49 protein-coding genes (1 of these 49 running past the window's edge) are annotated in these 51,218 nt (G+C 72.4%); 21 read left to right on the plus strand and 28 right to left on the minus strand.

Annotation, left to right across the window (positions count from 1 at the left end):
* From VFG42_RS24550 to VFG42_RS24565, 4 genes are all read left to right on the plus strand, one after another.
* Positions 1 to 183: the final stretch of an amidase gene (locus VFG42_RS24550; RefSeq protein ID WP_324911479.1), read on the plus strand. The gene continues 1,266 nt to the left of window position 1, outside the view; the window shows 183 of its 1,449 coding nt (coding positions 1,267–1,449); its start codon lies beyond the left edge, outside the window; its stop codon occupies positions 181 to 183.
* Positions 184 to 199: 16 nt separating this feature from the next.
* On the plus strand, positions 200 to 403 hold the full coding sequence (locus VFG42_RS24555) for a hypothetical protein (protein WP_324911480.1): 204 nt from the start codon (positions 200 to 202) through the stop codon (positions 401 to 403).
* A gap of 125 nt (positions 404 to 528) precedes the next feature.
* A complete protein-coding gene (locus VFG42_RS24560; RefSeq protein ID WP_324911481.1) occupies positions 529 to 1,752 on the plus strand; it encodes an ABC transporter substrate-binding protein in 1,224 nt (407 codons plus the stop codon).
* 11 nt (positions 1,753 to 1,763) lie between these two features.
* Positions 1,764 to 3,074, plus strand: coding sequence for a 4Fe-4S dicluster domain-containing protein (locus VFG42_RS24565; RefSeq protein ID WP_324911482.1), 1,311 nt, complete (start codon positions 1,764 to 1,766; stop codon positions 3,072 to 3,074).
* Between the two features lie 36 nt (positions 3,075 to 3,110).
* On the opposite strand, the gene VFG42_RS24570 is transcribed toward VFG42_RS24565, so the two are convergent.
* On the minus strand, positions 3,111 to 5,747 hold the full coding sequence (locus tag VFG42_RS24570; RefSeq protein ID WP_324911483.1) for an MFS transporter: 2,637 nt from the start codon (positions 5,745 to 5,747) through the stop codon (positions 3,111 to 3,113).
* 93 nt (positions 5,748 to 5,840) lie between these two features.
* On the opposite strand from VFG42_RS24570, the gene VFG42_RS24575 reads away from it, so the two are divergent.
* Positions 5,841 to 6,095 (plus strand): hypothetical protein, encoded by a 255-nt coding sequence (locus VFG42_RS24575; RefSeq protein ID WP_324911484.1) that lies wholly within the window; start codon positions 5,841 to 5,843, stop codon positions 6,093 to 6,095.
* Between the two features lie 19 nt (positions 6,096 to 6,114).
* On the opposite strand, the gene VFG42_RS24580 is transcribed toward VFG42_RS24575, so the two are convergent.
* From VFG42_RS24580 to VFG42_RS24600, 5 genes are all read right to left on the minus strand, one after another.
* A complete protein-coding gene (locus VFG42_RS24580; RefSeq protein ID WP_324911485.1) occupies positions 6,115 to 6,948 on the minus strand; it encodes a mechanosensitive ion channel family protein in 834 nt (277 codons plus the stop codon).
* Between the two features lie 242 nt (positions 6,949 to 7,190).
* Positions 7,191 to 8,537 (minus strand): hypothetical protein, encoded by a 1,347-nt coding sequence (locus VFG42_RS24585; protein ID WP_324911486.1) that lies wholly within the window; start codon positions 8,535 to 8,537, stop codon positions 7,191 to 7,193.
* Between the two features lie 115 nt (positions 8,538 to 8,652).
* Entirely contained in the window at positions 8,653 to 9,393 is a 741-nt protein-coding gene (locus VFG42_RS24590) for a hypothetical protein (RefSeq protein ID WP_324911487.1), read from the minus strand.
* A 23-nt stretch (positions 9,394 to 9,416) separates the two neighbouring features.
* Positions 9,417 to 10,211 (minus strand): prolipoprotein diacylglyceryl transferase, encoded by a 795-nt coding sequence (gene lgt / locus VFG42_RS24595; protein ID WP_324911488.1) that lies wholly within the window; start codon positions 10,209 to 10,211, stop codon positions 9,417 to 9,419.
* Between the two features lie 195 nt (positions 10,212 to 10,406).
* Positions 10,407 to 10,745 (minus strand): VOC family protein, encoded by a 339-nt coding sequence (locus VFG42_RS24600; RefSeq protein ID WP_324911489.1) that lies wholly within the window; start codon positions 10,743 to 10,745, stop codon positions 10,407 to 10,409.
* An 81-nt stretch (positions 10,746 to 10,826) separates the two neighbouring features.
* Between VFG42_RS24600 and VFG42_RS24605 the strand changes: the two genes are divergently transcribed.
* On the plus strand, positions 10,827 to 11,714 hold the full coding sequence (locus VFG42_RS24605; RefSeq protein WP_324911490.1) for a sigma-70 family RNA polymerase sigma factor: 888 nt from the start codon (positions 10,827 to 10,829) through the stop codon (positions 11,712 to 11,714).
* The gene (locus VFG42_RS24610) at positions 11,711 to 12,148 is read left to right on the plus strand and encodes a YdeI/OmpD-associated family protein (protein ID WP_324911491.1); all 438 of its coding nucleotides are present in this window, start codon (positions 11,711 to 11,713) and stop codon (positions 12,146 to 12,148) included. The genes VFG42_RS24605 and VFG42_RS24610 overlap by 4 nt, the downstream gene beginning before the upstream one ends.
* Before the next feature lie 42 nt (positions 12,149 to 12,190).
* Here VFG42_RS24610 and VFG42_RS24615 read toward each other — a convergent pair whose 3' ends face one another.
* The gene (locus tag VFG42_RS24615) at positions 12,191 to 12,805 is read right to left on the minus strand and encodes a hypothetical protein (protein WP_324911492.1); all 615 of its coding nucleotides are present in this window, start codon (positions 12,803 to 12,805) and stop codon (positions 12,191 to 12,193) included.
* Between the two features lie 53 nt (positions 12,806 to 12,858).
* On the opposite strand from VFG42_RS24615, the gene VFG42_RS24620 reads away from it, so the two are divergent.
* Entirely contained in the window at positions 12,859 to 14,175 is a 1,317-nt protein-coding gene (locus VFG42_RS24620) for a CapA family protein (RefSeq protein ID WP_324911493.1), read from the plus strand.
* Between the two features lie 42 nt (positions 14,176 to 14,217).
* On the opposite strand, the gene VFG42_RS24625 is transcribed toward VFG42_RS24620, so the two are convergent.
* The 7 genes from VFG42_RS24625 to VFG42_RS24655 are packed head-to-tail and all read right to left on the minus strand — an operon-like array spanning position 14,218 to position 22,204.
* A complete protein-coding gene (locus tag VFG42_RS24625; RefSeq protein ID WP_324911494.1) occupies positions 14,218 to 15,102 on the minus strand; it encodes a 2-deoxy-5-keto-D-gluconate 6-phosphate aldolase domain-containing protein in 885 nt (294 codons plus the stop codon).
* 3 nt (positions 15,103 to 15,105) lie between these two features.
* Complete coding sequence (locus VFG42_RS24630; protein ID WP_324911495.1) at positions 15,106 to 16,611, minus strand: CoA-acylating methylmalonate-semialdehyde dehydrogenase; 1,506 nt, start codon at positions 16,609 to 16,611, stop codon at positions 15,106 to 15,108.
* Positions 16,608 to 17,441, minus strand: a complete 834-nt coding sequence (gene iolB / locus VFG42_RS24635; protein ID WP_324911496.1) for a 5-deoxy-glucuronate isomerase — start codon at positions 17,439 to 17,441, stop codon at positions 16,608 to 16,610. Before iolB ends, VFG42_RS24630 begins: the two co-directional genes overlap by 4 nt.
* Complete coding sequence (gene iolD / locus VFG42_RS24640) at positions 17,438 to 19,342, minus strand: 3D-(3,5/4)-trihydroxycyclohexane-1,2-dione acylhydrolase (decyclizing) (RefSeq protein ID WP_324911497.1); 1,905 nt, start codon at positions 19,340 to 19,342, stop codon at positions 17,438 to 17,440. Before iolD ends, iolB begins: the two co-directional genes overlap by 4 nt.
* A complete protein-coding gene (gene iolC / locus VFG42_RS24645; RefSeq protein WP_324911498.1) occupies positions 19,339 to 20,283 on the minus strand; it encodes a 5-dehydro-2-deoxygluconokinase in 945 nt (314 codons plus the stop codon). The genes iolD and iolC overlap by 4 nt, the downstream gene beginning before the upstream one ends.
* The gene (iolG, locus tag VFG42_RS24650) at positions 20,280 to 21,314 is read right to left on the minus strand and encodes an inositol 2-dehydrogenase (protein WP_324911499.1); all 1,035 of its coding nucleotides are present in this window, start codon (positions 21,312 to 21,314) and stop codon (positions 20,280 to 20,282) included. The genes iolC and iolG overlap by 4 nt, the downstream gene beginning before the upstream one ends.
* Entirely contained in the window at positions 21,311 to 22,204 is an 894-nt protein-coding gene (locus VFG42_RS24655; protein WP_324911500.1) for a sugar phosphate isomerase/epimerase, read from the minus strand. Before VFG42_RS24655 ends, iolG begins: the two co-directional genes overlap by 4 nt.
* A gap of 142 nt (positions 22,205 to 22,346) precedes the next feature.
* Between VFG42_RS24655 and VFG42_RS24660 the strand changes: the two genes are divergently transcribed.
* The 12 genes from VFG42_RS24660 (at position 22,347) to VFG42_RS24715 (ending at position 38,415) form a co-directional block, all read left to right on the plus strand.
* On the plus strand, positions 22,347 to 23,093 hold the full coding sequence (locus VFG42_RS24660; RefSeq protein ID WP_324911527.1) for a DeoR/GlpR family DNA-binding transcription regulator: 747 nt from the start codon (positions 22,347 to 22,349) through the stop codon (positions 23,091 to 23,093).
* Positions 23,090 to 24,451 (plus strand): 6-phospho-beta-glucosidase, encoded by a 1,362-nt coding sequence (locus VFG42_RS24665; RefSeq protein ID WP_324911501.1) that lies wholly within the window; start codon positions 23,090 to 23,092, stop codon positions 24,449 to 24,451. Before VFG42_RS24660 ends, VFG42_RS24665 begins: the two co-directional genes overlap by 4 nt.
* Positions 24,448 to 25,344: a carbohydrate kinase family protein gene (locus VFG42_RS24670; protein ID WP_324911502.1), complete on the plus strand. Its 897-nt coding sequence runs from the start codon at positions 24,448 to 24,450 to the stop codon at positions 25,342 to 25,344. Before VFG42_RS24665 ends, VFG42_RS24670 begins: the two co-directional genes overlap by 4 nt.
* A gap of 23 nt (positions 25,345 to 25,367) precedes the next feature.
* Positions 25,368 to 26,714 (plus strand): extracellular solute-binding protein, encoded by a 1,347-nt coding sequence (locus tag VFG42_RS24675; RefSeq protein WP_324911503.1) that lies wholly within the window; start codon positions 25,368 to 25,370, stop codon positions 26,712 to 26,714.
* A 4-nt stretch (positions 26,715 to 26,718) separates the two neighbouring features.
* Positions 26,719 to 27,657, plus strand: coding sequence for a carbohydrate ABC transporter permease (locus tag VFG42_RS24680; protein ID WP_324911504.1), 939 nt, complete (start codon positions 26,719 to 26,721; stop codon positions 27,655 to 27,657).
* Positions 27,654 to 28,472: a carbohydrate ABC transporter permease gene (locus VFG42_RS24685; RefSeq protein ID WP_324911505.1), complete on the plus strand. Its 819-nt coding sequence runs from the start codon at positions 27,654 to 27,656 to the stop codon at positions 28,470 to 28,472. The genes VFG42_RS24680 and VFG42_RS24685 overlap by 4 nt, the downstream gene beginning before the upstream one ends.
* Before the next feature lie 4 nt (positions 28,473 to 28,476).
* Positions 28,477 to 29,580 carry a sn-glycerol-3-phosphate ABC transporter ATP-binding protein UgpC gene (locus tag VFG42_RS24690; protein WP_324911506.1) on the plus strand — a complete coding sequence of 368 codons (1,104 nt, stop codon included), beginning with the start codon at positions 28,477 to 28,479 and terminating at the stop codon, positions 29,578 to 29,580.
* Positions 29,577 to 30,629, plus strand: coding sequence for an SIS domain-containing protein (locus VFG42_RS24695; protein WP_324911507.1), 1,053 nt, complete (start codon positions 29,577 to 29,579; stop codon positions 30,627 to 30,629). The genes VFG42_RS24690 and VFG42_RS24695 overlap by 4 nt, the downstream gene beginning before the upstream one ends.
* A 339-nt stretch (positions 30,630 to 30,968) precedes the next feature.
* The gene (locus tag VFG42_RS24700; protein ID WP_324911508.1) at positions 30,969 to 34,697 is read left to right on the plus strand and encodes a PIG-L family deacetylase; all 3,729 of its coding nucleotides are present in this window, start codon (positions 30,969 to 30,971) and stop codon (positions 34,695 to 34,697) included.
* Between the two features lie 139 nt (positions 34,698 to 34,836).
* Positions 34,837 to 35,613: a DeoR/GlpR family DNA-binding transcription regulator gene (locus tag VFG42_RS24705; RefSeq protein ID WP_324911509.1), complete on the plus strand. Its 777-nt coding sequence runs from the start codon at positions 34,837 to 34,839 to the stop codon at positions 35,611 to 35,613.
* 101 nt (positions 35,614 to 35,714) lie between these two features.
* Positions 35,715 to 37,769 carry a transglycosylase domain-containing protein gene (locus VFG42_RS24710; protein WP_324911510.1) on the plus strand — a complete coding sequence of 685 codons (2,055 nt, stop codon included), beginning with the start codon at positions 35,715 to 35,717 and terminating at the stop codon, positions 37,767 to 37,769.
* Complete coding sequence (locus VFG42_RS24715) at positions 37,744 to 38,415, plus strand: response regulator transcription factor (RefSeq protein WP_324911511.1); 672 nt, start codon at positions 37,744 to 37,746, stop codon at positions 38,413 to 38,415. The genes VFG42_RS24710 and VFG42_RS24715 overlap by 26 nt, the downstream gene beginning before the upstream one ends.
* A gap of 34 nt (positions 38,416 to 38,449) precedes the next feature.
* Here VFG42_RS24715 and VFG42_RS24720 read toward each other — a convergent pair whose 3' ends face one another.
* The 4 genes from VFG42_RS24720 to VFG42_RS24735 all read right to left on the minus strand — a co-directional run bounded on the left by VFG42_RS24720 (position 38,450) and on the right by VFG42_RS24735 (position 41,942).
* Entirely contained in the window at positions 38,450 to 39,826 is a 1,377-nt protein-coding gene (locus VFG42_RS24720) for a HAMP domain-containing sensor histidine kinase (protein WP_324911512.1), read from the minus strand.
* Between the two features lie 223 nt (positions 39,827 to 40,049).
* Positions 40,050 to 40,646: a hypothetical protein gene (locus VFG42_RS24725; protein WP_324911513.1), complete on the minus strand. Its 597-nt coding sequence runs from the start codon at positions 40,644 to 40,646 to the stop codon at positions 40,050 to 40,052.
* 94 nt (positions 40,647 to 40,740) lie between these two features.
* Positions 40,741 to 41,259 carry a hypothetical protein gene (locus VFG42_RS24730; RefSeq protein ID WP_324911514.1) on the minus strand — a complete coding sequence of 173 codons (519 nt, stop codon included), beginning with the start codon at positions 41,257 to 41,259 and terminating at the stop codon, positions 40,741 to 40,743.
* Between the two features lie 2 nt (positions 41,260 to 41,261).
* Entirely contained in the window at positions 41,262 to 41,942 is a 681-nt protein-coding gene (locus VFG42_RS24735) for an acetate uptake transporter family protein (protein ID WP_324911515.1), read from the minus strand.
* Positions 41,943 to 42,198: 256 nt separating this feature from the next.
* Between VFG42_RS24735 and VFG42_RS24740 the strand changes: the two genes are divergently transcribed.
* Positions 42,199 to 42,393 carry a hypothetical protein gene (locus VFG42_RS24740; protein WP_324911516.1) on the plus strand — a complete coding sequence of 65 codons (195 nt, stop codon included), beginning with the start codon at positions 42,199 to 42,201 and terminating at the stop codon, positions 42,391 to 42,393.
* Between the two features lie 4 nt (positions 42,394 to 42,397).
* On the opposite strand, the gene VFG42_RS24745 is transcribed toward VFG42_RS24740, so the two are convergent.
* The 10 genes from VFG42_RS24745 to VFG42_RS24785 all read right to left on the minus strand — a co-directional run.
* Entirely contained in the window at positions 42,398 to 43,867 is a 1,470-nt protein-coding gene (locus VFG42_RS24745; protein WP_324911517.1) for an MFS transporter, read from the minus strand.
* A gap of 88 nt (positions 43,868 to 43,955) precedes the next feature.
* Positions 43,956 to 44,156 carry a hypothetical protein gene (locus tag VFG42_RS24750; protein ID WP_324911518.1) on the minus strand — a complete coding sequence of 67 codons (201 nt, stop codon included), beginning with the start codon at positions 44,154 to 44,156 and terminating at the stop codon, positions 43,956 to 43,958.
* A 545-nt stretch (positions 44,157 to 44,701) separates the two neighbouring features.
* A complete protein-coding gene (locus VFG42_RS24755; protein ID WP_324911519.1) occupies positions 44,702 to 45,421 on the minus strand; it encodes a tetratricopeptide repeat protein in 720 nt (239 codons plus the stop codon).
* 401 nt (positions 45,422 to 45,822) lie between these two features.
* On the minus strand, positions 45,823 to 46,047 hold the full coding sequence (locus VFG42_RS24760) for a hypothetical protein (protein WP_324911520.1): 225 nt from the start codon (positions 46,045 to 46,047) through the stop codon (positions 45,823 to 45,825).
* Positions 46,044 to 46,241, minus strand: coding sequence for a hypothetical protein (locus VFG42_RS24765; RefSeq protein WP_324911521.1), 198 nt, complete (start codon positions 46,239 to 46,241; stop codon positions 46,044 to 46,046). The genes VFG42_RS24760 and VFG42_RS24765 overlap by 4 nt, the downstream gene beginning before the upstream one ends.
* 307 nt (positions 46,242 to 46,548) lie before the next feature.
* Positions 46,549 to 46,959, minus strand: a complete 411-nt coding sequence (locus VFG42_RS24770; protein ID WP_324911522.1) for a DUF6228 family protein — start codon at positions 46,957 to 46,959, stop codon at positions 46,549 to 46,551.
* A 306-nt stretch (positions 46,960 to 47,265) separates the two neighbouring features.
* Positions 47,266 to 47,517 (minus strand): hypothetical protein, encoded by a 252-nt coding sequence (locus tag VFG42_RS24775; RefSeq protein WP_324911523.1) that lies wholly within the window; start codon positions 47,515 to 47,517, stop codon positions 47,266 to 47,268.
* 1,064 nt (positions 47,518 to 48,581) lie between these two features.
* On the minus strand, positions 48,582 to 49,457 hold the full coding sequence (locus tag VFG42_RS24780) for a hypothetical protein (RefSeq protein WP_324911524.1): 876 nt from the start codon (positions 49,455 to 49,457) through the stop codon (positions 48,582 to 48,584).
* Positions 49,458 to 50,174: 717 nt separating this feature from the next.
* The gene (locus tag VFG42_RS27585) at positions 50,175 to 50,483 is read right to left on the minus strand and encodes an RHS repeat-associated core domain-containing protein (RefSeq protein ID WP_414642473.1); all 309 of its coding nucleotides are present in this window, start codon (positions 50,481 to 50,483) and stop codon (positions 50,175 to 50,177) included.
* Between the two features lie 35 nt (positions 50,484 to 50,518).
* Positions 50,519 to 51,218, minus strand: a 700-nt coding sequence (locus tag VFG42_RS24785) for an RHS repeat-associated core domain-containing protein (RefSeq protein ID WP_324911525.1), incomplete at its 5' end; no start/stop codon positions are given.

Here is a 51,218-nt window from a genome sequence, read left to right on the forward strand (position 1 = left end):
AACCCGGCCATGGTCGTGCCGATGGGCTTCAACGCCGACGGGATGCCGCTCGGGCTGCAGCTCGCCGCGCGCCCGTTCGAGGAAGCGCTGCTGGTGCGGGTCGGCGACGCCTACCAGGGCGTGACCGACTGGCATCTCCGCGTGCCGCCCATCGCGGCCGACCTGGCCACCGTCAACGCCTGACCTTTGGAGCGACCACATGCCCGACCGCGACCAGACCACGCTCGTCGACCTCCAGCTGGCGGCCGCCGGCCTGGACCCCGGGCCCGTCGAGCGCGCCGCGCTGCACGCGATGCACGCGGCGTTCGCGCCCGGCATCGACGCGCTCTACGCGCTGCCCGCGGCCCGCTACGAGGTGCCCGCGCTCGTCTTCGACCCGCGCACGCCGGCGCCGGAGTGGTGACCCTCCTGGCAACTCATCGCACATGAAAATCTACAGATGTGTTGACGCGCGCGACCTGATGCGGATACGGTCCGCCCATGTCCGCCGGCCCGCTCGGCCGGCACCATCCTTAGAGGGGAGAGCTGATGCGCGAGTTCGTCTGCGCGGTGATGGTCGGTGCCGCCATGACCTTGGCGGCGTGTGGGAGTGGCGACGACGGCGCGTCGTCGAAGAGCGGCGGCGGCAAGCCGATCAAGATCATGGTGAGCGTCCCCGTGAACTCGCCGAGCTGGGGCTACCCGGAGGTGATCCCGACGATCAAGGCCGGCGTCACGAGCATCAACCGCGCCGGTGGGATCAACGGCAGCCCGATCGACGTCGAGGTCTGCGACAACGGCCTGGACGTCAACAAGGCCGCGCAGTGCGCCCAGAAGGCACGGGCCGACAAGGTCATCGCCTTGGTCGGCACCTACGCGCAGATCGCCTCGTCCGGGCTCTACCCGGTCCTGGAGAAGTCCGGCATCCCGAGCCTGGAGATCAGCCCGTCGGCGCCGGTGCAGTGGAGCAGCAAGTCCTCGTTCCCGATCGGCGGGGACCCGTTCTCCTACGTCGGCGGCGTCGCCGCGGGCCTCGTGGGGGAGGGCTGCAAGAAGATCGCGATCCTCGGCTACGACGACCCGGCCTACATGCCCTACATCGTGATGACCGAGAAGGCCATCAAGTACTTCGGCGCGCAGGCCGCGCGCGTGCGCGTTCCGCTGACGACCAAGGACTGGACCGCGCCGGTCGCCCGCGTCTTCTCCACCGGCGCCGACTGCCTGCAGCTGCACACCGCGGGCAACGCGCTTCCCGGCGTGGTCCGCGCGGTCAAGGGCTCGGGCAAGCACCTCACGATCGGGCTCAACCAGCCCAACCTGGACTCCAACCTGTCGGCGATGGGCGACCAGCTCGACGGCATCATCTCGGGGGCGCCGACGATCACGCCCACGATGACGCCGGCCGCCGACGCGCCGGAGATGATGAAGCGGTACGCCGCCGACCTGAAGGCCGCGGGGATGACCAAGGCCTCCGACTACTCGATCTCCGGGCTGTCGGGGTGGCTGACGCTGCAGCTCTTCGCGCAGGCGGCCAAGACGCTGCCCAAGGGCCAGGTGACAAGCTCGGCGCTCACCGGCGCGCTCAACCACACCGTGTTCTCGCCCGGCGTCGTCGGGACCTCGGACTTCGCCAAGCCCGGGCCGTTGAAGAACGCCGACCGCATCAAGAACTTCACGTTCTACGTGAACAAGGTGCAGGGCGGCAAGCTGGTCCCGGTGCGCGAAGTGAACCTGTTGAAGGCCTTCGCCGGCCTCGACCCGTCCAAGCTGTAGGGGTCGCGCTGATGCGTCGGTCGAAGGGGCGCAGGAGCAACGCGGCGCCCGCCGTGTTCGCGCGCCGGTCCAAGGAGCGGGTGCTGGAGGCGCTCAACCCGGTGATGGCGCCGGTGATGCTCCGCCTGGCGGTCGGCGTCATGGGCGCCCGGAAGTACGAGTGGCTGCGCTTCGCCCCCAAGCTGCCCCGGCAGCTCGGGGGCTGGGCCCGGCACCGTCCGTGGGACGACGAGCCCGAGCCGGTCGCCGTGCCGCCCGCGCTGCGGTCCTACGCCGGGACGCTGCGGGACGCCGAGGCCGAGCGGCAGGCGTTCGACGAGGAGCCGCTGCACGACTTCACCAAGGTGCACCTGCCGTCGTTCATGTGGGCCCTGCGCCGGTCGTGGCCGTTCCTGCTGCCGACGTTCCCGCGGCGGATCAGCGGGGCGCGCGAATGCCATGAGGTGCGCGACCGCGCGGTCGCGCCGCGGCCGCGCGAGATCCCGCCGGCCGAGTTGTCGCGGATGATCCGGGAGGAGGCGCGGCGCCTGGGCATCAGCCGGGTCGGGTTCGCCAAGGCCGACGTGAAGTACACCTACGCCGAGTTCCCGGACCCCGGCGACGCCAACATCATCGTCTGCGTGATGGAGCAGGACTGGCGCGCGACCCAGAAGGCGCCGAGCGCCAAGGCGGAGCGCGCCGCGTTCCGCGGCTACGGCGAGGTGCTGCCCAAGGCCGCGCGGCTCGTCGCGTTCCTGCAGGACCTCGGGTACGCGGCGCGGCCCAACGACGGCACGACGCTGGAGGCGATGGCCATCCACTACGGCGTCGAGGCCGGCCTCGGGCAGCTGGGGTTGAACGGCCAGCTGCTGACGCCGGAGGCGGGCTCGCGCGCGCGGCTGGCGCTGATCACCACCGACGCGCCGATGGAGCTGGGGACGCCGGTGGACTTCGGCATCCCACGCATCTGCGACGAGTGCCAGCTGTGCGTCCGGCGCTGTCCGCCGGGCGCGATCCCGCTGCGCCGGCGCGAGAAGCGCGGGGTGACGAAGGCGGCGATCAAGCCCGAGCGCTGCTTCCCGGTCATGGCCGCGACGCACGGCTGCGCGGTCTGCATGAAGGTCTGCCCGATCCAGCGCTACGGCCTCCCGCGGGTCCTCGAGCACCACGCCGCGACCGGGACGATCCTCGGCAAGGGCACCGACGAGCTCGAAGGCTACGTCTGGCCGCACGACGGCCGCTACTACGGGCCGGGCGAGAAGCCGCGGATGACGCGCGAGCTGCTGAACCCCGAGGGCTTCGGCTTCGACAAGACCCGGACGGTGCCGCCGCCGGGCGTCTGAGCGGCGGGGACGGCCGGGCGGCCCGCCTCAGCGGCCTCAGCGGTCGGGGCGGTCGAAGCGCCGCTCGTCCTCCGGCGGGCGGTCCGCGCGGCCGGGCGGTCCGTAGGTCGTGCGCGACAGCCGCTGGGCCCGGCCCTCGTCCTCGGCCTCGTGGAGGGCGGCGCGGAAGCGGCCCGGGCCCCAGAAGCGGCCGCCGACGGCGGTGGCGAGGTCCTCGCGGCTGGTGGGGCCGCGCTCGTCGAGCGCGCGGGCGATGGCGTCGATCTCGCGGTCGAGGTCCTGGCCGGCGCTGGGCGCCCAGTGGCTGGCGGTGCCGAGCATGCCGGGGGAGTAGAGGCTCGGGCTCGGGCCCGGGCGGAAGCGGTGCAGGCCGTGGTGCTCGCGGGCCTCCTGGCGGGCCAGCCGCGCGCGGATGCGGTCGTCGCGATCGCGCGCGGCGCGCTCGCGGGCCTCGGCCTCCGCGCGCCGCTGGGCGGTGTCGACGGCGGCGCCCTCGTCGCGCTGCAGCGCCGTCAGCTCGGCGCGGTGCTTGGCGCTCTCCAGGCGCTCCTCGGCCGCCAGCGCCAGCTGCTGGGCGGCGTCGCCGTCGCGGTCGTGCCGGGCCGCGTCGTCCCGGTCGTGGTCGGCGCGGGCGGTGTGGGCGAGCGCGCGCTCGTCGTGCAGGTGCGCCCACGCGTCGTAGACGTCGGCCTGGGCGCCGACGACGTCGGGGCCGGCGGCGGTCTCGACCTGGCCGCGCGCCTGCTCGGCGAGCGCCCGCTGCTCCCGCGCGCGGGCGCGCTCGATCGCGGCCTCCGCCAGCTCCGCGTGGACCTCGGCGTCGGCCTCGCTGCCGGCGACGATCTGCTCGGCGCGCTCGTCGTCGACGCGGGCCCGCTCCTCGGCGGCCCGCGCGCGCTCCAGCGCCGCGGCGCGGTCCGGCCCGTCGGCGTCCTCGGCGTCGGCGCGCTCGTCGTGGCCGGTCGCGCGCTCGTCCATCGCCTGGGCGTGGAGGTCGGCGATCTCGGCCAGCACCCGCTCGGCGTGCAGGCGGTCGGCGGCGTGGCCGTCGCCGGCCGCCTGCAGCTCGTGGGCGGTGGCGCGGTGCTCGGCGGCGCGGGCGCGCTCCTCCTCGGCACGCTCGCGGCAGCGCAGGGCGGCGAGGTGCTCAGGCCGCTGGTCGGGCTCGCCGTCCTCGGGCGCCGCCCCGCCGGCCGCCGGCTCGGCCTCGGCGGTCGTGGCCTGCTCGGCGTCGGCCACGGTCAGCGGCTTGGCGATGTTCTCCAGCGGGACGCCCTCGGCGCGGACGCCGTAGAACAGCTCGGCGAGGCTGCCCAGCGACATCACGACCGCGCCGATGAAGAAGCCGATCGCGACCGTCGCCTCGTCGCCCGTGTTGATGAGGTTGCCGAACAGCAGCGGGCCGGTGATCCCGCCGGCGGCGGTCCCGATGGCGTAGAAGAACGCGATCGCCAGCGCGCGCGTCTCCATCGGGAAGATCTCGCTGACGGTCAGGTAGGCCGAGCTGGCGCCCGCCGAGGCGAAGAAGAACGTGACGCCGACGATCGCGATGAACGACCAGCGCGTCAGGCCGCCGCCGACCAGCAGGACGCCGAGCAGCACGGTCAGCGCCGACGAGATCAGGTAGGTGCCCGTGATCATCGGCTTGCGCCCGACGGTGTCGAACAGCCGGCCGAGCAGGAACGGGCCCGCGAAGTTGCCGACGGCGAAGATCACGACGAACACCGGGACCGCGCCGGAGCTGACGCCGAAGAACGTGCTCAGCAGGGTGCCGAGGTTGAACGTGACCGCGTTGTAGAGGAACGCCTGGCCGACGAACAGCGCCAGGCCGAGCGTCGCGCGCTTGGGGTAGTAGCGCACGGCGACCTTGGCGATCTCCCGGAACGGGATCGTCGCGCGCTGGCGCACGGTGATCGCCGGCCCCGGCTCGGCGAGGTCGCCGTGGGTCTCCTCGCGCACCTCGCGCTCGATCGCGTCGACGATCCGCTCGGCCTCCTGGTCGCGGCCGTGGATGAACAGCCAGCGCGGGCTCTCGGGGACCGTGCGGCGCACGAGCAGGATGCCCAGGCCGAGCACGGCGCCGACCGCGAACGCCAGGCGCCAACCGACGTTGAGGGCGAAGAGCGAGGTGTCGAGGAAGCCCAGCGCGGCGATGCCGCCGATCGCCGACCCCACCCAGTAGCTGCCGTTGATCGTGATGTCGACCTGGCCGCGGTTGCGGGCCGGGATCAGCTCGTCGATCGCGGAGTTGATCGCGGAGTACTCGCCGCCGATGCCCGCGCCGGTGAAGAAGCGGCAGAGGAAGAAGTACCAGGGGGCGAACGAGAACGCGGTGCAGACGGTGGCCAGGATGTAGAGGGCCAGCGTGAGCATCATCAGCCGTTTTCGGCCGAAGCGGTCGGTCAGCTGGCCGAAGAACAGCGCGCCGCAGCAGGCGCCGGCGACGTAGATCGCGGCGGCGCTGCCGATGCCCGACGCGGTGATCGAGATGCCGCTGCCCGCCTCGGTCAGCCGCGAGCCGATCGCGCCGACGATCGTGACCTCGAGGCCGTCGAGGATCCAGACCGTGCCCAGGCCGGCGATGATGCGCCAGTGGAAGCGCGACCACGGCAGCCGGTCCAGCCGCGCGGGAACCTGCGTCTGGATGATCCCGAGCTGCACGTCGGTCGCCATCGGTGCTCCTTGGTCGGTTCGCGCCGAGCACGAGCTACCCGCGGCACGCGTCGCGCCAAAGGCCGATCGCGGGCCGGGCGTACGCTGTCCGTCATGCGGCTGCCCCTGCGCTGCCGGCTGCTCGGCCACCGGTTCCGGTTCACCGCCGACGGCGACGTGATGTCCTGGTCGTGCGAGCGCGGGTGCGGGGCCGGCGGCGAGAAGCGCTACCGGACCGCCGCCGACGCCGAGCGCTACGCCGCCGCGTTCGACCGCGAGGACCGCGACGACCTGGGCCGCCGCGCGCCGCTGGTGGCCGGGCTGCCGCTGCGGATCTGGCGGGCGGCGCGCCGGCGCCCGCGGCGGTGAGGCCGGGGCGCCCGCGCCGTCACGGCGACGGGCCTTGGGGCAGCGGCGTCGTCCCGGCCTCCGGCGCCGGGTGCGCCTCGATCACCGCGCCGATCGCGGCCAGCAGCTCGTCGGCCAGGCGCGGTCCGTCGCGATGCTCCAGCGGCGTCGCGCTGATCCGCACGACGAGCTGATCGCGGTCCAGGCTCTCGACCGTGATCGCCGGCGCTTCGAGCGTCGGGACGCGCACGCGGTCGTCGAGCAGCCGCTGCAACACGGCGACGCGCACGTCGGGGCGCAGGCGGGCGGTGAAGTCGGCGCGGTCGGGCGCGCGCAGCGGCTCGATCGCGGCGGCCAGGGCGGCGGTGTTGGGCAGCAGGATCGTGTCGGCCCCGTGGCGGAGCGTGACGTACATCAGCCCGCAGGCGTGCACCGTGCCCTCCGCGCTGCCCGCCAGGTTGCCCGCCTGGAAGCGCACGCGCTCGCCGATCCGGAACGGCCGCGCGCTCATCAACACCAACCCGGCGAACAGGTTCGCCAGCGTCTGCTGGGCGGCGAGGCCGACGACGACCGCCGTGAACGCGCCGCCGAGGGCGAGGTCGCCCTGGTGCACGCCGGCGATCCGCAAGGCCGCCAGGAGCACGGCGAGCATCGTGACCAGCCGGATCAGGAAGCTGAGCGTGCTGGCGGTCGACGGATCGAGCCGGCGCAGCAGCTGCGGGCCCGCGGCGCGCCCGATGTCGCGGGCGATGCGCCAGCCGAGGAGGCAGAGGGCGACGACGGTCCCGTAGCGCACCGAGCGCTCGTAGCCGGGCGCGATCGCGTGGCGCCGGTCGTAGACGACGAGGATCGCCGCCAGGACCGGGGTGAGCACCAGGATCTCGCGGCGCGCGGCCCGCGCCGCCCGGCGGGCCTCGCCGAGGGCTCGCGCCGCGCGCCGACCCGTCGTCCGGCGAACAGGGCCGTCCGCGACAGGGCTCGGACCCGGCGACGACGCATCGGGCGACACGCCTGGGCGGTAGCCCAGGAGGGGCGGGCGGCAAACGTGGCCGCGGCCGGCGGGTCGGGTCTCCGCCCGCCCAGGTCGGCCGGGCGGGCGGAGGCGTGGCGGGTGGATCAGATCGTGTTGATCCCGGTCAGGCCGAGGGTGGCCAGGAGGTTGGTGACCCAGGAGCCACCGGTCCGCGTCGTCGAGTTGCAGGGACCGTCGAGGGGCGTGTTCCAGAGGGTCGCCGTGATCGCGACGGCGTACAGGTTGGACGGATCGAAGATCGGTCCGCCGCTGTCGCCGCCCATCGTGCACGCGGAGTCGAAGATCAGCTGCCCGTAGCCGTTGTTGGTGTTGATGACGGTGCCGCACTGCACCGAGTGGGTGCGGTAGCCGGTCTTGCACAGGTACTGGCTCATGTACGTGCTCATCCACCCGTGCACCGGGTAGGAGCCGTACGGCGGCCAGGAGTTGTAGGTGTCGATCGCCGGGTAGTTCGGGAACGCGCCGTTGGTGTGGACCATGACCGCGCCGTCCCACTGCCCGACGCCGGTGTAGAACGCCCCGACGTCCTGGTTGATCCACACGCACGACGAGACGGCGGAGTTGCACGTGTAGTTCGCCTTGCCGATGCTCGAGCAGTGGCCCGCGGTCAGGTTGTACGAATTGCTGCTGCCGTTGGCGTAGGCCTGGAACGCCGCGCTGCACGACCCCGCCGACCACTGGTACCGCTGGCCGGCCAGGAACGGCGCGTCGCAGAACCAGTCCGCCGTGCCGCCGCACGCCGCCGCCTGCGGCTTGGGCACCTCGCCGCGCTCCACGACCGGGACGACGGTCGAGCGCGCCGCCGCGTCCTGCACGAGCTTGGTCGTGGCGTCGCCCGCGTCGCGGTCGACGGTCAGCACCAGCCCGGCGTCGCCCCCGCGGCGGAGCGCGACGCGCCCGGTCGCCAAGGGCTCGGCCAGCCGGTTGGCGACGTCGGTCAGCGCCCGGTCCAGCTCGACCGCCGACCACCGGCTCCGGCCGACGATCGCGTGGTCCAGCCCGTACTCGGACAGGATCCGCTTGGCGGACGCCTCGGCGTCGTCGCTGGTCACGAGGACCTTCACGTGGCCCTTCCGCTGGTCGAACGACAGCTCCCCGAAGCCCTCCCCGAGCCGCTTGCGCAGGTCGGTCTCCAGGCCGCCGACGCGACCCTGCTCGGTCAGGACCGCGCGCGCGTCGTCCTTGCTGACGTCGTGCTGCTCGGCGTACTGCCGCACGGCCTCATCGAAGATGTAGGTCTCGGTCACGGGCCTGCTCGCGCCCGCGGGCGCGGCGTTGAACTTGCCCGGGTCCTTGAACACGGCCGGATCGGGCGTCGCTCCCACGGCCCCCGGATCGGCCGCGCTCGCCGAGGCGGACGTCAGCGACAGCGCGACCACCGCGGCAAGGCCGGCCGCGCCACAGCGGCCGGAGGTCCAACTTCTGCGCAACGACACAGAACTCTCCTTTTCAGTGAACGAGGTCCTACACCGCCGAGAACCTATCGACAGTGCTGCGCGGGCCCCAATGCATTGAGCAATTTGTTCACTTTCGTGAGGGCGCGGCTCACCCGCTCGACGGCTTGCCGGCGATCGCGTCGCTGAGCCGGTCCAGGATCGGGTCCCAGCGGGCGTCGAAGGCCGTGGTGCGGACCTCGGCCTCGGCGTGGCGCTCGGGCCCGTAGCGCCAGGTCGCCCAGCGGGAGCGCGGGCGGGCGAGGCGCAGCGCGCCGACCCAGGCCAGCGGCGGCACGAAGATGCCGAAGAGCGCGAAGCGGAACTTGCCCTTGAGGACGCAGACGACGACCAGCACCAGGGTCACCGCGGTGGTGGCGAGGGCGCCGATGCGGACGCCGAGCTCGGCGCTGCCCATGTTGTTGACGCCGAACGGCGCGGCGCCCACGAGCGTGAACCCCAGGCAGCCGAAGGCGAGGCTGACCATCTCCACCGAGACGCGGCCCTCGTCGGTCCAGTAGACGTCCTGCAGGCGCAGGATCAGCGCGAACTCGTCGAGTACCAGCGACGTACCGGTGCCCACGGCCACCGCCGCGACCGCGGAGGCCACGGAGCCCGAGGACGACCCGACCGACACGAACGCGCCGCAGACGAGCAGGACGATGCCCGGGACGGCGTGGTGGACATGCGTCCCGCTCGCCGAGATGTTGTTGTGGAACGGCCCGCGCCCGGCGCGGATGGCGCGGGTGATGGCGCGCGTCGTCAGGAACGTGATGACGAACGCGGCGAAGCACAGCAGCAGGGCCAGCTTCCCCGGATCGACGATGTCGCGCTGCCACCAGTCTCCGAGCATGTCCCCAACCTACGGGGCGGCCGTCACCCCGGGCGTCGCTCGCGCTGCGTCCAGGCGAACCACGCCAGCCCGGCCGCGCAGAGCGCCGCCGCCACGAAGAGGTTCAGCCGCAGCCCGAAGAGGTGGTGGGCCGGGTCGATCCGCAGCGTCTCCTCCCAGATGCGAAAGCCCGAGTAGCCGGCGACGTAGAGGGCGAACGCGCCCGGCGCGACGACCCGGCCCCGGCGCACGACCACGACCAGCAGCGCCGCGAGCGCGAGGTCGAACAGCAGCTCGTACAGGAACGTCGGCTGGAAGGTCGCGTAGGCGCCGTAGCCGGCCGGACGGTGGGCGGGGTCGATCCGCAGGCCCCACGGCAGCGTGGTGGGACCGCCGAACAGCTCCTGGTTGAAGTAGTTGCCCACCCGCCCGATGGCCTGCGCGACGAGCAGGCCGGGCGCGGCGCAGTCCATGAACGACGCGACGTCGACCCCGGCCCGTCGCAGCCGCCAGATCCCGACCGCCGTGCCCAGCGCGATGCCGCCCCAGATCCCCAGGCCGCCCTTCCAGATCGCCAGCGGGCCCCACCAGTGCGGCGGGACCTCGTTCCAGCTCGTCGCCAGGAAGTACAGGCGGCCGCCGATCAGCCCCGCCGGGAAGCCCCACAGCGCCACGTCGGCGACGAGCTCGCGGTCACCGCCCCGCCGCGCCCACAGCGCGCGCGTCAGCGCGATCGCGGCCACCACGCCGATGACGTACATCAACCCGTAGGCATGGATGAACAGCGGGCCGAGGCGCAGCCCGTTGGTGGAGGGACTGGGGATCGCGGCCGAGGGCACGTGGTGCCGGCCTAGCGGAACCCGTGGAGGTCGTGGAACCCGTGCTGTCCGCCGTGGAACCCCATGACGAGCGCCGGCAGGAGCAGGGCGGTCATGGCTTCAGCCTGCGCCCGCACCCTGAGCGCCCGATGAAGATCGCCTGAGGATCCTCGTCGCGGGGCCTGGGCGCGGGCGCCGCTCGGCGCGCGGCCGCCGTCAGCCGCGCTGGATCAGCCCGAGCACCGTGCCGTCCGGGTCGCCGATCGTGGCGACCAGCGTGCCGCCGCCGACGTCGCGGGGCGCGTCGAGGAGCGTCGCGCCGGCCTTCTGGACGTCGGCGAGCGTGGCGTCGAGGTCGGCGACGCGGATGTGCGCGACGGGCTGCTTGGAGGCGTCGGGCGACGCGGGCGCCAGGCCGATCTCGACGCCGTCGACGTGGTAGCCGACGTAGTAGGGGGAGTCGGTGTGGGGCTCGGTGCCCAGCAGGGTGGTGTGGATGCGCTTGGCGGCGGCGAGGTCGCCGACGGTGTACACGACGTTGTCGAAGGTGTTCATGCCCCGATGACGCGCGCCGGCGCCGTGATGTGACCGAACGGCGTGCGGTCACGTTTCGGGCCTGGTAGACGTCAGGCTCTCGTGGACACGAACACGACGACGAACCTGACCGACTTCGAGGCCGAGCGCCCCCGGCTGCGGGCGATCGCCACGCGGATCCTCGGCTCCTCGGCCGACGCCGACGACGTGGTGCAGGAGGCCTGGCTGCGGCTCTCGACCACCGCGGGCGTGGAGGACCTGCCCGCCTGGCTGACGACCGTCACGACCCGGCTGTGCCTCGACCACCTGCGCAAGCGCGGGACCCGCGCCGACGTCGAGGCCAAGGTCTCCGCGGAGGCGGCGGCCGGGGCCGAGTCCCAGGCGGGGCCCGAGGCGGACATGTTGATCGCCGAGCGGGTCGGCGGCGCGATGCAGGTCGTGCTCGACGCGCTGGCCCCGGCGGAGCGCGCGGCGTTCGTGCTGCACGACGTCTTCGGCTATCCGTTCGAGGACATCAGCGTCGTGCTCGGCCGGTCCGGCGCGGCCGTGCGGCAGCTGGCCAGCCGCGCGCGGCGCAAGGTCCAGGGGATCCCCGAGCCGGAGGTCGAGATCGCCGCGCGGGCCGAGAGCCGCGCGGTCGTCGAGGCGTTCCTGGCCGCCTCGCACGGCGGCGAGCTGCCGAGCCTCCTCGCGCTGCTCGCCCCGGACGCGATCATGCGGGCCGATGCGCTCGGCCAGGGCCTCGGCGCCGAGTCCGAGTACGCGGGCGCGGCGGCCATCGCCGCGCGCTTCGACGGCGCCCGCGGCGCGGCGCCGGTGACCGTCGACGGCGAACGCGCGGGCGCCTGGATCACCGGCGGCGGGAACGTCAAGGTCGTGTTCTGCTTCCAGGTGCGGGACGGCCTGGTCCGCGAGATCGAGCTGATCGCCGACCCGGACGTCATCGCCATGATGGACGTCGTGGCCGACCCCGAGGAGCACGCGTCATGAGGTTCACCACCACCGTCGAGCCGCCGGAGCCGATGCGGGGCCTCGAGGTGCCCGCGCGGCTCGTCGAGGAGCTGGGCGACGGCAAGCGGCCGCGGGTGACCGTGACGATCAACGGCCACACGTGGAGCACGCGGATCGCGATCATGCGCGGTCGCCACCTGATCGGGCTGAGCCGAGCCAACCGCGATGCCGCGGGCGTGGCGACGGGGGACGCGGTCGAGGTCGACCTGGCGCTCGACACCGCGCCGGTCGTCGTGGTCGAGCCCGAGGACCTCACCCGCGCGCTGGACGCCGACCCGGCCGCGCGCGCCGCCTACGACCGGCTGTCGCACAGCCGCAGGCGCGCGTACGTCCACGCGATCGACGGCGCCAAGAAGGCCGAGACGCGGGCGCGGCGGATCGAGAAGGCGCTCGCCGAGCTGCGCGAGGCCTGAGGCGGCGCGCGCGCCGCCCCGGACCCGGCGACGGCCCGTCGCTCAGCCGTCGAGCTCCCAGGCGAAGCCGTCGAGGTCGACGAAGTCGGCGACGTCGTTGCCGATCGCGAGGCGGTGGGCGCCGCTGCCGTCGGCTGGCACGCCGGCGTCCTTGGCGAGGCCGCCGCGGCGGTAGAGGCCGAGCTTGACGGCGTCGCCGTCGCTCTCGAACTCGACGTACTTCCTGCCGTAGCTCTTGGCCACGGCGAAGCCGCGCTGGACGTAGTAGTCCTTGCTCTTGACGATGTCGGCCACGCCGAGCAGCAGGACGATCCCGGAGATCGCGTGGGCGGCCCGGCCGTCGTCGGTCCTGGCGTCGGTCGCGACCTTCCAGATCGTGCCGTCGGGGGCGCGCAGGACGCCGGAGTAGCCGCCCCAGAACTGCCGCTTGGCGGGCTTCAGCGCCGTGGCGCCCGCTGCGAGGGCGGCGGCGAACAGCTCGTCCACCGCGGACCTCTGGGCGACGACGGCCGACAGCGTGAAGCCGCGGAAGCCGGTCGAGGGCGCGGCGCCCTGGCGCAGGCGCAGCTGCGGGCCGACGCCGAAGGCGGCGGCGTAGAACTCGGCGGCCGTGGGGACGGCGGGCACTTCGAGCGTCACGGACGGGATGCGGGACATGTGGGGCTCCTTGGAGATGGGGTCGCCCTGCTGACGGCCGCCGCGCCGCCGATGTGACAGCCGATCGGTCCGACCGGCCGCGGGGTCGCGTCCGCCGCGCCGGGTACAACGCGTGGATCTCGATCCGGCCTCACCGTCCAGGGCGCCTCGCCGATCGCCGGTCCCTGCTGTGGGCCGGGGCGGCGCTGTGCGCCGGCCTGCTCGTCGCGCTCCTGATCGCGCGCGGCGGCGGGCACGAGGCCGAGGCCGACGCGACCGCCGCCGGCAAGCTGCCGCCGGGCCAGGCGCTCACGGTCGTCTGGGGCGGCGACGTGACGCTCGGCTCGTCCTACGGGCATCCGCCCGACCGGGCGCGCGGGCTGCTCGCCGGCGTCGCGGCGACGATGCGCAAGGCGGACCTGACGGCCGTCAACCTGGAGGGGACGCTGGGCGCGGGCGGCGCGTCGAAGTGCCCGCGGCCGACGCCGACGTGCTTCGCGTTCCAGGCGCCCGCCGCCAACGTGGCGGGGTTGAAGGTCGGCGGGGTGGACACGGTCAACCTGGCCAACAACCACGCCTTCGACTTCGGCGCGATCGGGATGGGGCAGACGATCCTCGCGCTGCGCTCGGCCGGGATCGCCTTCACCGGCCGCCCCGGCGAGATCCGCTACCTGACGGTCGGCCGCAGCCGGGTCGCGCTGCTCGGGTTCTCGGCCTACCGCTGGACGTCGCCGATCCGCGACCTCGCCGCCGTGCGCCGGATGGTCGCCGAGGCGTCGGCGCGCGCCAACCAGGTCATCGTGTTCCTGCACGGCGGCGCCGAGGGCGCCGGCCAGACCCACGTGCCGTTCGGCGAGGAGGAGGCCTTCGGCGAGCAGCGCGGCAACCTGCGCGCGTTCGCGCACACGGCAGTCGACGCGGGCGCCGACCTCGTGCTCGGCTCCGGCCCGCACGTGCTGCGCGGCATCGAGATCTACCGCAAGCGCGCGATCGCCTACTCGCTCGGCAACCTGGCGGGCTACAAGAACTTCGCCCGCGGCGGGACGCTCAGCCTCAGCGGGCTGCTGCGCGTCGAGATCGACGCGGCCGGAGCGTTGACCGGCGGGCGGCTGGTGCCGCTGAAGCTCGTCGGCCCGGGCCTGCCGACGCTCGACGCCCGGCACGCCGCGGCGCGGCTCGTCGCGGGCGTCTCGCGCGCGGACTTCGGCGGCCGCGCCGTGCGGCTGTCGCCCTCGGGCCGGATCCTCAACGCCCCGGCGCCGAAGCCCAAGCCGACCACCACGACGCCCGCGCCCACGAGCCCCGCGCCGCCGACGACCGCCGCGCCGCCCACGAGCGCCGCGCCGCCGAGCACCGCGGTCCCGCCGACCACGGCGACGCCGCCCGCCTGACGTTCACGCCGCGACGCCTGATCTGACCAAACGGCTACGTCCTCAGGCTGCCCGGAACACGTCCACGAAGCGCAGGTAGTTCGTCGCGATCCGCTCGGCGGCCTCCGCGCGCGTCAGCGTCTGCGCGAGGTGGCCGCGGACCGCGTCGGCCCAGATCGAGCGGCCGATGGCGAAGCCGACGAAGCCGGGCGTCGCGGCGGCGGTGCGCAGCCAGTGGTCGACGCGCTCGTCGGAGGCGCCGGCGCCGAGGATCGTGCAGACCACGTGGTCGCGGCCCTCGGAGCGGGCGAGCGTCGCGGCGGCCTGGGCGTCGGCGGGATCGTCGAGGCCCTCGAGCTTCCAGACGTCGGGCTCGACGTCGGCCGCCTGCATCGCCTCGATCGCGCGCAGGATCAGCGCGGGGCGCTGCTCGCGCTCGTAGCGCTCGACGTCGCCGCCGGCGGCGGCGAGCTGCGCCTCGGTCGCCGGGACGATCAGCTCGAACAGGAACTTGCGCCCGGTCGAACGCAACCACGACGACAACTCGGCCAGGCGTGCCGCCTGGATCGCGTTGCCCTCGGCGTCGCCGTCGGCGTTGTAGCGGACCAGCACCTTGGCGAACGTCGGCTCGAACTCCTCCACGTGCTCCCGCCACCGGTCGCCGTAGGCGTAGTCGAAGACCGCGCGGTCGGGCGCCTCGACGGGCATGACGAGCACGAGCCCGTCGGCCTTGGCGTCGCGGGCGACCCGCGCGCCGTAGAGCTCGTCGACGAGCACGCCCGCCTGGCCGGCGGGGACGCCGCCGAGCTGCGCCGCGCGCCGCACGCCCTCGAAGATGAGGTGCTTGGCGTCGGCCATCAGCACCTCCTGCTCGGGCGTCGGCTCGCCGGTCGTGCCGAAGATCGTGCGGGCGAACACGCCGCGGTGGTCGAAGGCCAGCAAGAACATGATCTAGCGCTCCACGAAGTAGGTGCCGGAGCCCTGGCCGTCGGAGAACCAGCGGCTGGTCACGGTCTTCTTGCGCGTGAAGAAGTCCACGGCGTCGGGGCCGTGGGCGTGCAGGTCGCCCAGGAACGAGTCCTTCCACCCGCTGAACGGGAAGAACGCGACCGGCGCCGCGACGCCGATGTTGACGCCGATCATCCCGGCCTCGACCTGGTGACGGTAGCGGCGGACCGCCGAGCCCGACTCGGTGAAGATCGACGTGCCGTTGCCGAAGCGCGACGCGTTGACGATCGCGATCGCGTCGTCCAGCGTCTCGGCGCGCACGATCGCCAGGACCGGCCCGAAGACCTCCTCCTGGGCGATCGCCATCTCCGGCGTGACGCCGTCGAGGATCGTCGGGCCGACGAACGCGCCGTCCTCGGCCAGGCCGTCGCCGGCGACCGCGCGGCCGTCGACCACGGCGGTCGCGCCGGCCTCGACGGCCGCGTCGATGAAGCCGCGGATGCGGTCGCGGGCCGCGCACGAGATCACGGGCCCGACGTCGGTGGCCTCGTCGGCGCCGTCGCCGACGCCGAGCGCGCGGGTCGCCTCGGTCAGCGCGGGGAGCAGCCGCTCGTGGGCCTCGCCGACGGTGACGACGACCGAGCCCGCCATGCAGCGCTGCCCGGCGGCGCCGAACGCGCTGCCGATCAGGCCGGCGGCGGTCTTCTCGATCACGGCGTCGGGCATGACCACCATGTGGTTCTTGGCCCCGCCGAGCGCCTGCACGCGCTTGCCGGACCTGGCGGCGCGCTCGTAGACGAGCTTGGCGACCGGGGCGGAGCCGACGAACGAGATCGCGTCGACGTCCGGGTGGTCGAGCAGGCCCTCGACGACCTCGCGGCCGCCGTTGACGAGGTTGACGACGCCGGGCGGCAGGCCGATCGAGTCGAGGACCTCGAAGGCGATCCGCTGGGTCATCGGCACCTGCTCGGAGGGCTTCAACACGAACGTGTTGCCGCAGCCGATCGCGAAGGGCAGGAACCAGAACGGCACCATCATGGGGAAGTTGAACGGCACGATCGCCGCGCAGACGCCGACCGGCTGGCGGATCGTCTCGGCGTCGATGCCGCGCGAGACGTCCTCCAGGACCCGACCCTGCATCGTGGTCGGGATCGCGCAGGCGGCCTCGACCATCTCGATCGCGCGGGCGACCTCGGCGCGGGCGTCGCCGATCGTCTTGCCCATCTCGGCGGTGACGCTCTGGGCGAGGTCCTCCTGCCGGGCGATCAGGCCCTCGCGCAGCGCGAACAGGCGCCGCGCGCGCTCGATGACGTTGACGTCGCGCCAGGCGGGCAGCGCCGCGCGCGCCGCGGCGACCGCGGCGTCGACGTCGGCCGCGCCGCTCAGCGGCACGCGCGCGAGCGTCGCGCCGGTCGCGGGGGCGACGACGTCCAGCTCGCCGACGGCGGCGGCCGCCGGCGTCCAGGCGCCGCCCACGTAGTTGTTCAGGAGATCAGTGGTGATGGTCATAGGGAGTAGGGGAGGAGGGAGGGGTCGAGCGTGGCGCCGTCGGCGCGCGTCCAGGCCAGCGCGGGGTCGTCGTTGAACGCCCACCGCCGGCTCGGCCCGGCCATGACGTTGAGGTAGTAGACGGCGACGCCGGGCGGCGCGGCGACCGTGTGGTAGCCGCGCGGGACGAGCACGACGTCGCGGTCGTGGACCGCCACGGTCTCGTCGAGCGAGCGGTCGTCGGTGTAGACGCGCTGGATCCCGAAGCCGTCGGCCGGGGCGACGCGGTGGTAGTAGGTCTCTTCCAGGAACGACTCGTAGGGCAGCGCGTCGCGGTCGTGCTTGTGCGGCGGGTAGCTCGACCAGTGGCCGGACGGCGTGATCACCTCGGTCACCAGGAGCCGCTCGGCCGCCTGGTTGTCCATCATGATGTTGCCGACGACGCGCTCGTGCGTGTCGTAGCCGCGGCGGACGACCTCGGTGTCGGCCGCGCGCAGCGGCCGCGCCTCGGTGCCGCGCTCGGCGGGCGCGTCGCAGATGCCGATCTCGACCTCGGTCTCGCCCGCGGCCTCGACGACGTACTCGCTGCCGGGCGGGAAGTAGGCCGCCTCGGGCGGGCCGGAGAACGGGTCGGGCCGGCCGCCGAGGTCGCGCCACTCGCCGTGCGAGGAGCGCACGTGGATCGTCCCCGACACGACGACGACGCACGTCTCGCGGTCGCCGGTCGCGCGCCGCAGCGTCGCGCCCGGCGCCAGGCGCACGGCCTCGAAGCCGACGTAGGTCCAGCCGGCGGACTGCGGGGTGACGACGATCGAGCCGTCGGGTGCGGGGCGTTGGAGGATCGTGCTCATGCTGGGCGGAGGTACGCGCGCTGGGCCTCGCGCTCGCGCTCGTAGCGCTCGCGGGCCGCGACGACCTCGGGGCGGTCGGAGACGGCGGCGACGGGCACGTCCCACCAGCTCTCGTAGCCGCCGACGCCGTGGAAGCGGTCGACCTCGACGTGGATGGCGACCGGGCCGTCGGCGTCGCGGGACGCGGCCAGCGCGGCGCGCAGCTCCTCCAGGGAGGCGGCGCGCGTGACCGGGACGCCGAGGCTCTCGACGTTGGCGGCGAGGTCGATCGGCAGCGCCTCGGCGGGCGCGGCGAGCGCGTCGCCGGCGGCGTCGTCGAGGACCGGCGCGGACGGGCCGCCCGCGCCGACGCGGTGGTGGGTCCCGAACCCGGCGACGCCGACCGACCGCGACAGCGACCCGATCGAGGCATAGCCATGGTTCTGCACCAACACCACCACGATGCGCGTGCCGAGGGCGACCGCGGTCGCCAGCTCGCCGGGCGACATCAGGTAGGAGCCGTCGCCGACCAACACGTACACCTCGCGCTCGGGCGCGGCGAGCTTGACGCCCATGGCGCCCGGCAGCTCGTAGCCCATGCACGAGTACCCGTACTCGACGTGGTAGCCCTTGCCCGCCGGGTCGCGGGCGACCCACAGCTTGTGCAGGTCGCCGGGCAGCGAGCCCGCGGCCTGGACGACGACGCCGGTCTCGCCCGCCGCGTCGTTGACGGCGCCGATCACGGCGGCCTGGGTCAGCGGCGCGGAGGCGCCGACGACCCGCGCGACCTCCTCCGACCAGGCGGCGCGCTCGGCCTCGGCGCGCGCGGTCCAGTCGGCGGGCGCGGCGAAGTCCGCCCCGAGCGCGGCGGCCAGCGCGTCGAGCGTGACGCGCGCGTCGCCGACCAGCGGCAGGCCGCTGTGCTTGCCGCCGTCGAAGGCGCACACGTTGACGTTGACGAACCGCAGGTCGGGGTCCTGGAAGGCGGTCTTCGAGGCGGTGGTGAAGTCGCTGTAGCGCGTGCCGACCCCGATGACCAGGTCGGCGTCGCGCGCCAGGCGGTTGGCCGCGGCGGTGCCGGTCGCGCCGACGGCGCCGAGCGCGCCGACATGGTCGGACGGCAGCGCCCCGCGCCCGGCGTGCGTCTCGCCGACCGGGATGCCGGTGGCCGACACGAAGCCGCGCAGCGCCTCGCACGCGCGCGAGTAGATGACGCCGCCGCCGGCGACGATCAGCGGACGCTTCGCGCCGCGGATCAGCGCGACCGCGCGCTCCAGCCCCTCGGGGGCCGGCGGCTGGCGCTGGACCAGCCACGTGCGCTCCGCGAGGAAGGCCTCGGGGACGTCGACGACCTCGGCCTGCACGTCCTGGGGCAGCGCCAGCGTGACCGCGCCGGTCTGCGCCGGGTCGGTCAGCACGCGCATCGCCTCCAGCGCCGCGGGCACGAGCTGCTCGGGGCGGACGATGCGGTCGAAGTAGCGCGAGACCGGGCGCAGCGCGTCGTTGACCGACGCCGTGCCGTCGTGCTCGGCCTCCAGGCCCTGCAGCACCGGGTGCGGCACGCGCGTGGCGAACGTGTCGCCCGGCAGCAGCAGCACCGGCAGCCGGTTGATGGTGGCCAACGCCGCGCCGGTGACGAGGTTCGTCGCGCCCGGCCCGATCGACGTCGTCACCGCGTAGGCGCCGAGGCGGTCGCGCTGGCGCGCGTAGCCCGCCGCGATGTGCACCAGGGACTGCTCGTTGCGCCCCGGGACGTAGGGGAAGTCGTCGCGCGAGGCGTAGAGCGCCTCGCCGAGCCCGGCCACGTTGCCGTGGCCGAAGATCCCCAGGCAGCCGGCGAAGAAGCGCTCGCGGACGCCGTCGCGCTCCACGTGCTGGGCCGCGAGGAAGCGCACGAGCGCCTGGGCGACGGTCATCCTCATGAGGCGGCCACCAGCCCGAGATCCGACGGCGTGGGCATCGCGTCCGCGCAGGCCAGGCGGCCGGCGACGAACGAGCCCGCCGCGTTGGCCAGCGCGACGCTGCGCTCCGGCGGCCATCCGGCCAGCAGGCCGTGGCACAGCGCGCCGCCGAACGCGTCGCCGGCGCCGAGGCCGCAGACCACGTCGACCGGCACCGGCGGGATGTCCCAGCGCCCGTCGGGCGTGGCGACGAGCACGCCCGCGGGGCCGCGCTTGACGATCGCCAGGCGCACGCCCAGCTCCAACAGCTCGTCCGCGGCCGCGTCCGGGTCCGAGGTGCCGACCGCCACCTCGACCTCCTCGCGGTTGCCCACCGCGACCGAGGCGTAGGACAACGCGGCGCGCGCCTGCTCGCCCGCCTCGCGCACGTCGGCCCAGAACATCGGCCGGTGGTCGAGGTCGTGGACGATCAGCGCGTCGGGGTCGGCCTCGCGCCGCGCGCGCAGCGCGGCCAGCGTGGCGGCTCGCGACGGCTCGGCCGACAGCCCGGTCCCGGTCGTCCACAGGATCCGGGCCGACACGACGTCGTCGAGCGGCAGCTCGTCGGCGCGCAGCTGCAGGTCGGGCGCGCTGGGCTCGCGGTAGAAGAGCAGCGGGAAGTGGTCGGGCGGGTGGATCTCGCAGAAGGCCAGCGGCGTGCGCAGCGCGGGGTCGACGCCGACGAAGCGCGGGTCGACGCCGAACTCGTCCAGCGCGCGGCGGACGTAGCGGCCGAACGGGTCGTCGCCGACCTTGGTGATGACCGCCGAGCGGTTGCCCAGCCGCGCGCAGGCGACCGCGACGTTGGTCGGCGAGCCGCCCAGCGACTTCGCGAACGTCGTGACGTCCTCCAGGCCGACGCCCGACTGCTCGGGGTAGAGGTCGACGCTGATCCGGCCCATCGTGATCAGGTCATAGGTCATCGCGCGACGACCTCGGCCTCGATCTCGGCGATCTCCACGCGGCGGCCCTCGACGCGCGAGCGCAGCGCGGCCAGCCCGATGACCAGCGGGGCGCGGGCGTCGGCGACGCCGGGCGTCCCGGGCTCGCCCGCGCGGCAGGCGGCGACGAACGCGTCCCACTGCGCGACGTAGGCGGGGATGTAGCGGTCCAGGAAGAAGTACGGCAGCGTGGCGGTCGCGCTCCCGGCCGCCGACGACACGACCGTCGTGTGCGCGCGCGGGTTCTCCGACGCCGCCATCCCGCACTCGCCGTGGACCTCGACGCGCTGGTCGTAGCCGTAGGACGCCTGGCGGCTGTTGTCGATCGCGGTCAGGCAGCCGTCCGCGTGCTCGAGCGTGACGATCGCGGTGTCGACGTCGCCGGCGTCGGCGAAATCCTCGCGGATCCGGACCGCGCCGTGCGCGCTGACCGCCACGACCTCGCTGCCGGTGACGAACCGCGCCATGTCGAAGTCGTGGATCGTCATGTCCAGGAAGATGCCGCCCGAGGTGCGGACGTACTCGGCCGGCGGCGGCTCGGGGTCGCGGCTGGTGATGCGCACGAGGTGCGGCGCGCCGACCGTGCCGTCGGCGACCGCGGTGCGCACGGCGGCGTGCGACGGGTCGAAGCGGCGGTTGAAGCCGATCTGGAACGTCAGCGAGGCGGTGGCGACGGCGTCCAGGGCGGCGTCGACCGCGTCGAGGTCCAGCGACACCGGCTTCTCGCAGAAGATCGCCTTGCCCGCGGCGGCCGCGGCGAGGATCAGCGGGACGTGCGTGTCGGTGCTCGTGCAGATCGCGACCGCGTCGACCTCCTCGGAGGCGATGAGGTCCTCGGCCGAGGCGGCGACCGGCACGCCGAGGTCGTGGGCCACGGCGGTGGCGCTCGGCGCGTGGGCGTCGAAGACCGTCGCGACGCGCGCGCCCTCGACGCGGCGGTGCAGCAGCTCGGCGTGCAGGCGGCCGATCCGGCCGGTGCCCAGGACGCCGACGCGCAGCGGGGCGGCGCTCATCGCGCGCCCGCCGGGACCGTCTCGAGGAAGCGCAGGCTGGCCTGCGCGTCGAGCACCGGGCCCGCGCCCGGCTCCGGGACCGCGCCGGTGATCGCGCAGTCCTGCTCCAGGACCATCCAGCCGTCGTAGCCGCGGGCGTCCAGCGCGGCGACCAGCTCGGCGATGCGCCCGTCGCCGGCGCCGAGCGGCACGAACAGCCCCTCCTGGACGGCGGCCATCAGCGTCAGCTCGCCGGCGTTCAGGCGCTCGGCGACCTTCAGGTCGACGTCCTTGAGGTGGACGTGGGCGACGCGGTCGCCCCAGGCGTCGACGAACTCGATCGGGTCATAGCCGCCGAGCGCGAGGTGGCCGGGGTCCAGGCACCAGGCGACCGTGCTGAGCTCGGCCAGCCGGTCGACCTCCGCGCGGCGCTCGATCAGCGTGCCCTGGTGGGGGTGGACCACCGTGGTCAGCCCGAGCTGGGCGGTGGCGGCCGCGACCGCGTCGACGCCCGCGGCGAGCGTCGCCCACCCGGCGTCGTCCAGCGGCTGGGGCGCCGACCAGTCGGCGTCCTGGACGATCGCCAGGACGAACGTCGAGGCGCCCGCGTCGGCCATCGCCGACGCGACCCGGCGGGCCTGCGCGACGGCGGCGTCGCGCTCGCTCTCGACGTGCAGGACGAGGGGGACGAAGCCGCCGAGCAGCCGGAGCCCGTGGGGGTCGAGCGCGCCGCGGATCGCCGCCGCGTCGAGCGGCAGGTAGTCGTCGACCGGGCCCAGCTCGGTGGCGGTGAGCCCGAGGCTCGCCATCTCGGCGGACACGCGGTCGGGGGGAAGCATGGTGCCCCATCCGGGGACCTCGCAGACGCCCCAGGTGATGGGCGCGCCGGCGAGCTGGCGAGCGGTCGACATGGCGGCCAAGCTAACGGTGGTTCGATCAGGCGTCAACAAATTCGCACAAAATGTTGTTCGAATCTGTAATGTGCCGCGCCGTGAGCCGGATTGGCACTCACAGAAGCGAACAGCCGGGCCATCACGAATGCCTGAACGCGTGATGGTCCCGGCTCAACGCCGACAGCGCATCCTGCAGGCCGTTCGCGCCGGGACGGCGCACGTCTCGGAGCTCGCCCGCGCCTTCGAGGTGAGCGAGATGACCGTGCGCCGCGACCTCCACGCGCTGGAGCGCGACGGCAAGCTCGAGCGCGTCCACGGCGGCGCCGTGCGCTCGGTCCCCGAGCGCCCGTTCGGCGAGATCGCGCTGGAGAGCCAGGAGGTCAAGGACCGGATCGGCCGCGCCGCGGCCGCGCTCGTGCAGGACGGCCAGACCGTCATGCTCGACATCGGCACGACCACGCTGCAGGTCGCGCGCCATCTGCACAGCCGCCGCGTCACGCTCATCACCACCAACCTGGCCGCGCTCGACGAGCTGCGCGACGACGACCAGGTCGAGATCGTCCTGCCCGGCGGGCTCGTGCGGCGCAACTACCGCTCGACCGTCGGTGTTCTGGCCGAGGAGGCGCTGCGTCAGCTCAACGCGGACGTCGCCTTCATCGGGACCAGCGCGGTCGACCACGACCTCTCGGTCTGGGACACCACCATGATCGAGGTCCCGATCAAGCGGGCCATGATCCGCGCGGCGGGGCGCGTCGTGCTGGTCGCCGACAGCGAGAAGTTCTCCATGAGCGGCGTCGTGCGCGTGTGCGGCGCGGGCGACCTGGACCACATCATCACCGACGCGGGCCTTCCGGCGGCCGAGCGTAGGGCCATCGACGACGCCGGGATCGAGGTAACCATCGCATGAAGCTCACGATCGTCGGCGGCGGCGGGTTCCGCGTGCCCCTGGTCTACACCGCCCTGCTGGGCATGAAGGACCGTCTGGGGATCGAGGAGGTCGTCCTGCATGACGTCGAGCAGCACCGGATCGACCGCATCGCGCCGGTCCTCTCCGGGCTGGCGATCGAGCGCGGGATCCAGCTCCCGTTCCGCGGCACGACCGACCTGGTCGACGCGGTCCAGGGCGCGGACTTCGTCCTCTGCGCGATCCGCGTCGGCCAGCTCGAGGGCCGCGTCGTCGACGAGAGCGTCCCGCTCGGCCACGGCGTGCTCGGCCAGGAGACGACCGGCCCCGGCGGCCTCTGCTTCGCGCTGCGCACGATCCCGGTGATGATGGAGCTGGCCAACACGATGGCCGAGCACGCGCCCGACGCGTGGCTCATCAACTTCACCAACCCGGCAGGCATGGTCACCGAGGCCGTCCAGCGCGTCCTCGGCGACCGCGCGATCGGCATCTGCGACTCGCCGGCGGGCCTGATGCGCCGCGTCGCCCGCGCGCTGGGCCGCGAGTCCGACCAGCTGTGGTTCGACTACTTCGGCCTCAACCACCTCGGCTGGCTGCAGGGCGTCCGCGACGGCGACCGCCAGCTGCTGCCGGGCCTGCTGGAGCAGGACGCCAAGCTCGACACGTTCGAGGAGGGCCGCCTGTTCGGCGGCGAGTGGCTGCGCTCGCTGGGGATGATCCCCAACGAGTACCTGTACTACTTCTACTACGCGGCCGACACGGTCAACGCGATCCGCGAGAGCCCCGAGTCGCGCGGCGCGTTCCTGCTGCGCCAGCAGAGCGCGTTCTACGCCGAGGGCGAGCAGCCGCCGGAGACGGCGCTGCAGCAGTGGCGCAGCACCCGCCACGACCGCGAGCGGACCTACATGGCCGAGGCGCGCTCGGCCGCGGGCGTCGGCGCGGACGACGGCCACGGCCACGATCACGAGATCGACGAGAACGGTGGGTATGAGGGCGAGGCCATGGCCGTCCTCGAGGCGATCGCCAACAACACCCGCGCCGTCCTGGTCCTGAACACCGCCAACCGCTCGGCGCTGCCGTTCCTGGACGACCGCGCGGTCGTCGAGGTGCCGTGCCTGGTCGGCCGCTCGGGCCCGGTCCCGGTCGCCGTCGGCGAGGTCGCCCCGCACGCGCGCGCGCTCGTGGAGACCATGAAGGACGTCGAGCGCACGACGATCGACGCCGCGCTGTCGGGCTCGCGCCGCCAGGCGATCAAGGCCCTGGCCCTGCACCCGCTGGTGCCGTCGGTCGCGATCGCGCGTCAGATCTTCGAGGAGTACTGCGGCCGCCTGCCCGGCCTCGCGGAGGCCTTCTCCGAGTGAGCGTCGACCTCGTCTGCGCCGACCCCGCGTTCCTCGACCTCACGTTCGTGGGGCTCGACGCGCTGCCCGCGCCCGGCGAGGAGCGCCACGCCGAGGACCTGCTGCGCTCGCCCGGCGGCGCGGCCACGGTCGCGATCGGCGCGGCGCGCCTGGGGCTGGTCAGCGCGCTCGCGTCGCCGCTGGGCGACGACGCCGAGGGCGCGTTCGTGCGCGCCGCGCTGGTCGGCGAGGGCGTGAAGCTGCCGCCGCGCACGGTCGCGCGGACGCCGGTCACCGCGGTGATGCCGCACGACGGCGAGCGCGCGATGGCCACGTTCTACCCCGACGAGCCGGCGACCCTGGCCGACGTCGCGTCGTTCGCGCCGCGCGCGGTGCTGACGTCGCTGACGCGCCTGGACGCCGTGCCCGACGACACCATGGCCTACGTGACCGCGGGCGACGCCGAGGCGCGCGCCCTGGCCGGCGCCCTGCTGCCCGAGCGCGTGCGCTCGACGCGGGCGCTGCTGGTCAACGCGCGCGAGGCGCGGCTGCTGTCGGGCGCCGAGCACGTCGCCGACGCCGCGCTGTCGCTCGCGGCGCGCGCGGGCCGCGTCGTCGTCACGCTGGGACCCGGCGGCGCGCTGTGCGCGACCGGCGGAGACGTCGTCCAGGTCGAGGGCGTCGAGGTCCACGACGTCGTCGACACGACGGGCGCCGGCGACCTGTTCGCCGCCGCCTACATCTGGAGCGACCTGGCCGGCGCAACGCCGGAGGACTGCCTGCGCTGGGCCTGCCTGGCCGCGGCGTTGTCGGTGCGCGTCCCCACCGCGGTGGCGGGCGCGCAGACCATCGAGCAGCTCGCCGCGGCGGGCAGCGAACGCGGGCTGGCCATCCCGGGCCGGACCACGACCTGAACACACGGAGGAGGAGGTTGTTGATGCGAACCAGGGTTATGGGCTCTTTCGCGATCGTGGCCGCGACGGCGCTGGCCGCCGGCTGCGGCACGCCGGGCGGTGACGACTCGTCGGACGCCGGCAAGACGGCGCCCGCCGCGCAGACCAAGCCGGACATCGCCAAGGCCGGCGACGTCACGCTGACGGTCTGGGACCAGGAGGTCCGCGGCGGCCAGGCGGCGCAGATCAAGGAACTCAACAAGCAGTTCATGGCGAAGTACCCCAACGTCAAGATCAAGCGCGTGGCGAAGTCGTTCGACGACCTCAACACGACGCTGAAGCTGGCGGTCTCGGGCCCGAAGGCCCCGGACGTCGTCGAGGCCAACCAGGGCCTGGGCGTCATGGGCCAGCTCGTCAAGGGCAAGCTCCTGCGCCCGGTCGACGACTACGCCAAGATCTACGGCTGGGCCGACCGCTACCCGCAGCTGCTGCTGGACCTCAACAAGTTCGAGGCCGGCGGCACGACGTTCGGCTCCGGGCAGCTCTACGGCCTCTCGCAGATGGGCGAGATCGTCGGCATCTTCTACAACAAGAAGAAGATCGCCGAGCCGCCGAAGACGCTGGCCGACTTCGAGGCCGCGCTGGCCAAGGCCAAGGCCGACGGCGACACGCCGATCCAGTTCGGCAACCTCGACAAGTGGCCGGGCATCCACGAGTACGAGACCGCGCTGGCGACGACGGCGCCCAAGGACGCCGTGCGCAACTTCGTCTTCCAGAAGGACGGTGCGTCGTTCGACACCCCCGAGTTCCAGGCCGCGGCGGCCAAGCTCCAGGACTGGGCCAAGAAGGGGTACTTCACGAAGGACTTCAACGGCACGGGCTATGACCCGGCGTGGCAGCGCTTCGCCAAGGGCAAGGGCACGTTCCTGATCGCCGGCACGTGGCTGGTGGCCGACCTCGCCGACCAGATGGGCGACGACGTCGGGTTCTTCACGATCCCCGGCCAGGACGCGGGCTCCGACCCGGTCGCGCTGGGCGGCGAGTCGCTGCCGTTCACGATCACGTCGCACTCCAAGCACCCCGACGTGGCCGCGGCCTACATCGACTTCCTGACCGACCAGAACGCGGCCAACGTGCTGACGGAGACCAAGAACCTGGCGGCCATGAAGTACGACACCCCGGCTCCCGAGGGCGCGCTGACCCAGGACGTCGCCCAGGCGTGGAAGGCGCTCGGCACCGCCGACGGCCTGATCCCCTACGCCGACTACACGACGCCGACGTTCGGCGACGACCTCGGCGGCGCGATCCAGAACATGATGGCGTTGAAGGACTCGCCGACGCAGTTCACGGCGGACGTCCAGAAGAAGGTCGACGCCTCCAAGAGCAGCTAGGTCCGTGGCGACCCGTCCCGTCACCGTCGAAGAGGTCCCCGCCGCGCGTGTGCGCGGCGGGGACGCTCCGCCGGGCGAGCCCCGGCGCGTCGGCTACCTGTACCTGATCCCCGCGCTGCTGATCTTCGGGGCGTTCACGCTCGCCCCGCTGATCCACGCGATCTGGCTGTCGTTCTTCGACTGGGACGGCGTCACCGCCGGCAAGTGGGTCGGCCTCTCCAACTACGGCGACGTCTTCTCCGACCCCGAGCAGCGCAAGGCGTTCGGCCACGCGCTGCTGCTGATCGTCTTCTACGCGCTGCTGCCGACGGGCATCGGCCTGCTGCTGGCGGGCCTGGTCGCGCGGACGCAGGTGCGCGGCTTCACGTTCTTCCGCGTGGTGCTGTTCCTGCCGCAGGTCGTGGCGCTCGTCGTCGTGGCCGTGATGTGGCGGATGATCTACGACCCCAACAACGGGCCGATCAACGAGGCGCTGCGCTCGCTCGGGCTCGGCGGGCTGGCCAAGTCCTGGCTGGGCGACTTCACGGTCGCGCTGCCCGCGGTCGGCCTGATCGGCACGTGGGTGATGTACGGGTTGTGCATGGTCCTGCTGACCGCCGGGGTCCAGAAGATCCCCAAGTCGCTGTACGACGCCGCGCGCGTCGACGGCGCCGGGCCGATCCGCGAGTTCGTCGCGGTGACGCTGCCCGCGCTGCGCGGCGAGATCGCCGTGGCGCTGACGCTCTGCACGATCCAGGCGCTGCGCAACTTCGACATCATCTACAACACCACCAAGGGCGGCCCGGGCGACTCGACGTCGGTGCCCGCCTACCAGGTCTACCGGCGCGCGTTCGAGACCGGCCAGGTCGGCTCGGCCGCCGCGATGGGCCTCACGCTGGCCGTCGTCATCTTCCTGCTGTCGACCGGCATCAACGCCATCGCCGAACGGGGGTCCAAGCGATGACCAGCCGCCGCGAGCAGTCGCTCACGTACGTGCTGCTGGGCGTGTTCTCGCTGATCGCGCTGCTGCCGATCGTGGGCATCGTCCTCACCGCGCTGCAGCAGAAGGGCGGCGGCGCGTCGTTCGGGTCGTTCGACGGCCTGCACTTCGACAACTTCAAGCGCGCCTGGGAGGACGGCAACTTCGGGACCTACCTGAAGTCCTCGGTGATCGTCGCCGTCGCGGTCGTCAGCCTGTCGACGGTCGTCTCGATCCTCGCCGGCTACGCCTTCGGGATGATGCGCTTCCGCTTCGCCCAGCCGCTGTTCTACCTGTTCCTCCTCGGCCTGATGGTGCCGATGGAGGCGATGATCGTCCCGCTGTACTACGACCTGCGGGACCTCCAGCTGACCGACACCTACTGGGCGCTGATCCTGCCCCAGGCCGGGACGTCGATCGCGTTCGGCACGTTCTGGATGCGCGCGTTCTTCCGCTCGGTGCCGCGCTCGCTGGTCGAGGCCGCGCGCATCGACGGCGCTTCGAGCTGGTTCACGCTGTGGCGCGTGCTGCTGCCGCTCGCGCGGCCCGCGGTGCTGACCATGGTCGTGCTGCTGTTCATGTGGACCTGGAACGAGTTCCTGCTGGCGCTCGTCATGGTCACCGACGAGGCGCTGCGCACCGCGCCGCTCGGCCTCAGCTTCTTCATCGGCCGCAACCAGGCCGACCTCACGCTCCTGGCCGCCGGCGCCGTCATCGTCGCCCTGCCCGTGGTCGTGTTGTACGTGTTCCTCCAGCGTCATTTCATCCGGGGCATGGTCTCGGGTGCCGTGAAGGGGTAGTTCGATGGGTGCAGTCACCTTCAGTGGGGTCCGCAAGTCCTACGGCGACCATGAGGTCGTCCACGGGCTCGACCTGGAGATCGCCGACGGCGAGTTCATGGTGTTGGTCGGACCCTCGGGCTCCGGCAAGACGACGGCGCTGCGGATGCTCGCGGGGCTGGAGTCGATCACCGCGGGCGAGGTCCGGATCGGCGATCGGGTCGTCAACCAGATCGCGCCGCGCGAGCGGGACATCGCGATGGTCTTCCAGGACTACGCCTTGTACCCGCAGATGACGGTGTTCGACAACCTGGCCTTCGGCCTGCGGCGGCGCAAGACGCCCAAGGAGGAGATCGAGCGCCGCGTGCGGTCGGCCGCCGCGTCGCTGGACCTCGAGCCGTACCTGGCGCGCAAGCCCGGCCAGCTCTCGGGCGGCCAGGCGCAGCGCGTCGCGCTGGGCCGCGCGCTGGTCCGCGACCCGCAGGTCTTCCTGATGGACGAGCCGCTGTCCAACCTCGACGCCAAGCTGCGCACGCAGACGCGCGGCGAGATCAAGCGCCTCCAGCAGGAGGTGCGCCGGACGACCGTCTACGTCACCCACGACCAGGTCGAGGCGATGACGATGGGCGACCGGATCGCGGTCATGAACGACGGCCGGCTGGAGCAGGTCGGCACGCCCGAGGAGCTCTACGAGCGCCCGGCCAACGTGTTCGTCGGCGGGTTCATCGGGTCGCCGGCGATGAGCTTCGTCACGGTGGCGGCCTCCGCCGAGCCGGGCGGCGGCACGCGCCTGCGCGCCGGCGGCCTGGACGTCGCGGTGCCGGGCGTCGAGGGCCTGCCGTCCGAGGTCGTCCTCGGCGTGCGGCCGGAGTGCGCGCGCGTCTGGGATCCGTCGCACCCGACGATGGCCGGCCCGATCGCGGGCGAGGTCGCCTACGTCGAGGCGCTCGGGCGCGAGACGTTCGTCGGCGTCGACGTCGACGGCGGCCACCGCATGGTCGTCCACCACGACGGGCGCGCGACGCTGCTGCCGGGCGACCGCGTCGAGTTCGGCGTCCTGCCGGGCGCGCTGCGCTTCTTCGACCCCGCCGACGGGCGCGCCGTGGACGCCGCGCGGGTCGCGGCGTGAGCGCCGCGGCCGCCGTCCTGGCGCGGGAGATCCGCGAGCAGCCCGCCGTGTGGCGCGGCCTGCTCGAGCACGAGGCGGCGATCGCCGAGACCGCCGCCGCGCTGGCGGCGCTCGACCCGCCGCTGGTGCGGATCGCGGCGCACGGCACGTCCGACCACGCCGGGATCTACGCGTCCTACCTGCTGCGCGCGCTGCGCGGGTGGACGGTCGTGCGCGACTCGATGTCGATGCCCCTGTACTACGGCGTGCCGGCGGCGCGTCCGGGCGAGCTGGCGATCGGCGTGTCGCAGTCCGGCGAGACGCCGGACGTCGTGGCGTGGCTGGCCCGCGCGCGCGAGGCCGGCGCGACCACGTTGGCCATCACCAACGGCGAGGACTCCGCGCTGGCGCGCGGCGCCGACCACGTGCTGCGGGTCGGCGCGGGCGCGGAGCGCTCGATCGCCGCGACCAAGACCTACACCGGGACGCTGGCGGCGATCGCGCTGCTGGCCGGGGCGCTGGCGGGGGAGGGGCCGCGGATGGCCGCGGGCCTGACCGCGGCCGCCGACGCGGCCGAGGAGCTGCTGGAGGGGCTCGACGCCGCCGTGGCGCCGGTCGCCGAGGCGCTGGCGCGGATCGACCGCATGTACCTCGTCGCGCGCGGCATCGAGCTGGCGACCGCCAACGAGATCGCGCTCAAGCTGACCGAGGTCTGCTACCTCGGGGCCAAGGCGATGTCGGCGACCGCGATGGCCCACGGGCCGGTCGCGGCGCTGGACGCCGACGTGCCGCTGTGGGCGATCGCGGCGGCCGACGGCACGCTGCCCGCCGTGCAGGAGGCGGCGCGTCGAGCGCACGACGCGGGCGCGCCGGTGATCGCGTCGGGGCCCGCGGCGGCCCAGCTGGGGGAGGCGGCGCACGTGCTGGCCATCCCCGAGCCGTCGGAGCCGTTGTTGTCGCCCTTGCTCTCGGTCCTGCCGGGACAGGCGTTCGCCTGGGCGCTGGCCCAGGCCAAGGGCATCGATCCCGGCGCCCCGCGCCACCTGCGCAAGATCACCGCGGCGGCCTGACGGCCGCCGCTGCTGTTCGGAGTTGTGAGATTTGGTGGCGTCCGGGCGCTCATGCGTCGGCGTACGCCAGCCCTTGTCCTGCAACGGATGACCAAAAAATTTGGCCTGTTCGGTTGACACCATAGTCACAGGGAAATAGCGTCTTCGCGCGTCTTGCTGTGCGAAGTCGTTCGAAGTTGTGTAGAACGACTTGGTCCTGTCAAACCTGAGGGGAGTGGCGTGAAACGCTATTTCGTGGGTCTGGTCGCGATGGTCGCGACCATGCTGGGGGTCGTGGGGACGGCAAATGCCGCCCCGGCCTCGACGTACACGGCATCCAAGGCCGTGAAGATCAACGTCATGGGTGAGTGGGCTCACCCCGACGACGACACGAGCATCATCGGGCCGTGCGGCGTGTGGCACGCGCGCTACGGCGTCAAGTGCGGGATCATCATGGTCACGCGCGGTGAGGGCGGCGGCAACGGCGCCGGCACCGAGATCGGTCCCGACCTGGGCCTGCGGCGCGAGAACGAGGATCGCACCGCGCACTACCGCTCGGGCACCGTCGACATCTTCAACCTCGACCGCGTCGACTTCTTCTACAACCTTTCGGCGCCGCTGACGGCGTTCTTCTGGGACGAGAACGAGACGCTGCGCCGCGTCACGCGGGTCATCCGCGAGACGCAGCCCGACATCTACATCGGCTTCACCCCGACCATCCAGGGCGCCGGCCACGGCAACCACCAGCAGGCCGGGCGCTTCATCTGGGAGGGCATCCAGGCCGCGGCCGACCCGAACATGTTCCCCGAGCAGCTCACGGGCCCGCACGCGCTGAGCACGTGGCAGGTCAAGAAGGCCTTCTCGGGCGGCTCGACCACGGGCACCGGCGGTCAGCCGGGCGCCGCGGACTGCACCACGGGCTTCGTCCCGGCGGCGAGCAACGTCGACACGGTCACCGGCGTCTGGACGGGCTACAAGTCGCCCTACACCTGGGCTCCGGGCAACCTGCAGGGCAAGCCCGCCGGCTCGGCCAAGACCTGGGCTCAGGTCGCCGCCGAGGGCCAGCGCGCCTACCCGACGCAGAGCCGCACGCAGACCCAGACGGTCGCCGATCCGGCCTGCTCGCGCTTCGGCCAGACCTACGCGCGCGTGCCGTTCCAGCCCAACACCACGGCGAGCGGCAACGCGAACCCGCTGGCGGGCAAGGACGACTCGATCCTGTACGGCGCGACGGTCCAGGACCCGGGCGGGTTCCCGGCCGGGACGCAGGAGTACCTGACGTTCTCGAAGTTCTACAACGTGCCGGGCCAGCCGTTCACGGCCACCCTGCACCTGAAGGCCGGCAACGGCAGCATCGCCAAGACCGACAAGGCCGTCGCGCTGACGGTGCCGTCGGGCTGGACGGTCGACGGGCCCAAGGACCTGCCGGCGACGTCCTCGACGGCTGAGACGACGGTCGACTTCACGGTCACGCCGCCCGCCTCGGTCTCGTCGCTGGACACCAACTACAAGATCTCGGCGCTGGTCTCCGTCGGCGCGAACACGGGCTACACGGACAACGTGGTCCGCGTGGTCTCGCCGGTCGAGGGCCGTATGGTCCGCACCGGCACCTGGGCCGAGTACGACAACTGGGTCGAGAACACCGCGCCGAACGCGCGCCGCCTCGGCCGCTCGCAGGCGCTGACGTCGATGGGCGTCGGCGAGACCAAGACGATCAAGGTGCGCGTGCACAACTGGTCGTCGGTCGCCCAGAGCGGTGCCGTCTCCCTGACGCTGCCGTCGATGTTCACCGCGTCCCCGGCGAGCCGCTCGTACAGCGCGCTGGCCCCGGGCGCCGACACGGTCGTCAGCTTCGACGTGACGCACACGGACACCACGGTGCCGCCGCCGGTGACCAACGGGACGGCCACGTCGACGCCGACGTTCTCGATCGTCACGACGCACGACGCGCCGAGCACGGCGTCGTCGAGCGAGTCGGCGACGATGGCCGTCGTCCCGACGACGACGATCCCGAAGGCCGCCTCGGCCCCGGTCCTCGACGCCGCCGAGGGCGGCGCGTACACCGGCGAGCAGCTCGACCTCAGCCGCGTCTGGGAGGGCACCGCGTGCGCCCCCATGGGCGTGGACTGCGGCACGGGCTCCTACGCCAAGGTGACCCACACCGACGACGCTCTGTACTTCTTCGTCCACGTCGTGGACGAGTTCCAGAGCTACGCGGTGACGCCGAAGGAGTGCGTCGCGCACTGGCTGGCCGACTCGGTCGAGCTGCTGATCGACCCGCGCGGCACCGCCAACGAGGACGGCCGCGACACGGCCAACACGTTCAAGCTGGGCGTGTTCCCGTACACCAACGACCCGACCGGGTCCAACGGCAACGGGGTCAACGGCCCGTGCTGGTCGCGTGACGCCGACAACCACCAGGGCTACTCGACCGGGCCGCTGGCCAGCACGGTCAAGGACGCCCCGAACGCCCCGGGCGTGGAGGTCGCGTCCTCGGCGCACTGGGTCGGCTCCAACTCCACCGCGGTGGACCACTCCTACGCGGGTGGGGGCTACAACCTGGAAGTGAAGATCCCGATCGCCGACCTCCCGGCCGCGATCGACCCGGACAACTTCACCTTCAACATCACCCCGTACGACAACGACAACAACGCGGCCGTGCCCGGCGGCGACCTGCGTCACATCGACACGGGTCAGAGCCGTCTGGCGTGGTCGAGCATCGGCGGCGTGCAGGCCGCGCCGTACCGCTGGGGCCGCGGCAAGGTCGCGGACTACACCCCGCCGGCCGGTCAGCCGACGACGGTGCCCGACCCGATCGTGTCGAGCTCCAACCTCGACGGCACGCTGTCGCCGCAGACGATCGCCCAGTCGGCCGCCGATGGCGTGCCGATCGCCGGGCGCACCCCGGCTCCGGCGAGCAACAGCCTGACGATCGACAACGTCAAGCTGGTCGGTGACGCGGCCGAGATGGACATCACGTCCACCGGCACCGGTACCGCGCGCGTGTACCTGTGGTCGGGCCTGGTCGGCACGATCCCGCTGTTCACGAGCAGCTGCCCGGCGCCGACGTCGTCCAGCACGATGGAGGATCTCGTCTCCTACGGGCTCGACGCCTGCGCGGCCACCGACGGTGGCTACCCCGCGTGGGGCACGGACCAGAGCGGTCACGTGATCGCGTCCGACACGGTCGAGATGACCGCCGGCACCAAGCACGTCCGGATCCCGCTGGACGCGGACGGCCGCGCGAAGCTGGCCAAGGACGGCTCGGCGCTGGTGTCGTACCTGACCCCGGCCGACGAGGTGCAGGCGCTCGACCTGCCGCTCGCCCAGCCGAAGGTCACGGCCGCCATGAGCGACGTCGGTGACGCCGACGGCGACGACCAGGTCGAGCTGCGCGCTCGCCTGACCGGCACCAACCCCTTCCCGGGCGCGGTGACGGGCACGGTCCAGTTCCAGGTCGACGGCGACGACGTCGGCGACCCGGTCAAGGTCGACGCGCAGGGTCGGGCGTCGCTGGAGACCTCGGCGATCGACGAGGTCGACGGCCACACGGTCACGGTCGCCTACAGCGGCGACGGCGACTACGTGGCTCGCTCGGCGAGCTACACCGCGCCGGACCGGACCGGTCCGCAGGGCCCGCAGGGTGACCAGGGCGATCAGGGCGATCAGGGCCCGCAGGGCGACCAGGGCGTCGCCGGGCCGCAGGGCCCCGCGGGTCCGGTCGGTCCCGTCGGCCCGGTCGGTCCGGTCGGTCCGGTCGGTCCGGCAGGCCCGAAGGGCGACAAGGGCGCCAAGGGCGACAAGGTGCTCATCACGGTGAGCTGCTCGACGAGCGGCAAGACCGCGAAGTGCACCATCAAGGAGGTCGGCGCGACGGGCAAGAGCAGCAAGGTCCGCGCGTCCGTCCGCCTGCAGAACACCAAGAAGTCCGTGACGCGCAGCGCGCGCGGCACGGTCAAGGTGTCCGTCAAGTCGGCGCGCAAGCTGGCCAAGCGCCAGAAGCTCGTCGTGACGATCACCAAGGACGGCAAGACGGTCAAGTCGACCGTCGTGGCAGGGAAGCGCGCGCCGTCCATCGCGATCGGCTGACGCGGCATCGGGAGGGGCGGCTCCTCACACCCCTCCCGGCCGCGCCGATCGACCGGCTCGGGCCCGGCGGAATCTCCGCCGGGCCCGCCGCCCGGTCTGGTACAAGTCACCGCTGAATGATCGACGCCGTTCGAAGCGCGTGAGCACCACGCCCGGGACCCGCCACACCATCCCGGCTCAGCGCCGGCAGGAGATCCTGCGCGCGATCCGCGGGGGTGCCACCCACGTCGCGCAGCTCGCGCAGAGCTTCGGCGTGTCGGAGATGACCGTCCGGCGCGACCTCGACGAGCTCGCCCGCGACGGCCACATCGAGCGCGTCCGCGGCGGCGCGGTCACCGTCAGCACCGAGCCGCCGTTCGACCAGACGCTGATCGAGCGCTTCGAGGACAAGGACGCCATCGGGGCGGCCGCGGCGGCGCTGGTCGAGGACGGCCAGACCGTCATGATCGACATCGGGACGACGACGCTGCAGGCGGCGCGCCACCTGCACGGCCGGACGCTGACCGTCGTCACGTCGAGCCTCGCGGTCTACGAGGAGCTCGTCCCCGACGAGACGATCGAGCTGATCCTTCCCGGCGGCACCGTCCGCCGCAACTACCACTCGCTCGTCGGGATCCTGGCCGAGACCGCGCTGCGCCAGCTCAAGGCCGACGTGCTGTTCCTCGGCACGAGCGCCGTCGGCGCGCGCTGCGACGTGTGGGACTCGACGATGGTCGAGGTGCCGATCAAGCGCGCGATGATCGAGGCCGCCGCCGAGGTCATCCTGCTCGCCGACGCGGAGAAGTTCACGATGGCCGGCCTGGTCCGCGTGTGCGAGGCCGACGTCATCGACCGCCTGGTCACCAACGCGCCGCTGCCGCCCGAGGCCGCCGCCGCCGCGGAGCGGGCCGGGATCGCGATCACCGTCGCGGGCTGACCGCCGCGCCGTGGCGCGTCGCCGCGCCCGGGTGAGCGCCGCTCATCTTCGGCTCATCTGCGCCCGCCAGAGTCGCGGGAGAGGCCGGACGAGGAGGGCACGTGAACCGTCGACACGAGAATCGCACGCGACGGCGGCGGCGCCGCCAACACCGCGGGCGCTGGGCCGTGCTCGGCGTGGCGGTGGCGGGCGTCGTGCTGGCGGCGGTCGCGGCCACCGCGGCGATGCTGGCCGACGCCGACCCGCAGGACGTGCTCGGCTGCAAGCTCGCCAAGACGCCCGTGCGGATCTCCGGCGGCGACACGCTGCTGACCGCCGCCGACGGGTCGCCGCTGGGCTACCTGCCGCGCGGGCAGCACCGCGATCCGGTCGACATGTCCGCGATGTCCCGGTGGCTGCCCAAGGCGACGGTCGCGATCGAGGACCGCCGGTTCTGGTCGCACGGCGCGCTGGACCCGTACGGGATCGCGCGCTCGCTGGTCGCCGACGTCGTGTCGGGCCGCACCGAGCAGGGCGCCTCGACGGTCACCCAGCAGCTCGTGCGCAACCGCTACCTCGGCGGCGAGACGATGAACGCGTCGCGCAAGCTGACCGAGGCGTGCCTGTCGCTGGAGCTGTTCCGCCGCTGGTCGCGGCGGGACATCCTGCAGGCCTACCTCAACACGGTGTACTACGGCCATCACGCGCGCGGCGTCCAGGCCGCGGCGTGGACCTACTTCTCCAAGCCGGCGCGCGCGCTGACGCTCGACCAGGCCGCGCTGCTGGCCGGCCTGCCGCAGGCGCCGTCGCGCGACGACCCGCTCTCGCACCCGGCGGTCGCGCGCGCCCGGCGCGGCGCCGTCCTCAAGGCGCTGCGCGACGCCCACGCGATCAGCACCGCGCGGATGGTCTCCGCGCAGGCGGCGCCGCTGGGCCTGGCGCCGGACCCGTCGCACTTCGCGCGCCGCATCGACCCGGCGTTCTTCGCCGCCGCCCAGACCCAGCTCGCGCACGCCACCGACGGCCGATCCGCCGGATCCACCGTCCGGACGACGCTCAACGAGCGCATGCAGCGGCTCGCGCAGAAGTCCGTCGACCACTGGATCGCCGCGCCGTCGGATCCCGCCGCGGCGATGGTCGTCATGGACCCCAGCTCCGGTCGCGTGCTCGCCGCGGCCACGAGCCCGGGGGCGCAGCACCTGAGCTTCGACCTGGCCACCCAGTCCCGGCGCCAGGCGGGCAGCGCGTTCAAGATGTTCACCCTGGTCACGGCGCTGCAGCAGGGCATCCCGCTGAGCTCGGTCTGGTCCGGCCCGCCGTCGCTGACGATCGACGAGCGCCGCTGCCGCAACGGCACCGGTCCCTGGGTGGTGCACAACTACGCCGACGAGACGAGCGGGACCATGAACCTCGTCAACGGCATCGCGCACTCGGTCAACACGATCTTCGCCCAGGTCGCGGTCAAGGTCGGCCCGGACAACATCGTCCGCACGGCCCAGAAGATGGGCGTCACCTCGCCGCTGCGCCCGGTCTGCTCGATCACGCTGGGGCCCGAGGGCGTCTCGCCGCTGGAGATGACCGACGCGTTCTCGACGCTGGCCTCGGGCGGCATCCACCACGCCCCGACGTTCCTCGCCTCGCCCGCGTCGCGCGGGCACCGCGTGCTGACCAAGTCGATCGCCGCGCGCGCCACCTACGCGCTGAGCGCGGTCATCCACGGCGGCACCGGCACCGCCGCCGACCCCGGGCGTCCCGCCGCGGGCAAGACCGGCACCTCCGAGGACGAGTCCGACGCCTGGTTCTGCGGCTTCGTCCCGCAGCTGGCCGCGTGCGTCTGGGTCGGCTACCCGACGGCCGAGACGCCGATGACCAGCCTCGACGGCTTCGCCCCGGTCGTCGGCGGCAGCGTCCCGGCGCGCATCTGGCACGACTTCATGGTGCCCGCGCTGGCCGGGCGTCCGGTCATCCAGATGCCGCAGACCAAGGCGCAGGGGATGCCGCAGCCCAAGACGCTGACGACGCCGGGGTCCCAGTCACCGCCCCAGGGCCAGACGCAGACGCAGCCCCAGACCCAGACGCCGACCCAAACCCAGCCGACACCCCAGTTCCCGGTCTCGACCGGCCCGTCGAGTGGGTCTACCATCGCCGTGGATGCGCGTCCTGGTGGTCGAGGATGAGGTCAAGCTGGCCGAAGCCATCCGGGCGGCGCTGCGGTCCGAGGGCCAACTGGTCGACGTCGCGCTGACCGGCGAGGACGCGCTGTGGATGGCCTCCTCGACGCCGTACGACGTCGTGTGCCTGGACCTCAACCTGCCGGGGATCGACGGCCTGGAGACCTGCCGGCGCCTGCGCGACGACGGCGTCCGCACGCCGATCATGATCGTCACCGCCCGCGACGCGATCGCGGACCGGATCGCCGGGCTGGACACCGGCGCCGACGACTACCTCGTCAAGCCCTTCCACGTCGGGGAGCTGCGGGCGCGGCTGCGGGCGCTGGCCCGGCGCGGGCCCGCGCACCTCGGGACCGTCCTGCGCGTCGGCGACCTGGAGCTGGACACCGCGACGCGCCGGGTCCGGCGCGGTGAGGTCGACATCCCGCTGTCGGCCAAGGAGGAGCAGGTCCTGGAGGTCTTCATGCGCCGTCCCGGCGAGGTGCTCTCGCGCCTGGACCTGCTGGAGGGCGCGTGGGACGGCGACTACGAGAACCGGTCGAACGTCATCGACGTCTACGTGCGCTACCTGCGCGAGAAGGTCGACCGGCCCTTCGGCCGCGCGAGCATCGAGACCGTGCGCGGCGCCGGCTACCGCATGGTCGACGGCTGACGCCGGGCGCCGGCGCCGGGCGCCGGCCCGAGGGTCACGCGCGCGGCAGCGTGACCGTCACGCGCGCGCCGCCGCCGGGGGCGTTGTCGGCGGCCGCCGTGCCGTGCTGCGCGTCGGCCAGCGCCGCGACGATCGCCAGCCCCAGACCGCTGTGGGAGCCTGAGCGTCCGGCGTCGGCCTGGCTGAAGCGGTCGAAGGCCCGCGGCAGGAAGTCCGCCGGGAAGCCGGGGCCGTGGTCGCGGACGGCGAGCGCGATCGCGTCGGTGCCGTCGGGCCCGCGCGCCGGGGTGGCCTCCAGCTCGATCGGGCCCGCGCCGTGGCGGCGGGCGTTGGCGATCAGGTTGTCCAGGATCTGGGCGGTGCGGTCCGGGTCGGCCAGGACGACGGCGCCGCCGGGCACCGCGACCTCGGAGGCGATCGACCGGTCCTCGCGCGCGAGCGCCGCGGCGTGGCGGCGGGCCGCGGCCTCCAGCAGCTCCCCGACGTCCAGCGGCGCCGCGCGCAGCGGCAGCCGGGCCTGGTCGGCGCGGGCCAGCGCCAGCAGGTCGTCGGTGAGCCGCGTCAGGCGTCGCACCTCCTCCAGCGCGGAGGCGACCGTCCCGCGCAGGGCGGGCGCGTCGGCGGGATCGCCGTCCAGCGCGAGCTCCAGCTCCGCGTGCAGGATCGTCAGCGGCGTGCGCAGCTCGTGGCTGGCGTCGGAGACCAGGCGGCGCTCGCGCTCCAGCGCGGCGTCGACGCGCTCCAGCAGCGCGTTGAGCGTCGTGCCCAGGCGCTGCAGCTCGTCGTCGGTGTCGGGGACCGGAAGCCGCTCGTTGAGGTGGGCGGCGGTGATGTGCTCGGCGCGGTCGCGCATCCGGTCCACCGAGCGCAGCGCGGTGCCGGCGACCAGGTAGCCGGCGTAGGACGCCAACGCCAGCGCGCTGGGGAGGACGAGCACGAGCAGCAGCGCGAGGCGGTGCTGCTGGCGATGCCAGCGGGCCAGCGACTCGCCGACCGCCGCGACCTGGCCGGAGCGGGGGAGGGCGAACGCGCGGACGCGGACGTCGCCCGCGACGCCCGGCGCGGGGCCGGTCGCCCAGAGGCCGCGCAGGCGCGCCCGTCGCACCCGCGCGACCGACAGGATCCGCCCGCCCGCCGCCAGGCGGCTCGAGGCCACGACGTCGCCCCGCGCCGCGTAGACCTGCAGCAGGCGCTCGCCGCTCAGCGCGATCAGCTGCCGCGCATCGGCCGGCGTGCGGTCGAGGTCGCGGATCTCGTGCTCGCGGTGGACGAGGTCCGCGTCGATTGTGGTCTGCAGGCCCGCGCTGTACTGCTGGTAGACGACGAGGCCGACCGCGCCGAGGACGAGCGCGAGGACGCCCGCGAAGGCGAGCGTGAGACGGGACCGGAGGCGACGCGGCCGCGGGCGCACGAGACGATCCCACCAGATCGCGAGCCTTCGCGCCGGGGGTCCGCGTCCGGCGGCGGTCGCTCCTCGCCCGCCACGCCGATCGCGCCGCGCGCGACGCCGGCCAGGCCGACCACGCACGCGACCGCCCCGGCGACCTTCAGCACCGTGCCCGACGCGGCGTCGAGCAGGACGATCCCGCCGCCGGTCGTGACCAGCGCGACGACGACCAGGATCACCGACCGGGTCATGACGGTGGCGGAACGGGAGGCGCCGTCGACGTCGGCGATCCGAACAGCTGCGTCGCCCCCGACGCGATCCGCCACGCGGTGGCGGGCGCCTGGAAGGCGTACACGTCGTCGGGCGTGGTCGGGGTCAGCACGAACGCGACCGGCGCCCGGCCGGGCACGTGGGCGACGACGTCGGCCCGCGGGCCGCGCACGGTCGTGGTCAACGCCAGGGTGTCGATCCCGTTCTCGGACCGCAGGTCGAAGATCCCGGCGGGCGAGGACGTCAGCACCGTGGTGCAGGTCCCCGACGGGCCCTCGAGCGCGGCCACGCGGGCCTGCTCGGCGGGCGTCAGGTACTGGCAGGCATCGTAGGTCTGCCCGTCGACCACGGTGTTGGTCAGGAAGTCGCGCACGGTCAGCGTGGCGGTGTGCGCGTTCAGGTGCTTGGTGTTGGTCGCGCGCGCGTCGTGGATCGGCAGGGCGATGACGGCCGCGGCGACGAGCACGGCCAGGAAGACGCCGGGCGCGGCCAGCGGGTAGATGCGACGGTCGGAGATCTTGGGATCGGCGGAGTCGTCGTGGTCGTCGGGAAGGCTCGGGGTCTCGGAGGACATGGAGCACCACTCCTTGTCGGGATGCGACGACGGTGGCAGCAGGGGATGAGCCGGTCATGAGAGGGCGCGCGGACGCGCCGTGGCCGCCGCTGGATCAGACCGTCCCGTCCCACCGCCCGGGCGCCGCCCGCGGGCCCAGGGCCGGCGGCGCCGGATGGCGGGCGGCTGACGCCGGCCGGCCCAGGGCCACGAGCTCGTCCAGGAACGCCGGCACCTCGTCGAGGCGGTCGGCGTCGGCGAACGCGGCGCCGCAGGCCTCGCCGGCCGCGTCCCGGAGGAACATCAGGCAGGCGCGCTCGACGCGGCTGCCCGCGACGCCGCGCAGCGCCAGGCTCTTTCGGCGGCAGAGCGCCCGTCGGGCGCGCCGGACACGACCGCCGGCGCGCGTGCCGACGAGCTCGGCGGCCCACGTGTAGGGGTCGCGGTCGCCGAGCGCCTCGTCGCCGACCGCGCGCAGCAGCGCGGCGATGACCGGGCTGACCGCGCGCGGGCGGTCGGAGAAGCGCTCGCCCGCCAGCAGCGACGCGAGCTCCAGCACGCAGGCGCCCTGCGCCGGGTCGTCGTGGCGACCCGGCGCGTGGCGGACGGTCTGGTGGGTGGACAGCCGGGGCATGGTCATTGCCCGTGGCGGATGCCCGGCTCGCCGAGGATCCAGCCGATCGCCTCGGTGACCCGCCCGTCGGGCTCGTCGGCCTCGGCCTTGGCCCGCGCCTTGGCCGAGGGCTTGCCCAGCGGCAGGATCGCCCGGCCCGCGGCGCTCTCCATCATCAACGCCGTCGCGACGTAGAAGGCCGCCAGCGCGGAGGCGAACAGCACCCAGCCGGCGATCGTCTCCCAGGTGCCCGAGCCCGTCAGGTAGTGGAGGGCCGCGAACACCGAGCCCGCGGCCAGCAGGCCGAGCACCGACGTGAGCCCGAGGCTCTCGAACGTCGCGGCCAGCGTGCCCGCGAGCGTGATCGCGCCGAGGGCCAGGAACCAGTAGCCGAGCTCCGGGAACTTCCCGGCCGGGATCGCGATCGTCCCGGTGGCATCGAGCAGCCACAGGATCCCGTAGGCGATCCAGAACGAGCCCCACATGCCGTGCATCGCGGTCGCGACGCCGTCGCGGGCGCGGTAGGACCACATGCCGGCCAGCAGCTGGGCGAGGCCGCCGAACACGGCCGCGAACGGGAACAGGTAGAGGCCCGAGGTCGGGGTGCCGTACCAGTGGGCCATGTTGGTGGAGACCATGAACGTCGCGGCCGCGAACGCGAACAGGCCGAGGATCGACGGCGCGGCGATGGGCTGCAGGACCATCCGCGTTCGCTCCTCCACCGAGGGGATCGGACGCTGCTCGGCGCCCGGTCGGGTGAAGCGCTGCTGACCAGTTTGGGTATCCGACATGGTCGAAGACCTCCTGCAAGGGGGATGGTAGGTGAGGTGCCTCCGAGCTGCCCGCAACCCCCGTCTCCGCACGGACGGATGTCGCGCGGATGACCTTCGTCGACGGGGCGCCCGCGCCTTCGGGCAACCTGTCACCACCCATCGTTCGATCCGAAGGAGGTGCTGCCTCATGTCGGGTTCCACCCTGTCGGCCAGCGGCGTCGTCTTGGCCGCCATCGTCTTCGTCGTCCTGTTCGCGATCCTGGGCGTGACGCTCTGGGTGTCGATCGTGGCGGCCGTCGCCGCCCTGCTCCTCTGGGCCGGCATCGGCGGCGCCGGTCGCGTGCACGCCCAGCACGGCCACGGGGCTCCCGGGCACGGCTAGGCCGCTAGGCCGCCTCGGCCGCGGGCTCGCCGACCGGCTGGGCCTGCGGCTGGATGCGGCGCGGGAGGATCAGCAGCGCGAGGACGAACCCGACGGCGAACATCGCGGTCGCGACGTAGAACGCGGTCGTGTAGCCGTGGACCTGCGCCGCCGCGGCCGCCCCGGGCGTGCGCGCGTGGTCGGCGGCGTAGCGCGTGGCCGCGCCGGCGAAGATCGTCGACAGCACCGCGGTACCCACCGCGCCGCCGACCTGCTGGCAGGTGTTGACCATCGCCGAGGCGACGCCCGCCTCGTAGCGGTCGACGCCGAGCGTCGCGGTCGCGAACGACGGCGCGAAGATGCACGGCATCCCGAGGCCGATGATCAGCAGGCCGGGGAGGACGTGGCCGAGGTACGTCGAGGACGGCGTCAGCCGCGCGAAGAACACGAGCATCGCGAAGGCGCCGAGCGCCATGCCGGTCATGATGATGGGCTTGGCCCCGAACCGCGGCAGGACCTTGGTCTGGATCGTGGGCGCCATGACGAAGATCGTGGCCGACAGCGGCAGGAACGCCACGCCGGTCTTCAGCGGCGAGTAGCCGAGGTTCTGCTGCATGAAGTACGTCAGGAACAGGAAGACGGCGAACACGCTCGCGCCCGCGATGGCGATCGACATGTAGGCCCCGCCGCGCGCCCGGTCCCAGACGATGTGCAGCGGCAGCAGCGGGCTCGTGCCGCGCGTCTGGGAGACCACGAAGGCGACCATCAGCGCGACCCCCGCCACGAGCGAGACGATCGTCGCCGGCGACCCCCACGAGTCGGTCTCGGCCTCGGAGAAGCCGAAGACGATCGCGAACAGGCCCGCGCACGCCAGCACGACGCCGGTCCAGTCGATCCGGGGCCGCTGCGGGTGCGTCTCGTTGACGATCAGCCGCAGCGCGAAGAACGCGGCCGGGATCGCGATCAGCAGGTTGACGTACAGGCACCAGCGCCAGGTCAGGACGTCGGTGAGCAGCCCGCCGAGCAGCAGGCCGACCGACGCGCCGGCGGTCGCGACCGCGGCGAAGATCCCGAACGCCTTGGCGCGCTCGGGCGAGCCCGCGAACGTCACGGTCAGCAGCGACAGCGCCGACGGCGCCAGCAGCGCGCCGAACACGCCCTGCAGCGCGCGGGCGATCACGAGCACCTCGAAGGACGGCGCCAGGCCGCCGACGAACGACGCGGCCGAGAAGCCGATCAGGCCGCCGACGAACGTCCACTTGCGTCCGAAGAGGTCGCCGAGCTTGCCGCCGACGAGCAGCAGGCTGCCGAAGGCCAGCGCGTAGGCGGTGACGACCCACTGGCGGCTCTCGGTCGAGAACCCGAGGTCCCGCTGCGCCGACGGCAGCGCGATGTTCACGATCGTCGAGTCCAGGACGACCATCAGCTGGGCGACCCCGAGCAGGGCGAGGACGGCCCAGCGATTGGGCTCGGCATGGGTCCGGGGGAGGGGCATGCGCCCGAGTATAAGCGGAGGCCGCCTCCGCTGAGTGCGGCGGCGCGGACCGGGCGCGCAGACGCCCGGCGGCGGCCGGGGGAGTGCCTTACGCGCTCACGAGATCGTAAAGGCCGAGGGCGATCGCGACGACCCCCGCGACGATGCAAAGCCTGACCCCCGTTCTGAACATCCGTCCCTCGATCGTCGCGTCGAACAGTGCCGGGTCCGTGCCGCGCTTGACGAGATTGTTGTGGATGCGCCTCATCTCCGAGGGCACGAACCAACCTCCGCCGAGCACGAGTATCACGCCACTAACCATGGTCAACATTGCGTCTGACTCCTCAGCCTCATCGTCTACCGCGCCCGACCCAACCCCGACCCAGCCCGAAGCTGAGCACCACCAGCAAGACGGCGATCGTGGCCAACGACAACGCCTGCTTCGCCGTCCCGTTGAGCAAGGCGGCGGCAGCGGCAACCCCGAGCGCCGCGGCCCAGAGGCGCACGCCGTTTCTGAGGTGCCTCATCCCCTGCTCACGTCGCTCGCGATCATTCATGGCAGCAGGCGCGTGCAGGAGCGGAACGGGTTGCCGAGGGCATCGCGTGGACCCACGTCGTCGGCGCCGCGACATGTCGGACCGCCCATCTCCGCAGCTCGGCGTCCGCCTGGGTCGGTGTCATGGACGCCGATCCTCCTCGTGGTCAGCGGGGTACCGCCGCATGGCGGATCCGTATCCGATCAAAGCCCCGTAGGCGCTCGGCATGTGTTCAAGGGGACCATGCTCGACGCCAACGCCGCTGATCAACAGGAGCAGCTCGCCGACCAGCGCGACGCCTCCTCCGACGAACCAACGCTCACTGGCGTTTGCCTCGCAGCGTCGCCAACCCCTGGCGGGCGAGGTCGAGCCGCTCGGAGACCCAGGCGCTCTCATCCTCCGAGAACGCCTCCAGGACGCCGGTGTAGGCCTCGACCGCCTCGTCGACCTGCCCGGCGGCGTCCAGCCAGCGACCGTGCGACCACATCAGGTTGGCCAGCGCGTCGCGCGTCGTGCGATCGTCGACGGCACCCAGGCGACCGATGGCATCGGCGCAGACCTCGGCGGCGAGAGCCGCGTGTCCGGTCCTGCCGAGCACGGTCGCCTTGCCGGACAGCGCGTGGGCCACGGTCACGCGAAGCGAGCGCTCTCCCCGATCTCCATACGTCGCGACCAAGCCGTCGTACACATCATGCGCGGCCGTGACCTGACCGCTCTCCCACGCCAGCGCCGCGATCCCGAGTCGCGCGTCCGCCAAGAACTCGTCGTAGGGCGTGGAGGAGGCGTCGGCGAAGTCGTTCACGAGCGAGATGAAGGCCATCATCGCGTCCTCGGTCCGTCCCAGCTCCCGCAGGACGACCGCCGCGTTGTAGCGCGCCGCGACGACCAGGCCGACCAGCTCCGTCCCGTCGTGGCCGCCGACGCGGTCGACGACCTCGCGATAGGCGGTCAGCGCTGCTTCGCGTCGTCCTCGCTCCATGAGCGCGACGCCACGGTCATACGACGAGCGGGCGGCCCGCAGGGTCTGCTCGTCGCTCATGGGCCGCCATCCTAAGCGAGAAGCTGTTGTGCGGGCGGCTGTGTCGGTAGCAACTCTCACCGGTGCTGCCAGTCTCCTCATCGTCATCACCGTCGTCGCCGCTCGGGGGCTTGGGGCCACCCGCCTGCGAGCGGGTTCGATGACCGGCCGGCGGTGCGGCCGTCGCCGAGCGCGCCAAGGGTTGGCCGGTCGTGGAACCGGCCGGCGGTGTCGAAGCCTGATCCTGGGATCGTCGATCCCACACATCGCCTATCGGGTCCGTGACCGTGACTCATTCGGCAGTCTCGCCAAGACGTCGGGCAGCGACTGCGTACTGGCCCAGCGCCCGACGCCGATCGCCAGACCATCAGCAGGCCACCCGTTACGCGGCGGATCCCCCGCCGCCCGGACGAGCGTCGGCGTCAGGGACCGCCGCGGCGGCGACGCGCCGTGACCAGGTCCGCGACGGCGCCACCGACGAACATGCCCACGACGAGGACGAGCAGCCGCGGGGCCTCGGACCAGACCACCAAGCGGATCGCCACGCAGGCCACTGCCGTCACCGAGAAGCAGACGAGCGCCCATCCGACGTCCGAGCGCTCGGGCCGGCCGAAGTAGCCGGCCGGCCACAATCGACGCCCGCTCATAGCCCGGGTGTCTCCAGGACGTTCGAGACGCATCCGGCTGCTAGCGCGCCCCGCGTGCCGCCGGGTTTGATGGCGATCGTTCCTGCGTTGTTCTTCCACTTGATGAAGTGCATTCGGGTGATGTCGCCGACCAGGCCTCCGATGGAGCCCTGCCAGCACTTCTTCACGACGTCGTTCTTGTTCTTGCCGAACATCTGCTTACGCATCTTCGGCGGCAACCACCCTCAAGCCGCACGGATGTCGGCTGTGCCAGCTCACCGTCATGCGCATCGGGCGCGCTACTCCACGAAAGCAATTCTACTCCTGGACCATGACGGTGGACGCCGCGCTCAAGAGCCTCCGCGGGCGACGCGCTGGCGAACCTGATGTGATCTCACGGCCGCGTCCTCGACGGCGTTGCGACGCTTTCGCGCGGTGGGCCTCCCATCCAGCTCGGTCTTTCCTCGCGTGGTAGTTGCACGTGTTCGGCGATCTGGAGTAGATCGTGTCCGTGAGCATGATTCATTCGGCAGTCTCGCCAAGGCGTCGGGCAGCGACTGCGTACTCGCCCAGCGCACCCGCCTCCAACTCGATCGTCCCACGCACCGACCACCCGTCGGGAACGGTGGCGTCGTGCAATTCCACCGTCATCTGGACGTGCCCGAGCCCGTCATGCGTGCAGCTCGGTGCCAACACGCCCTCATACGATTTCCATCGCTTGACTCCGGACCACCCTCGCCAGCTTTCAGCCAGCTCTTTGAAGAACAGCCAGAGAGCAGGCTCGGGATTGTCCGGATCCAACCAGACCGCGCATGCAGCTTTCAACTTGGGCAATTCAAGCCGCACGTATGTCGGCTGTGCCGGCTCACCGTCATACGCATCGGGCGCGCTGATCGTGAGCGTTGCTCCATCTCTTCCCAGAACGATGCTCATTAGAGGCTGTTCTCTCCTTCGGAGGACAGCCCGGGACCACTCTGAGCGCCCTTTTTGAACACCTTCGCAACCAGATTGGTCGTCTTCAGCCGATGCGGGCAGCTCGTCCTCACCGACAAGCATGCTCTAGCGATCGGGCGGAGGGTACCGCCGCATAGCGGCTACGTAGCCAAGCAAGGCGCCCACAGCGGCCGGCATGGGTTGGAGGGGGGCCGTCTCCGACCCCGATGCCGCTGATAAGCAGCAAGAGTTCGCCGACGAGGGCGACGCTTCCCCCAACGAGCATGCCGAACAGAACGCGTTTTCTCATGGCTTGTAACAGACCTTGGAGTTGGGCCGGGCGCGCATGCACGGGAGCTTCGACGGCTTGGGCTTCGGCGGAGTGGGCGAGTTGTGGTCGTTGGCGATCGCCTCCACCGCCTGGTCGCATCCTGCCGTAACACCGCCGAAGAGGCCGCCGGCCGCGATGACTGCTCCTGGCCCGGCTTCCGACGCCAACATGCCTGCGCCTGCGCTCGTCGCCCCGCCGACGATCCCGCAGCCGAGGTGGGCGATCACGCTGCCGATTCCGTAGCGCAGGTACCGAGACTGACTGCCTTCGCGACCGGCTCCTCCTTGATTCGCCACGAGGCGTAGCCGTACACGCACAGAACGATCAGCACCTCCGTATAGCAGACAGCGGCTGCTCCTCGTCCGCCGCTGGCTGGCGCTCACGCACACACGCATTCACGATGTTCATCGCGAGCGCCACGACGAGAAGCACTGTGGTGACCCAGCGATGATCGTGAGTGAACCCGAAGCTGGCAAGGGCTACAACCGAGAGGAGCAACGTAGCAATGTGTAACGCTCTATTCGTTCGCTTCTCACAATTTGGTACTTACTCACAAGTTCCCGAGAGGGTGCAGCTAAGGCGTCGCGGGCCGAGTCGCCCCAGCTGTTGTCTCTTGTCAAAGACAACGTCTTCTTGACCAGCCGCTTCGCGACCAGACTGACTGCCTTCGCGCTGACGTTTGCTCTGCAGATCGCGTTGAGCCCCTCCTGAAGGGTGGCCTTGCCGACCGGGCGCTCCTTCAGCCATCTGGCCGCAAGCGGCGCTGCGCGATCGAGATCACCGCCGACTGCGCCACCACCCGACGATCAGGCCGAGAGCCACCATGGCGGCGATGCCTACCATCACCCAGACGAGGCTCCTGGTGTGGCATGTACTCATGGCACAGTCGTTCACGGCGGGTGGCGGAACTAGCCGAGCGACCATCGCGCGATCACATCATGGGGAATGGCCGCGACGAGCTTTGTCGGGCCATTTCGGCCGTAGGAACGCACCGACCCATGCAACCGGCGCAAGAACGGTGAGCCCTGCAAGACCAAACCCCCATCTCCCGCGTCGAAAGCAGCGGACGACCAGGTAGATATGGATGATCCAGATGACGGCAAGCGTCGCAATTGCTGTTGCGCTCATTTGATGCGACGTGCTCCGCGAAAGCAGTTGTACCCCTGGACCAGGACGGTGGACGCCGCGCTCACCAGCAAGCCGATGCTACCGGTTGGCCTGGTGGTCTCATGGGCATCGGGCGCCCCTGACGATTTCCTTCAAGCACCCCTTGAGCCATAGGTCCTTCGGTCTATGGCTCGATGTCGTCAATGTCATCGGAAGGCCAACGCTCGTTGTAGCCCAGGCTCTCGCGAAGCTTTCGCGCCGATGACTGTAGAGCGACGCGCGCGCCGCCGAGGCTGGTCGCCGAATGCGCCGCCTCCTCCGGGGTCCCGTCGCGGCACGCCGCATGGAACTGTTGCAACGCTTCGAGGTAGCCCTGAAAGCTCTGGCGCACTTGGGCGTGGACATCATGAGCAGCCGAAGGTGGTCGTAGCCGCGCGAGCTTGGCGAGCAGCTTTTCGGTCGCGCGCTCTGCTCGCTGGGTTGCGGTGCGGTATTCCGTGCGACGTTCCTCTCGAGCCTGCTTCAGCGCTTGGCAGAACTGTCGTTCGTCCGCCTGTGCGGCCGTGGCGCACAACTCATCAACCGTCGCGCTGAGGGCTCGAACAGCCGCGACCGATTGTCGCACCCTGTCGGGAGGGGCAATCGATCTGTCACCCAGCGTCCGCTCGGCATCCGAGAGCATGGCCAAGAGCCGCTCGTGTTCGGCTCTGTAACTCTGCGGCGCCGGCAGACGCTCGATGCGGCTGTGGTAGCGAGATTCGCGCGCGCTGAAGCTGCTGTTAGCCCAGTCCGCTTCGGTGGCCCAAGCCTCCCAGGCGTACATCACGCGCCGCACGTACGCGTCGCGGGTTCGCGGCCCGACCCAGAACCCGCCCAGCCACAGCAGCACCGCCGACACGGCGCCGCCCAAGGCGGCCGGCACCCAGAGGTTCTCCAGGAGGCAGAATGCTGCTACGCCGGCTGCGACCATCCCGGTCCACCACGCAAAGACGCGGTGCGACGCGTTCGCAAGGAATGCTCGCCGTAGGGCCGTCGGGGTCGAGCGCCGCTCACTGCTCATGTGCCGTCATCGTAGATCGGCGGTACAGGGCAGGCCACGAGACCTAGGCGCCTGGTAACTGCTAGGTCGCATTACCAGGCCTCAGAGTTCGACGTAGCCCGCATACACCGGATCTGTTTGGTCGACCCCGTCCCTACCAGAGTCACGTCTCCGCGCACACCGTCCTCATCCCCTGAAGCGGCGAACATCAGCACCTATGGTCCTTTGCGTGCGCTCCGACACCTCAGAAGGGCCGCGATAACGGCCGCTGCAGCGCCGATGGCCACAAAGACGAATCCACCGGCAACCATGGTCGACCAGTCGTCGCCTGTCACTCCCCCAAGCTGGGGGTGCGTGGCGTAATACGTTGCGCTCGCGCCGAGGACCCAGAGCACGCCGAGCCGGAATATCCAGATGAGCCTGTCACGCATCACTGAGAAGTTTAGTGTGGGATGGGCTTGACACGCTGATACGCCGAGTAGAAGACGCAAGCCTCCGGCACACCGGGAACGACCCAGAAGACTTTCTTCGCGACACTTCGCAACAATCGAGGTCGCTTTCCAGCCGACGTTACGCCGCAGGCACTAGACAACGCTTGCTTGAGGGTTAGCGTGCCCACGCTCTTGCAGAATTCTCCTGCGTGGCCCTTGTGGTTCTCTTTGTAGTGCAAGTTGCCGGTTTCGTAACTCTTGGCGTCGAAGAAGTACAGGGTGACGTACTTCACGAGGCAGGTTCCCGCTAGGTCGAGCTGATTGCCGGATCCTGACAAACATAGTCATAGCTGTTGCATGATCCGCCGAATACCGGGTCGACCTGCAGGAAGCGGCCGATCTGGGGTTGGTAGAGGCGGGCGCCCATCTCGACGGTGTCGGTGGTCAGCGTGGTGTTGCGTTGCTTGGTGCCGAGGTAGCCGAGTCCCGAGGTTCGCCCCCGGCCTTGGCGACGCGCCTTCCGGCCTGTGCTGAGCAGCCCTTTGGTACGTCCGGGACCAGTCTGAGCGCCTTTTTGAACACCTTCGCAACCAGATTGGTCGTCTTCAGCCAGCAGTTGCGCGCCAGCTCGTCCTCACCGACAAGCATGCTCTAGCGATCGGGCGGAGGGTACCGCCGCATGGCGGCTACGTAGCCAAGCAAGGCGCCCACAGCGGCCGGCATGGGTTGGAGGGGGCCGTCTCCGACCCCGATGCCGCTGATAAGCAGCAAGAGTTCGCCGACGAGGGCGACGCTTCCCCCAACGAGCATGCCGAACAGAACGCGTTTTCTCATGGCTTGTAACAGGCCTTGGAGGTGGGCCGGACGCGTGCACGGGAGCTTCGACTGCTTGGGCTTCGGCGGGTTGGGCGACTTGTGGTGGTTGGCGATCGCGTCCACCGCCTGGTCGCATCCTGCCGTAATACCGCCGAAGAGGCCGCCGGCCGCGATGACTGCTCCTGGCCCGGTTTCCGCCGCTGCCACGCCTGCGGCTGTGCCTACCGCCCCGCCGACGAGCCCGCAGCCGACGTTGGCGATCACGCTGCCGATTCCGTAGCGCAGGTACCGAAAGTTACTCGCAATGTTACCTGAAAGGTCTGTACCGTCAACCGGGTCGGCGTTGGCGTAGTCATAGGTGTTGAGTGACCCGCCGTAGATCGGATCGGGCTGGAGGAACCGTCCGATCTGGGGCTGGTAGAGGCGGGCGCCCATCTCGATGGTGCCGGTGGTCAGCGTGGTGTTGCGTTGTTTGGTGCCGAGGTAGCCGAGCCCGAGGTTCGCGGCGGCGGCCGTGGTCGGACTCCCGAAGACG

Source organism: Baekduia sp. (assembly GCF_035685985.1).
Taxonomy (GTDB): Bacteria; Actinomycetota; Thermoleophilia; order Solirubrobacterales; family Solirubrobacteraceae; genus Baekduia.

Coding starts and splice junctions, on each gene's coding strand:
- VFG42_RS24555 (WP_324911480.1), top strand. CDS start 200: ATGCCCGACCGCGACCAGACCACGCTCGTCGACCTCCAGCTGGCGGCC.
- VFG42_RS24560 (WP_324911481.1), top strand. CDS start 529: ATGCGCGAGTTCGTCTGCGCGGTGATGGTCGGTGCCGCCATGACCTTG.
- VFG42_RS24565 (WP_324911482.1), top strand. CDS start 1,764: ATGCGTCGGTCGAAGGGGCGCAGGAGCAACGCGGCGCCCGCCGTGTTC.
- VFG42_RS24570 (WP_324911483.1), bottom strand. CDS start 5,747: ATGGCGACCGACGTGCAGCTCGGGATCATCCAGACGCAGGTTCCCGCG.
- VFG42_RS24575 (WP_324911484.1), top strand. CDS start 5,841: ATGCGGCTGCCCCTGCGCTGCCGGCTGCTCGGCCACCGGTTCCGGTTC.
- VFG42_RS24590 (WP_324911487.1), bottom strand. CDS start 9,393: ATGCTCGGAGACTGGTGGCAGCGCGACATCGTCGATCCGGGGAAGCTG.
- VFG42_RS24600 (WP_324911489.1), bottom strand. CDS start 10,745: ATGAACACCTTCGACAACGTCGTGTACACCGTCGGCGACCTCGCCGCC.
- VFG42_RS24610 (WP_324911491.1), top strand. CDS start 11,711: ATGAGGTTCACCACCACCGTCGAGCCGCCGGAGCCGATGCGGGGCCTC.
- VFG42_RS24615 (WP_324911492.1), bottom strand. CDS start 12,805: ATGTCCCGCATCCCGTCCGTGACGCTCGAAGTGCCCGCCGTCCCCACG.
- VFG42_RS24625 (WP_324911494.1), bottom strand. CDS start 15,102: ATGTTCTTGCTGGCCTTCGACCACCGCGGCGTGTTCGCCCGCACGATC.
- VFG42_RS24630 (WP_324911495.1), bottom strand. CDS start 16,611: ATGACCATCACCACTGATCTCCTGAACAACTACGTGGGCGGCGCCTGG.
- iolB (WP_324911496.1), bottom strand. CDS start 17,441: ATGAGCACGATCCTCCAACGCCCCGCACCCGACGGCTCGATCGTCGTC.
- iolD (WP_324911497.1), bottom strand. CDS start 19,342: ATGAGGATGACCGTCGCCCAGGCGCTCGTGCGCTTCCTCGCGGCCCAG.
- iolC (WP_324911498.1), bottom strand. CDS start 20,283: ATGACCTATGACCTGATCACGATGGGCCGGATCAGCGTCGACCTCTAC.
- iolG (WP_324911499.1), bottom strand. CDS start 21,314: ATGAGCGCCGCCCCGCTGCGCGTCGGCGTCCTGGGCACCGGCCGGATC.
- VFG42_RS24655 (WP_324911500.1), bottom strand. CDS start 22,204: ATGTCGACCGCTCGCCAGCTCGCCGGCGCGCCCATCACCTGGGGCGTC.
- VFG42_RS24660 (WP_324911527.1), top strand. CDS start 22,347: ATGGTCCCGGCTCAACGCCGACAGCGCATCCTGCAGGCCGTTCGCGCC.
- VFG42_RS24665 (WP_324911501.1), top strand. CDS start 23,090: ATGAAGCTCACGATCGTCGGCGGCGGCGGGTTCCGCGTGCCCCTGGTC.
- VFG42_RS24675 (WP_324911503.1), top strand. CDS start 25,368: ATGCGAACCAGGGTTATGGGCTCTTTCGCGATCGTGGCCGCGACGGCG.
- VFG42_RS24685 (WP_324911505.1), top strand. CDS start 27,654: ATGACCAGCCGCCGCGAGCAGTCGCTCACGTACGTGCTGCTGGGCGTG.
- VFG42_RS24690 (WP_324911506.1), top strand. CDS start 28,477: ATGGGTGCAGTCACCTTCAGTGGGGTCCGCAAGTCCTACGGCGACCAT.
- VFG42_RS24700 (WP_324911508.1), top strand. CDS start 30,969: ATGGGTGAGTGGGCTCACCCCGACGACGACACGAGCATCATCGGGCCG.
- VFG42_RS24715 (WP_324911511.1), top strand. CDS start 37,744: ATGCGCGTCCTGGTGGTCGAGGATGAGGTCAAGCTGGCCGAAGCCATC.
- VFG42_RS24725 (WP_324911513.1), bottom strand. CDS start 40,646: ATGTCCTCCGAGACCCCGAGCCTTCCCGACGACCACGACGACTCCGCC.
- VFG42_RS24730 (WP_324911514.1), bottom strand. CDS start 41,259: ATGCCCCGGCTGTCCACCCACCAGACCGTCCGCCACGCGCCGGGTCGC.
- VFG42_RS24735 (WP_324911515.1), bottom strand. CDS start 41,942: ATGGTCCTGCAGCCCATCGCCGCGCCGTCGATCCTCGGCCTGTTCGCG.
- VFG42_RS24740 (WP_324911516.1), top strand. CDS start 42,199: ATGTCGGGTTCCACCCTGTCGGCCAGCGGCGTCGTCTTGGCCGCCATC.
- VFG42_RS24745 (WP_324911517.1), bottom strand. CDS start 43,867: ATGCCCCTCCCCCGGACCCATGCCGAGCCCAATCGCTGGGCCGTCCTC.
- VFG42_RS24755 (WP_324911519.1), bottom strand. CDS start 45,421: ATGAGCGACGAGCAGACCCTGCGGGCCGCCCGCTCGTCGTATGACCGT.
- VFG42_RS24760 (WP_324911520.1), bottom strand. CDS start 46,047: ATGAGCGGGCGTCGATTGTGGCCGGCCGGCTACTTCGGCCGGCCCGAG.
- VFG42_RS24765 (WP_324911521.1), bottom strand. CDS start 46,241: ATGTTCGGCAAGAACAAGAACGACGTCGTGAAGAAGTGCTGGCAGGGC.
- VFG42_RS24770 (WP_324911522.1), bottom strand. CDS start 46,959: ATGAGCATCGTTCTGGGAAGAGATGGAGCAACGCTCACGATCAGCGCG.
- VFG42_RS24780 (WP_324911524.1), bottom strand. CDS start 49,457: ATGAGCAGTGAGCGGCGCTCGACCCCGACGGCCCTACGGCGAGCATTC.